This window comes from Nonomuraea sp. NPDC049750, from assembly GCF_040659625.1.
Lineage (GTDB): Bacteria > Actinomycetota > Actinomycetes > Streptosporangiales > Streptosporangiaceae > Nonomuraea.
On the sequence record NZ_JBFANB010000009.1, the window covers coordinates 149,388 to 207,058 of the forward strand.

The following is a 57,671-nucleotide window of genomic DNA, read 5'->3' on the forward strand; positions in this document are numbered from 1 at the left end:
ACCACCGTCCTGGCCGCACGGCCGGTGCCTTCCTGGCAGGAGCACCCACGAGTAACCCGATCAGCCTGTGAACTCCAGTTCGGCCCGGTCGCGGCTGCTGTACAGGTCCCAGTAGACCGAGGCGATGTCGCCCGCCTCCGCCGTGGGGAAGCCCGCCGGCGCGTTCGAGCCGATCCAGACGCTGATCGCCACGTGCGCGGCGTAGACGCCCCGCTCGGCCAGGACGCCGTTGAGGTTGAGCACCCAGTTGCGCAGGGCGGCGGCGGCCGCGTTGATGTTGCCCATCATCGGGTTCGGCGTGATGGAGCCGCCTCCCGTGGTGAACAGGAGGGTGCCGGCGCCGGCTTCGAGCATCGCGGGCAGCACCTGGTTGGCGGCGGTGACCGCGCCGTACAGGTAGTAGTCGATCTGTGGCTGGAGGTTGTCCACGGTCACCTCCAGCGGGCCGGCCATGGTGATGCCGGGGACCGGGGTGTGCGGGGCGGGGGAGTACTCCAGTACGTCGATGCCGCCGAAGTGGGCCGCCGCTTGGTCCAGAGCGGCGGCCAGGGCGGCGCGGTCCATGATGTCGGCGGGGAAGGCCGCCGCGGTGACGCCCGAGCCGGTGAGCTCGGCGACAAGCCCATCCAGTTTGTCCTTGCTCCGGGCGATCAGGGCGACGTCGAAGCCGTGTCCGCCGAAGAGCTTGGCGATGGACAGGCCCATACCGGGGCCGGCACCGACGATGGCGAGGGTAGGCATGATCAACTCCTTTGGGATAGAGGGAAGCGGACTCAGGCGATGGAGACCGCGAGCTTGCCCCGCGCGCCGGTGCCGAAGTCGGCGAACGCCTGGGCGACCTGGTCCAGCGGGTAGGTGGCGGTGATGGGCACCCGCAGGGCGCCCGTGGCGGCATCGGCGGCCAGCTTGTCCAAGGTGAGCTGGTTCGGGTCGGCCATCACCGAGGTGACGCTGACCTCATGACCGTTGACCTCCTGACCCTGGACCGCGTCGGGGCCGAAGCCGAGAGTGGAGGCGAGCCGGCCGCCCGGCCTCAGCAGAGCCGCCAGCTGAGCGCCGTCGCCGGCCAGGTGCAGCACCGCGTCCACCCCGTTCGGGGCCAGGGCGCGCACCTGCGCCTCCACTTCCCCGGTGAAGTCCACCAGGTGGATCTCGGCGTCGGTCAGCTCTCGTACGAAATCGCTCTCCGCACCCGGTCGCGCGGTGGCGAGCACCCGGGCGCCGCGAGCCACCGCGACCTGCACGGCGAGTGCGCCCACGCCGCCGGTGGCGCCGGAGATCAGGACGGTCTCGCCCTTCTGCGGGTCCACGGCGTCGACGCTGTCCAGAGCGGCCGTTCCGGCCAGTCCCAGCGCTCCGGCCGTAGCGGTCGAGAGCCCCTGGGGAATGTGCGCCACACCGTAGGCGGCGGACACGACAACGTACTCGGCAAGCGAGCCGGTGCCCAGGAACGGCTTCATCGCCACGCCGAAGACGTGGTCCCCGACGGCGAACCCCTCGGCGCTTTCGCCCACGGCCTCGACCGTGCCCGCGAAGTCCTTGCCCGGGATCAGCGGGTAGCGGTGCTCCATCATCTGCTGCAGGTAGCCGGCCGCGGTCGCCGCGTCGAAGCCGTTGATCGACGAAGCGGCGACCTTCACCAGCAGTTCACCGGCCTCTGGCCGGGGCGCGGCCACCTCGGTGACGGCGGGGCTCGCGGGGACGGAACTCAGGGCGACTGCGCGCATGGGTGACTCTCCTCAACTAATCGGAATGGCTTATCCGTTTGTTCTGTGCAGCGTAACAGCAGAATCGGATAGGCCATTCCGATTCTGTATGATGGCTTCATGAGCCCTGCCGCCCGCCGCGTCCCCGCTTCCCCAGACCCGTCGGCAGACCCTTCGACCCAGGGCCTGCGCATCGATGCCCGGCACAACCGCGATCGCATCCTGGCCGCGGCCCGGCGGGTCTACGCGCGCGACGGCATCGAGGCCTCGATGGCCTCCGTGGCGCGCGAGGCGGGCGTCGGAATCGCGACGCTCTTCCGGCATTTCTCCGCCCGCGAGGACCTCGTCGCGGCCGTCTTCGCCGACACCATGCAGACGTACGCCGATGCCGCCGCCACCGCGCTGGCCGACCCCGATCCCTGGCATGGATTCACCTGGTACATCGAGACCGTCTGCGGCATGCAGGCCGCGGATCGCGGTTTCTCCGAGGTGCTGACCATGACCTTTCCCAGCGCCAGGGCCATGGAGGCCAAACGGGACGAGGCCTACCGCGGCTTCAGCGAGCTGGTCGTCCGGGCCAAGGAAGCCGGTCGGCTGCGCCCCGACTTCACCACCGAGGACCTGGTCATCCTCCTGATGGCCAACGCCGGTGTCATCGCGGCCACGGCCGGCGCGGCCCCTGAGGCGTGGCGCCGGCTCGTCGGCTGCATGATCCAGTCCTACGCCGTCCCGGACCCCGCGAATCCCGAGCCCCTGCCGCCCGCGCCCACCCCGACGGCCCTGTACCGGGCGATGATCCGCTTGAGCCGCGCCCCCGCGGAACGCCGATGACCTCTTAGGCGCAGCCTTCGAACTGCGGCACTGAGGTGGATATCGAAAGACCCGTCGCGCCGAAGTGTTCGCGGAGAAGCTTGGGCGCCGTTCCGGACTGGTACATCGCGGTGATGGCCCGGTTGACCGCCTCGCATCCGGCTACGTCGCCATGGCGTAGGGCGACGCCGTACCGCTCCTCCGTGAAGGGGGCGTGGACGATGGTGTACGCGCCCTTGTCCCGGGCGGCGAACCCGGCCAGGATCAGGTCGCCGGTGGAGACCGCGTCCACCGCGCCGGATCTGAGGAGGTCCACACACTCGCTGTAGGTGCGGGCCGGGACCAGAACGGCGGCCACACCGCGGCCTTCAATGATCCGCGACGTGGAGATGGAGCCCTGGGCCTCGCACAGTTTGCGCCCCGCGAGATCTCGTACGTCGCCGATGTTCGTCGTTCCGTTGCGGACCAGGATGTCCTGCTGCGAGACGTAGTACGGCCCCGCGAACGTCACCTGCGTCTTGCGCGGTGGGCTGATGGAGTAGGTGGCCACCACCATGTCCGCCTCGCCGGAGTTCAGCTTGGCCTCCCGGCCTTCCGACGTCGTGGCGACGAAGGAGACCTTCTTCCCCAGGTGACCGGCCACATAGGTGGCCACGTCCACGTCGAAGCCCTCGAAGGTGCCCTGCTTGGTCCGCAGGCCCAGGCCGGGCTGGTCCGGCTTCACCGCGACGATCAGCTCGTCCTTGTCCAGGATGGACGGGGTATGGCGGAGGGCGCTCATCCCGCACCCGGCCGATGTCAGGGTGATGGCCGCTGCCACGGCGACTCGCGTGAGGCCGCCGAGTAACTCGCTCATCGCTCCTCCGGGGTGCGGGCCTGCCGACGCGAGCCCCACGGTAGGGAAGGACGATGAAGCAAGAGTGAACCAGCGGTGGCGGCACCCGGTCGAGATGATGACGGTGGACGTGGTTTCTAGGGCTTGAGGTCCCCGAGCTCTCTCACTCGGCCGAGCCAGGTCTCGGTGCCGCGCGGACGTGCGTGCGTTCGCCCTGTCTCCCGATGAGACTCAGGAACTCGACGGGACCGGCACTGGTGGCCCCGAACCAGTGCGGGGTGCGTGTGTCGAACTCCGCCGCCTCCCCGGGCTTGAGGATGAGGTCGTGTTCGCCGAGTACGAGGCGGAGCGTTCCGTTGAGGACATAGGCCCAGTCATAGCCCTCGTGGCTGCGCAGGTCGGGTTCGGCCTCGTCGCTTCCGGCCGGGAGGACGAACTTGTAGGCCTGGATCCCGCCGGGCCTCCGGGTCAGCGGCAGGATGACGGCGCCGTCGCCACGGGAGATGGGCCGCAGGTTGACGCGGGGGTCGCCGGTCGGCGGCGCGTCGACGAGCTCGTCGAGGGTGACCCCGTAGGCGCGAGCCAGCGGTAGCAGCTGCTCGAGCGTGGGACGTCGCAGGCCCGCCTCGAGCCGGGACAAGGTGCTGATGGAGATCCCGGTCTCCGCCGCGAGGTCGGCGAGTGTGACGTCCCGATGCAGCCGAAGGCGTTTCAACCTCGGTCCGACGGCGTCGAGAGTGCGGTCAATGGCTTCATCCATCCTGCCATTTTGCCATTTGGCAACAGCGTTTGCACAACCGCCTTGACGCTCAGCACCATGAGGAACGCACCCGCAGAGAGGGACGACCCATGGCCGGTAACTACACCATCCGACCGCGCCGGAGCCCACCGCTCCGGCGCCGATTCCCCCTGCCCTCACGAAAGGAATCCCGTGAGTACGAGCCCGTCCTCAGGCGCGAAAGCCCCCGGCCCGACCATCCAAGACCCACGGCAACGACGCACGATCTTGGCCGGCGTCTGCGTCGCGCTCATGGCCGTCATCGCTTCGGTGTCCGGGTTGAACGTCGCCCAGCCGGAGCTCAGCGTCGCCTTCGACACCTCGCAATCCCAGGTCCTGTGGTTCATCAACATCTACACCCTCACTCTGGCCGCGTTGCTCCTGCCGCTCGGCGCGCTGGGCGACCGGTGGGGCCGCCGGCCGGTGCTGCTCGCCGGCCTGCTCGTCTTCGGCGTGGCGAGCGCGGCGGCCGGCCTTGCCACATCGTCGGAGCTCATGCTCGCCGCGCGTTTCCTGAGCGGCGTAGGCGCGGCGATGATCATGCCGGCCACCCTCGCGGTCATCACCTCGACCTTCCCGGACGAGGAACGCGCCAAGGCGATCGGCGTGTGGACCGGCGTCGCCGGCGGCGGCGGCATCTTGGGGATGTACCTGTCGGCCATCCTGGTCGACCTGGCGAGCTGGCGGTGGCTCTTCGTCCTGCCGGTCGTGCTCGTCGTCGTCGCCATCGCCATGACGCTGCGATCCGTCCCGAACTCGCGTGAGGCGTCCGGGCACGGGTTCGACGCCGTCGGTTCGCTGTCGTCCGTGGTCGCGGTGGTCGGGCTCGTCTTCTTCCTCCAGGAGGGTCCCGAACGAGGCTGGACCGCGCCCGCGACACTACTGAGCCTCCTCGTCGGCGTCATCGCCGCCGCCGGATTCGTGGCATGGGAGCTACGCCGCCCGGCGCCACTCCTCGACGTCCGCCTGTTCCGCGAGCGAGGTCTCGCGAGCGGTTCCGTGTCGCTCCTGGCCGTCTTCGGCGTGCAGGCAGGGATCTTCGTGGTCCTCTTCCCGTACTTCCAAGCGGTGCTCGGCTGGTCCGGCCTGCGCTCCACCCTGGCCCTCATGCCGATGGCGCTGCTGATGATGTTCGCCTCCGGCCTCGCCCCGAGGGTGGCCGCGCGCGTCGGCGGCCGCTCGACGATGGCCTCGGGGATCTTCCTGGGTGGCGCGGGGCTGGTCCTCATGGCCACCTTCGTCTCCGTCGACGGCGGCTACCTGTCGATCCTCCCCGGCATGCTCGCCATGGGACTCGGCATGGGTTTGACGATGACGCCCGCCACCGAGGCCATCACCACCGCCCTGCCGCGTGCGCGTCAAGGCGCCGCGTCCGCGCTCAACGACGTCACCCGGGAATTCGGCACCGCGCTCGGTGTCGCGCTGCTCGGAGCGGTCCTGACCGCCGGATACCGCGGCGCCATCGACGCCCGCCTCGACGGAGTGCCGGGCGCCGACACCGCCCGCGAGGGCGTCGTCAACGCCATCACGGCCGCCGACGGGGCCGGCCCCCAGGCGCGGGCGCTGATCCGAGCCGCCCAGGAGTCCTTCGTCGACGGCTGGCAGCAGGCCATGTGGGCGGGCGCGGCGGTCATGGCGGTCCTGTTCGTCTACGTTCTCGCGCGAGGTCCGCGGCAACGTACCCAGGGCTCCAGTAACGACAGCCGGGAATCCATTCCTGTCCGGGGGAGTGCTCAAAAGGCAAGTCGAATCGATTCGACTTGACCATAGGCGTCTCTTGGCGCGGTGGTCAAGAGCCAGGAAACGGTCGCGACATGCCGCCGTCTCGCGGACCGGGCCGGATCGGACCCAGAGTGAGTCTCAGGCGGTGTCGTCAGGCGCGGGGCCGGGCGGGCCCGGTCGTGGCGCGCAGCGAGATCGGCGGGGCGATCAGCAGGTGGCGGTGCGGGGTGGCCGGGTCGGCGATGCGCTGGATGAGCAGCTCGACGGCGCGGGCGCCCATCTCGTCGGCGGGGACGTCGGCGGCGGTGAGCGGCGGGTGCAGGTTCTCGGCCCAGTGCTGGGCGGCGACACCGGCGATGGAGAAGTCTCCGGGCACGGTCAAGCCCGTCTCGGCCAGCGCGCGGTACATGCCGGACACCGCCGCCTCGTTGATGGTGGCGATGGCGGTCAGCTCCGGATGGTCGGCGAGCAGCTGCCGCAGGCAGCTCTGTCCGGCCTGGGCGTCGTCGGCGCAGCAGACCCGCACGCCGTGCAGGCCGCGTTCGGCGATGGCGCGATCGAAGCCGGCCTGCGCGCGGTGGCCCGGCCCGTAGCCGGCGGCGACCAGCTCGGCGTTGCGGTTGACCAGCGCCAGGTGCCGGTGGCCGAGGTCGGCCAGGTGGTGGACGCACTTGGCGATGAGCGTCTCGTAGTCGATGTCCACCCAGGACATGTCCTCCGGGCGGCGGGTACGGCCGATGCCGACGAACGGCGGGCCGCTCTCCAGCAGCCGGGTCACCCGGTCGTCCTCCAGCCGGATCTCCATCAGGATGACGCCGTCCACGCGCCGCCCGGTGACGACGCGCTCGAAGGAGCGGTCGTGCTCGCCGCCCGAGGGTGACAGCAGGACGTCGAGGTCGGCGCGGGCGGCGGCGTCGACCACACTGGCCACGAAGCCGAGCTGCATATCGGTCAGGCGCTGGCTGGCCGGCGGGATGACCAGGCCGATGGTGCGGGTGCGGCCCTCCTTGAGCGCCCTGGCGGCGGCGTTGGGCCGGTAGCCCAGCTCGTCGATGACGGCCTGGATGCGGCGCTTGGTCTCCTCCGACACCGGGCGCTTGCCGGTGAGCGCGTACGAGACGGTGCTGCGCGACACGCCCGCCCGCTTGGCGATCTCTCCGATGTTCACCCGTGCTCCTCGTCCGATCCGCCGCCCGGCGACCATGGTAGGTCGAACCGGTTCACGAGATGGTACGTCCTCGGAGTCCGTGACGAGGATATGCCGCCTGCCGCGCATCCCCCACGACATCCCGGTGATCCAGTCGCACCTCCCATTGACTCTCGCGGGAAGCGGGCCTATCTTCAGCGAATCGGTTCGGCGAATCGATTCGACCCGGCCGGGAGACGGCCGCGTAACGCCTGTCAGCGGAGGTCAGCCCAATGAGAGCAGCGGCAAGGAGCCGGCGTGTGGCCGGCGCGAGTCTGGCGGCCCTGGCCGCCGTGGGCGGGCTGGTCGCCTGCTCGTCATCGCCCGAAAACGGCAACGGTGCTTCGGCGAGCGCGAGCCCGGCCGCCGGAGGCGGGACCTACACGGTCTGGGACCCCTATCCGCAGTACGACAAGAGCTCGGATTGGGTGAAGCTGCTGGAGAAGTGCGGCACCGATGCCGGCGTCAAGGTCGAGCGCACCGGTTACGACACCAGCGACCTGACCAACAAGGCGCTGCTGGCCGCTCAGCAGGGCAACTCGCCGGACGTGCTCATCGTCGACAATCCCGTCGTTTCCACGCTGGCCGAGGCAGGCGTTCTCACCACCACCGAGGAGAACAAGCTCGACGTCACGGCGATCGCGCCGAACCTGCTGGCCGCCGGTCAGAGCGGCGGCAAGACCTACGGCGTCCCGATCGGCGCCAACACCCTCGCCCTGTACTACAACAAGGACGTCCTGAAGAAGGCCGGGGTGGACATCGCCTCGGTGAAGGACTGGGCGTCGCTGACCGGGGCGCTGGAGAAGGTGAAGGCGTCCGGCAAGAAGGGCATCACGTTCTCGGCGATCGGCACCGAGGAGGGCAGCTTCCAGTTCCTGCCCTGGTTCTGGGGCTCCGGCGCGAACCTCACCAAGCTCGACTCGCCCGAGGGCGTGTCGGCGGTGGCGCTGTGGAGCGACTGGCTGAAGAAGGGGTACGCCCCCAACTCGGTCATCAACAACACCCAGACGACGAGCTGGCAGGAGTTCGCGAGCGGCGACTTCGCCTTCGCCGAGAACGGCACCTGGCAGCTGGCCAACGCCAAGAAGGCCGGTTTCGCGTACGGCATCATCCCGGTCCCCGCCAAGGGCGGCGGCACCGCGCCCGCGCCCACCGGCGGCGAGTTCGTCAGCATCCCCGTACAGTCCGACACCGCCCGCTACGCCACCTCGCAGAAGCTGGTGACCTGCCTGACCAGCGCCGACAACTCGCTCACCACGACCACCACGCTGTCCTACATCGCGCCCACGGAGGCGGTGCAGGCCAAGCAGGTGGCTGCCACACCCGACCTGCGGGTGTGGGTGGAGGCGGTCAAGGCGGCCAAGGGCCGCACCAGCGACGACCTGGGCACCAAGTACCCGAAGATCTCCGAGCCCATGTGGGGCGCGGTGCAGGCGGCGCTGAGCGGGTCGAAGTCTCCCCAGGAGGCGATGGCGGCGGCGCAGTCGTCGGCGGCGAGCGCGATCCAGTAGCAGCATGAGCCGAGCCATCCAGAAACCTGTGCGTACCGCCCGGACGACGGCACGAAATCGCCGGGCGGCACGGATTCATCAGGCGGCACGGAGCCGCCGGGCGGCACGCGCGCGGTCCGGCCAGTGGGCCGCCTGGGCCTTCCTCGCCCCGGTCGTGCTGTACCTGCTGGTCTTCTACGCCTATCCGCTCTACCGCAATATCGAGCTGAGCCTGCGTAACTACACCGTGCGCTCCTTCGTGCGGGGCGATGCCCCGTTCGCCGGGTTCGCCAACTACGCGAGAGTGTTCGCCGACGCGACCTTCGGGCCCGCGCTGTGGCACACGGTGGTGTTCACGCTGGTCTCACTGGCCTTCCAGTTCGCCATCGGGCTCGCGCTGGCGTTGTTCTTCCTGAAGAACTTCCGGCTTTCGGCCACGCTGCGCGGGTTGTTCCTGGTGCCGTGGCTGCTGCCGCTGATCGTGTCCGCCTCGACCTGGTCGTGGATGCTCAACAGCGACTCCGGCGTGGTCAACGCGGCGCTGTCGTGGCTCGGCATCGGCCCGGTGAACTGGCTGACCTCGCCGGACTGGTCGCTGTGGTCGGTCATCATCGCCAACATCTGGATCGGCATCCCGTTCAACCTGGTGGTGCTGTACTCGGGGCTGCAGGCGATCTCGCCGGCCATCTACGAGGCCGCCGCGCTGGACGGCGCCAACGGCTGGCAGCGCTTCTGGCGGGTCACGTTCCCGCTGCTGCGGCCGGTGTCGGCGATCACGCTGCTGCTCGGGCTGGTCTACACGCTGAAGGTGTTCGACATCATCTGGATCATGACCAAGGGCGGGCCGAGCGGGGCCTCGACCACGTTCGCCACCTGGTCCTATCGGCTCGGGTTCGGCAACCTGGTGCCCTCCTTCGGTCCCGGCGCCGCCGTCGGGAACCTGCTCATCGTCATGGCGCTGGTCTTCGGCCTGGTCTACATACGCGCACAGCGAAGGCAGGCGCCGGCATGAGGCATTTCAAGACCGTGATCGGGCTGGTGCTGACCGGCGTGATGCTGTTCCCGGTCTACTGGATGATCAACGTGTCGTTCACCCGCGACCAGGACATGCGCAGGACCAACTGGTTCCCCGTCAACGGCACCCTGGACGGTTACCGGGCGGTGCTGGACCAGCAGCTGCCCTACCTGGGGGTGAGCCTGGTCGTCGGGCTCGGCACGGTGGCGCTGACCCTGGTGCTCGCGGCGCCGGCCGCGTACTCGCTGGCCAAGCTGCGCCCGCGCGGCGGCGGGGCGCTGAGCTTCGTGCTGCTCATCGCGCAGATGATCCCCGGGATCATCATGGCGATGGGCTTCTACGCCATCTTCCTGTCCAGCGGCGTGCTCAACACCGTTCCCGGACTGATCGTGGCCGACTCCACCCTCGCCGTGCCGTTCGCGGTGCTGATCCTGACCACGTTCATGTCCGGCATTCCGGAGGAGTTGCTGCAGGCCGCCCGTACCGACGGCGCCGGGGTGGTGCGTACGTTCGTCTCGATCGTGCTGCCCGTCAGCCGCAACTCGCTCATCACCGTGTCGCTGTTCGCGTTCCTGTGGGCGTGGTCGGACTTCATCTTCGCCTCCACCCTGGACCAGGGCGGCGACCACCAGCCGATCACCCTCGGCATCTACCACTACATCGGCAACAACAACCAGGAATGGAACGCCATCATGGCGACCGCCGTGATCGCCTCCGTCCCCGCCACCATCCTGCTCGTCGTCGCCCAGCGCTATGTCGCCGCCGGCGTCACCGCGGGCGCCGTCAAAGACTGAGAAGGGACCTTTCACTCCATGACCGTCGCCGCTTCAGGCCCGGTGTTCTCCCTGCGGGACATCCCGTTCAGCTTCCACGGCTCCTGGTTCGGCTTCTCGCCCGTGGTGGCGGAGCAGACCTACGCCGAGGACGTGCACCTGGTCTCGCACCAGACCGGCATGCACGCGATCCTGCGGCTGATCCCCAGCGCCGAGAGCGTCGTCACGGCCACCCCGCATCAGCTCACCTGGCGCCGTGACGACGGCCGGATCGACCTCGCCTACGACGGCCCCGACACGGTACGGGTCAGAGGCCGCGGCCTAGGGCTCCGCCTGCTGGCCGCCGATCCCGTCCTGACGCCGTTCAGCGGCCCGTACTTCTACCAGGACCCCGTCGACGGCTCGTACGTCTTCACCGTCTACCAGACCGGCCGCCGCTACCGGATCACGCTCCTCGGCGGGCAGGTCGAACACCGCGGCACGCAGGCGCTGGGCACCGCCGAACGTGGTCTCCTCCTCAGCGGCGAGTGGGAGATCGCCATCGAGGAGTACGAGACCGCCCGCGCCCCCTACACCAGCGGCGACGCCTTCGAGCAGGTCGCCAAGGCGGCGCGGGCGGAGTTCGACGCGTTCGCCACGGCGGTCGCGCCCTGGCGTAGCGACCGCACGCCCGCCGCCGAGCTGGCCGCCTACGTGCTGTGGTCGGCCACCGTCCGCCCCGCCGGGTTCGTCACCCGGCCCGCCGTGCTCATGTCCAAGCACTGGATGGACAAGGTGTGGAGCTGGGACCATTGCTTCAACGCCCTCGCCCTCGCCGGTGGCCTGCCGGAGCTGGCCTGGCACCAGTACCGGCTGCCCTTCGACCACCAGGACGCCGCCGGCGCGCTGCCCGACTCCGTCACCCACTCCGAGATTCTGTACAACTTCGTCAAGCCGCCCATCCACGGCTGGACCCTGCGTCACCTCCCTGCCGCGCCCGACCCGGCCGAGGTCTATCGGCTGCTGGAACGCTGGACCGTCTTCTGGCTCGACGCCCGCCGTGCCCGTGGCCGTGAGCTGCCGCACTATCAGCACGGCAACGACAGCGGCTGGGACAACGCCACCACCTTCGACCCCGAGCGGGTCGTCGAGACCGCTGACCTGGCCGCCTTCCTCATCCTGCAGATGCGCGAGCTGGCCCGCCTGGCACCCGACCCCGGCGCGTCCGCCAAGTGGACCGAACAGGCCGACCGGATGCGTGACGCGCTCCTGGCCGAACTGTGGGACGGCGAGCGATTCGTCGCCCGCGGCGCGCACTCACGACGTACCTGGTCCAGCTCCAGCCTGCTCGACCTCATGCCGATCGTGCTGGGGGAGGAGCTGCCGCGACCCGTCCGGGCGGCGCTGGCCGCCCGGATCGAGCGGCACCTGACCGCGTTCGGGCCCGCCACCGAGCTGCCCGCCTCGGAGCACTACCAGGATGACGGTTACTGGCGCGGCCCTATCTGGGCGCCCTCGACCGTGCTGATCGAGGACGGTCTGCGCCGCGCCGGATTCCCGGATCTGGCGGACGAGATCAGCACCCGATTCCGCGCGTTGTGCGAGAAATCGGGATTCGCGGAGAACTTCGACGCCCGTACCGGCGCCGGCCTGCGCGACCGCGCCTACACCTGGACGGCCAGCGCGTACCTCATTCTCGCCGCGGCCCACGAGCGGCGGGGTGCCAAGCCCGCACCCGTCACCGGCCCCAGAGCCGCCAGGTCTGGTTGAGCGGGCTGGCCTGGCCGACCGGGTTGCAGGTCCACTGGTGAATGGGCGCTCTGGGGGCGGTCGAGATGGTGCTGACGTCGACGCACTTGCCGCTGTGGCGGGCGACGAGCTGATAGTCCCGGGGATCATTGCCCCCGTAGGTCACCTTGCGCAGGGCGAACTGCTGGTTCTGCGCCCCATCGGCACAGGTCCGCTGGCTCACCGGCGCGCCGTCGGTGGTGGCCGCCGCGTTCACCTCAAGGCACTTCCCGCTCTGCTGGTTGACCAGTGTGTACGTGCCGCTCACGCCGGTCACCGGCCGGAAGTTCCACAGCTGCTGGTCGCCGCCCTCGCAGGGGAACTGCTGCTGCACGTTGCCGTCGGCCGTGCTCAGGTCGGTGTTGTCCAGGCATTGCTGGGAGTGCTGCGCGACCGCCACGGACTGGAAGCCGCCGTCCGACGGCGGCAGCAGGGTGACGGTGAACGTGTCGTCGGCGTTGGTGTGCGGCAGGTTCAGTGTGATCGCGTTCCCCGACAGCGTCAGGACCGTGTTCTGCACGGTGATCGGCCCCTGGACCGCGCCGCCGCCATTGTACGGGACGCGCTGCACGAGCGCGCGGACCTGGTTGTTCTGCACGATGCCGCTGGTGGTGTCGAGACGGCGCAGACCGACGGCGATGTTGCCGGTCGTCCCGCCCCCGCCCACCAGGATCTTGGCCACGCCGGCCGTCTTGGTGGCGAAGGCGTCGTAGGCGGCGCTCGGGGTCGTCGAGACGATCTGGCCGCTCTGGGAGGCGTAGAAGCGGTAGACCCACCATTCGCCCTTGGGCAGGTGCCGGCCGGCGCTGTCGCGGACGAGCAGGTTGCCCAGATCGTTGTGCAGGTTGCCGGCGCTCGCCCAGTTCGCGCGCAACCCGTCGGCGCCCGCGCGCTCCAGCCGGGCGATGTACCACGACCCGTCTCCCGGGTTCTGCTCGTTGGACGCGCCGTACTCGTTGATCTGGTACGGGCGCGGGTGCGGGATGCCGCGCGGGTCGAGGGTGGCGTTGGCGGCCGCCACGTTGGCCACCGGGTCGCCGGGCAGGGAGTGCCAGCTGACGATGTCGGGGATGACGTTGTTGGCGCGGACGAAGTCGAGGTAGCCGTTCCACCAGGCGTTCGTCGTGGAGGGCACGCAGGCGCAGCTCGGTCCGACGATCAGCTGGTTCGGGAAGGCGGCCCGGATGCGCTGGTAACTGCGCCGCCACAGCTCGAAGTACTGGGCTTGCGGGCGGTTCCAGAACAGGGAGATGTTCGGCTCGTTCCAGATGTCCCACTGAACGGTGATTCCGGCGGTTCGTACGTCGTTGATCAGGCGGGTGAGGAAGGCGTCGTAGTCGGACCAGTTGCCGTTGTCGCCCGGAAAGCGGGAGATCGGGTACCCGTCCGCGCCCCATAAATCATGCGGAAGGATGATGAACTGGCCGCCCAGCGAGATCGTCCGCCGGGCCTGGGCCAGCGTCGCGTTCCACCTGCGGTCGTAGGCGCCCGACACCCAGCCGCCGGGGGAGCCGAGCTGCGCGCCACCGGCGCGCATGTACCGGAACTTGACGTCACGGTAGAAGTGATCCGCCGGTCCGGACGCGTTCTCCGTCATGCCGTAGATCCACCCGGACGCGCGGTAGGTAGGGGCGCCGCCGGCCGTGGCGAAGTCGATGCTGATGGATTCGTCCGCGGCGTGGGCCGGCGCCGGGACGGTGAAGGCGATGAGCATCCCGGCCAGGAGTCCGGAGACGCGAGCGAGCCGTCTACCGGGCGGTCGTGGGGTTGCCGTGAACATGTGCGGCTCCTTCGGAATCAATTCGACAGCTGGGCCCGTGCGTATAGCCGGGCTTTCGCCCATCGCAAGGACGCTTTTGGAGGGCTATAACGAATCGATTCGACCGGAGCGTAGATCCGGCATCGAAGGTGTGTCAATGGTCTTCATGTCCCGCGTTCTTCACGCGGGCCACGGCGGTCAGGATCGCTGACCGCCGTGGAGACACGGTCTTCGGGCCACCCGATCACGGTGTGGACGCCATCCGGGAGTCGCCCGCGACGGAGCCCTGGACGCGCGTGGGCGCAGGGGTCATTCCTCGACGGTGATGGCCAGGGCGGGGCAGACCATGGCGGCCTGCTGGACGTCCGTCATCTGTTTAAATCAAGCGATTGATTTAAAGTTTAGCGAGGGATGGGTGGCTGTCAAACGGCGGGTAGGGCCGTTGATCGGCCTATTGCATAAGCTGTCCTTCCATCACGCCTCGCCGTGCACGGCCGAGGACCTGCGACGACCTGAGGGACTCGGCCGTCGCGGGCTGCGCGAAGTCCCGGTGCGGTAGAAGACGACGATCATGAAGATGACACGAGACGAGCAGGTCAGCGCGACGCGGGAAGCCCTGCTCGCCGCGGCCGAGCGGCTGTACGCCGAACGCGGGGTGCACGCCGTCGGCAACCGCCAGATCAGCGAGGCCGCCGGGCAGGGCAACAACGCCGCGGTCAGCTACCACTTCGGCACCAAGGCCGACCTGATCCGCGCGATCGCCCGCAAGCACGCCGGGCATATCGAGCGCATCCGCGAACGCATGATGACCGGCATCGGCGACTCCGCCGACCCGCGGGACTGGGCGTCGTGCCTGGTCCGCCCCTTCGCCGAACACCTGGAGACCCTGGGCAGCCCCACCTGGTACGCCCGGTTCACCGCGCAGGTCATGGCCGACCCCGCGCTCAACGCGGTCATGGTCGACGAAGCCCTGACGGCCGCCCCGATCTTGCGGTTGTTCCGGGACGGCCTGGCCCGGTCCCTGCCCGCCCTGCCCGACGAGATCCGCCGCGAACGCGTCACCATGGCCCGCCACCTCATCGTGCAGATGTGCGTCGAGCGGGAACGCGCCCTCGTCGACGACGCGCCCACCCTCCATCCGACCTGGGACGACTTGGCCACCAGCCTGATCGACGCGATCGTCGGCCTGTGGCAGGCCCCGGTGACACCCCGCTCGTAACCGGCCCGCCGTCTGCCCAGCCCGCCGACCAGGCGATACGGCAGGCTGCGCCGGATGGTGACCGCGACCCCGAGGCGTTCACCGACCCGGACCGGTTGGACATCCAGCGCGATGCCCGCCGCCACGTGGCCTTCGGGTTCGGCGTGCACCAGTGCCTGGGTCAGCCACTGGCACCAGGGCTTGCGCCGGTCATTGCCCGGACTTGTCACCTGGCGGATGGGGAGGAGCACCGCCGACGGGTGCCGCGGGTCGTGGAAGACCTGCTGGTCGGCGGTACGGAGGGTGGTGGCGGTGGCGCGGGGTTCGCCGGTGCCGGGGTTGCGGTTGTAGCGGGGGAAGGCGCCGCTGGAGATCTGGACGCGGATGCGGTGCCCGCGCTTGAAGCGGTACGCGGTCGGCCACATCCGCACCTGCGCCGCGCGGGTGTCGTCGGCGCCGGTGAGGCTGAGCAGGCCGTCGCAGACGTTGGTCGAGCGGCCGTCGGCGTCGACATCGCACAGCCGGACGAAGACATCGGCGAAGGGGAGGCTGGAACGGAAGAAGATCTCGGCGCTGACGTCGCCGATGATCTCGACGTCGCCGTCCAGCGCGGCAGTGGTGTAGGTGAGGACGTCGGGGCGGGCCTCGAGGGCGGTGTTGTCGACGCGCCCGGCTTTCTCGCCGAAGGCCATGCGGACGCCGCCGACGGCGGGGGTGGGGTCGGCCGGGTCGTAGCGGTAGCCGTCAGGGGAGGAATCGGCGGGTGCCTCGGTGCCGAGGGCGCCGTCCGGCTGAAGATGGAAGCGCTGGGGCTCGTACCCCGGCGGCGGCCAGGACGGGAAGTCGCGCCACTTGTCCTCGCCCATGACGAACAGGCGTACCGGGGCGCGCTCGGCCGGCTGCTCGCCTCTGGCCAGGGCCAGGCCGAAGTCGAGGGCCTCGGCAGTGTAGGTGTGGCCCACGCCCATGGAGATATGGGCCCAGGGGCCGACGGTGAGACGAGCGTTCCGCAGAGCGCGGTAGTCGCGGAGCTGGCCGGGCAGGAAGATGTCATACCAGCCGCCGACCGTACTCACCGGCACGGTGATGTCCGCGACCCGGTGGCGGTGGTCGAGGTCCCGCCAGAACGGCCCATCGGCGTCGTGGACGAGGATGTTCTGGATGTAGTCGTAGTGGCGCCCGATCGCGGCGGTGTCGGCCTGGTTCAAGGGGAGCGTGCGCAGGGCGCGCTGGACCTTCTTCCTCTCACCACCTAGCTTCCCGCCCAGCATCTGGCGCAGCATGCCGAACCTGCGCTCCTGGCCGGCCACCTGTACGCCCCAGACGAACGGGGTCTCCAGGGAGAAGGCGTCCCCGTGCAGGAAGTCCAGGGTGAGGGCCGATTCGGAGACCCCCGGGATCATGGCCTTGACCTGGGGCGGCGCGGCGTCGGCGACCGCCCACTGGGTGAAGCCGCTGTAACTGGCACCGACAAGGATCATCGACTCGCCGAACCAAGGCTGCTCGATCACCCAGTCCAGAGTGTCGAGGCCGTCTTCGCGCTCGCGGCGCAGCGGGTCGAACGGGCCGTCGGAGCCGAAGGTGCCACGGGTGCTCTGGATGAGGACCTGGAAGCCGCGCTCGGCCAGCGGCCGGACCATCGGCGCCGCGGTCATACCGGATCTGCCGTAGGGGACGCGGATGAGCGCGGTCGGCAGGCCGTCGCCGCCGGTCGCCGGGGTCCAGCGGTCGGCCAGCAGGACCGCGCCGTCGCGCATCGGGACACGCAGGTCGCGCTCGACGGTCAGATCCCTGGTGAGTGGCGGGGGCAGACGCAGCATGCGCTGGACGAGGTGGCTGTTCAGGTTCATCGGGGGTGCCTTCCGGTGGAAGGGGCGAGGGCGGGGAGGCCGCGGGCATACGCCGTCGCGAGGCGTAGCAGGCGGTCGGTGAGTTCTTCGGGGTCGAGGGGGTCGTCGGCGTCGACCACCCAGTCGTTGACGATCGCGCCGGTGCCGCCGGTGATCATCGTCGCCAGGTCCCGTGCCGTGTCGTCGTCGAGATCGCCGAACACCTCCCGCAGGCCTGTCGAGGTGATGAGCGAGCCGAACAGCCTGTTCAGGGCCCTGGTCATGGGGAAGGCGCAGGATCCGGTGAGCATCGCGCGGTAGAAGGGCCGGTGCCGGGCGAAGTGCTGGGCCATCGCCAGCACGCGCGCGCGACGTGGCGCGCTGTCGTCGCCCGCCTCCGGAATGAGCTCCCGCTCGACCAGGTCGGCCGCGGCCGCCACGAGGAGCGCGTCACGGTCGCCGAACTGCAGATAGACCAGTTGCCGGCTGACGTTCGCGGCATCGGAGAGATCCCCGACGGGAAGGGCCGTGGTGCCGCGCTCGGACACCAGGCGTACCGCGGCGGCCATCAGCGCGGCGCGAGAGCGGAGCACCCGGCGGTCTTGTCTGACTTGCACGGCGCCAACCCTAGACATGTGTTAGAAAATAGACAACTGTTAAATCAGTCGTTTTAAGGAGCCCAGCGATGTCCGTAGTCGAACCCGAGGTCCGCACCACCGCCGGCGTCGTGCGCGGCCGTACCGAGGACGGCCTGGCCGTCTTCCGCGGCATTCCGTACGCCGAACCCCCGCTCGGCGCGGCCCGCTTCCAGGCGCCGCGACCGGCGCGCCGCTGGGACGGCGTACGAGAGGCGTACGAGTTCGGCCCGCCGGTCCCGCAGGACACGGACATGGGTGGTCGCGGCGGCGGGGACTTCTTCACGTTCAAGGGCCCGGGTGACGACTGGCTGACGGTCAACGTCTGGACGCCCGCCCCAGACCCGGCCGCCCGCCGCCCGGTGATGGTGTGGATCCACGGTGGCGCCTACAAGCTCGGCTTCTCCGGCAGCCCCGGCTACGACGCCCGGCACATCGTCCGCGACGGCGACGTGGTGTTCGTGTCGCTGAACTATCGCCTGGGCATCGAAGGCTTCGCCGGCATCGAGGGCGCGCCCGCCAACCGGGGTCTGCTCGACCAGGTCGCCGCCCTGGAATGGGTGCGGGACAACATCACGGCCTTCGGGGGAGACCCCGGCCAGGTGACCATCCTCGGCGACTCGGCCGGCGCCGGGTCCATCGCCTCGCTGATGGTCATGCCGAGCGCGGCGGGCCTGTTCCAGCGGGCCGTCGGGCAGAGCCTGCCGGGCACGTTCCTGTCCGGCGCCCTGGCCCGGGACGTCGGGGCGGCCATCGCCGCCGAGGCCGGCCTGCGTCCGACGGCCGAGGAGCTGTCCGGTGTGGATCCGCGGGAACTCCCGGCGGTCGGCCAGGCGCTGTCGGCCAAGATGCGGCAGAACGAGGATCGCTGGGGCTCCTTCGCGCACACCCTGTCCCTGTACTCTCCCGTCGTCGACGGCGAGGTGCTGCCGACCACGCCCTGGGAGGGACTGGCCCGCGGCGCGGGACGGGACGTGGAGCTGATCATCGGCCACAACCGCGACGAGTGGCGGACCTTCCTGCTCCTCGGCGACCTGTTCGGCAAGGTCACCGAGGAGCAGGCGGCGCGGACGCTGCGGCGCTACGGTCCGGGCGAGGACGGCGAACGCGCCTACCGCGCGGCGTTCCCGGACGCGTCCGCCGAGGACCTGTTCGAGCTCGTGCAGAGCGACTGGCTGTTCCGCATGCCGACGCTGCACCTGGCCGAGGCCCAGGTCGCCGGGGGCGGGCAGGCGTACCTGTACGACCTGACCTGGCAGTCCCCGGGCACGGGCGGACTGCTGCGGGCCTGCCATGGCCTGGACGGCCCGCTGCTGTTCGGCACCTACGACGCCCACCTCGGCCCGGTGGCCATCGGTCCGGAGCACACCACCGAGGCCCGCGCACTGACGGCCCAGATCCGTACGGCCTGGACGACCTTCGCCGCGACGGGCGACCCGGGCTGGCCCGCGTACGACCCCCGGCAGCGCCTGACCCAGGTCTTCGACACCACATCGTCCGTCACCGCCTACCCCGAGGAGACCTCGCGCCGCCTGTGGCAGGACCACACCTTCGAGCCGCTACCCCTGCTGACCGCCTGAGGGCCCGTGTCATGAGCTGACAGAGAGCGGCGGCCCAAGCCCTGCCCGGCCACCTCAACCTTTTGACAAAGCATCGCCGTCGGCGGATTGGAGCTGTCACCGCAGTGGAATGATGCCGAACGCGGTGGAGATCCCCGTACTGCCGCTGTCGCGAGGCGCGGGCCACCCTCCCCTTCACCGCTACCGATGCGCATGGGAGGACGTTGTGAGCACGAAATACGGAGTCCACTCCGAGGTGGGCACGCTGCGGCAGGTGATCGTGCACCGGCCCGATCTCAGCCTCAAACGGCTCACCCCGGCCAACAAGGACGACCTGCTCTACGACGACGTGCTCTGGGTCAGCCGCGCCCAGGTCGAGCACGACATGTTCGTCGAGATGATGCGCGGCCGCGGCATCGAGGTCTTCCACCACCAGCAGTTGCTCGCCGAGGCGCTGGAGGCCACACCCGAGGCCAAGCGGCACGCGGTGGAGCGCACGGTCACCCACCTGACGGTGGGACCCTCACTCGTCGACGAGATCCGCGCCGAGCTGGCCTCCTGGAGCGGGGACAAGCTGGCCGAGCACCTGATCGGCGGGCTCACCAAGGAGGAGTTCGTCACCGCGGCCCAGGCCAGCCGCGAAGGCTTCGACGCCTGCTCCCTGGTCACCGCGATGGCCAAGACCGGCTCGTTCATCCTGCCGCCGCTGCCGAACTCGCTCTACCAGCGCGACCCTTCGGCCTGGCTGTACGGCGGGGTCTCGCTGAACCCGCTCTATTACCACGCCCGCCGCCTGGAGACGATCAACCAGAGCATCATCTACCACTTCCACCCGATGTTCGCCGACGACGGATTCGCCTACTGGTACCCGCCGATGGGCGACGACGGCAACTTCGACGAGGAGGACTTCGGCCGCGCCTCGCTGGAGGGCGGCGACATGATGCCGATCGGCAAGGGCACCGTCGCCATCGGCGTCAGCGAGCGCACCAGCCCGATCATGATCGAGCACCTGGCCATGGAGTTGTTCGCCGCCGAGGCCGCCACCAGGGTGCTCGCGGTCAACATCCCGCCACACCGCTCGTACATGCACCTCGACACCGTGTTCACACTGCTGGACGTCGACAAGGCCACCGGCTACCCGCCGGTCGTGGAGAACGCGGCGGTCTACTCGCTCCGGCCCGGCGACAAGGCGGGCACTCTCGACGTGCACCGCGAACCGAACCTGGCCGCCGCCTTCGAGGACGCGCTCGGCATCGGCAAGCTCGACATCATCTCCACCGGCGGGGACGACCACCAGCGGGCCAGGGAGCAGTGGGACAGCGGCAGCAACTTCGTCGCCCTGGAGCCCGGCGTCGTGGTCGGCTACCACAAGAACGAGTTCACCAACAGGAAGCTGCGCGAGCACGGCGTGGACGTCATCGAGATAGAGGGCTTCGAGTTGGGCAAGGGCCGGGGCGGCGGGCACTGCATGACCTGCCCGATCCTGCGCGACCCCATCTAGCAGCCGAAGCGAAAGGCGCGGGCCACCGTCCCCGCGCCATCCCCCCGCCACCGGCCGCGACCGTTCCCGCCCATGGGGTCGGTCGCCGGCATCGCCGCAGCGGGGAGGACCGCGATGACCCATCCAGCAATCATTCTCTTCCTGGCCCTGTTCGGGCTCTACAGCCCCGTCGCCGCGCTCGCCTCCTATCTGCCGATCGTCCGGCCCTATGACCACAAACAGGTCAACCGGCTGGCGCTCGGACTCGCCGTCAACGTCGCGGTCTTCGTCCTGGCGGCGCTGTGGATCGGCGAGCCGCTCCTCAAGCTGCTCGGCATCAGCACCGCCGCGCTGACCGCCACCGGAGGCATCGCCCTGGCCTATGCCTCCATCCCGCTGATGCGCGGCAAAGCCGGGGCCGTCGAAGAGCTGGAGAAACTCCAGGAAGAGGAGAAGCTGGGCAGCACACTGCCACCCGAGCCGGCGCCGCACCCCAAGACCATCCTGTACACCCCGCTCACCTTCCCGTTGACCATCGGCGGCACCACCTTCGCCTTCGGTGTCGCCGCCTCGGCGGCGGCGACCAACATGACCGACAAGATCGCCCTGTCAGTCGCCGCCCTGTGCTTCGCCGTGGTCACCGGGCTGACGCTTTACCTGTCCGGCCACGTCCAACGGCGTATCTCGCTCAAGGGAGCCATGCTCCTGGACCGGATCGCGGGCATCCTGCTCACCGCCATCGCCGTCATCCTGCTCGCCAACGGCTTCACCGACCTGGTCACCGCACGCCTCAACCAGTGAACGAAGCGGCGTGCCCGATGATCTCGCGCGCGATCTTCGCGGGCACGGCGGCCGTCGCCATGTGCGCGACGTCGTCGAGGATCAGCAGGCGCGCCCCCGGTATGCCGGCCACGTAGAGCTCTTGGCTGGCGGGAGGGGTGGCGACGTCGGCCGAGCCGCCGATGACCAGGGTCGGCGCGGTCACGTCGGTGAGGTCGTCACGTACGTCGGCTGCCGCGAGCATCTCGCACGCGCGCGCGTACTGTTCGGCGTCGTTGGCCAGGAGCATGGCGCCGTAGCGCCGGACGATGTCCGGGTTCTCGGACGCGAACTCCGGGGTGAACCAGCGTTTGACGACGGTGTCGCGGATCACGGCGAGCCCGGCGCCGCGTACGGCCGCCGCGCGTTCGATCCAGGAGCTTCGCGGGAGCACCGGCGCGGAGCAGATGATCGTCAAGCTGCGTACGCGGCCGGGCTGCCGTGCGGCCGCCCGCGCGGCGACCATCCCGCCGAGGGAGACGCCGGCCAGGTGCGCCTGGTCGAGCCCGAGCCCGTCGAGCACGTGAACGAGATCATCGACGAGGTCGTCCAGCCGGAAGGGCCCGTCGGCGGCGTCCCCGGCGCCGTAGCCGCGCTGTTCGTAGCGGACGACGTCGAGGCGTACGCCGCGCGTGGTCGCGTCAGTCAACGCGGATCACCTCGACGGCGCCCACCTCGATGTCGATCACGATCGCGTCCGTCTCGGTGCCGACCTCGTACGGAGATCCGGACAGCGACGTGACCACGGGCCGATCGCCGGCCACCCGATGGGGGATGCGCAGGCGGCCGCGGATCGGCACAGGGTCGATGAGCCGTTCCGGCCGGCCGCCCGAATGGTTGATGAGATGGATGACGAGGGCGTCGCCGGACCGCCCGACCACGATCTCGACGCTGGTCGCGAACTCGGCGGACAAGATCCGCGCATCGCCGATCCGGTCGGCCACGGTGTCGGCGATGAAATCCGCGACGCTGCTCAGCCCGCTGACTCGCTGGGTGGTGCCGGCGGTCCACGGCAGCAGGGTGACGCGACCGCGACCTCGGGGCAGGCTCACCCGGAGCGGGTAGGGCGTGAAGTTCTCGTTGCCGTACGTCAGCTCGGGCGGACCGAAGGGGGCCTGCTCGGAAAGCAGCCATCCGTCGTGTTCGCCGCCTTCGACGCCCCAGAAGGTGCCGAGGAGCGGCAGCCGGTCCCCGAAGTGTCCGTCCGGACGGGCGCCGAAACGCCCGCCGAGCTGACGGGTGCCGTCGAGCACAAGCGTCACGGCGGGTTCGTCGAGCAGCGCGGAAGGGTCACCCGTGAGGATGAGCTCGCCGCCGGCGTCGGCGAACTCCAGGAGTGCCGCCGCCAGCTCGGGCGTGGTGATCGCGTCGGCGGGCACCGCGATCACCGCGTACTGGGCGAGCGCCTGCCGTTCGACGAGTTCGCGCGCGTACTCCGCGCCGAGGACGTCGAACGGGATGTGCCGCTGCTGGAGGGACTCGAACAGCCCCCGGTACTCGGTGAAGTCCGAGCGGTACTGCATGGCCGCCATCGCGGTGCCGCCCGGCGGGCGCACGATGGCGACCGGGGCGCACGGCCGCAGGTCCGCGTACAGATCGTGGTTGTCACGATAGATCTCGAGCACGGCCGTCGATCGGGCGAACGCGGAGAAATGCTCGGTCGTCGGCTTGCCGATCACCACGGCCGAGGGGCGGGCGCCTCGGGCGAGCGCCTGCGCGAAGTAACGCGCGTACTGTGCGGGCTGCTCACCGACCAGGCGGTAGGGCAGGCCGACGTTCTGGGAGGAGTGGACGAGCGCCGGGGTGTGCGGGTGGGCCGTCTTGTGCGCGCTCGCGAGCTCGCCGGGCGTGTGCTCCCACCAGCTCTGGCCGGTCGAGATCGGGCTGTTGGTCTCCAGGAACACCATGTCGGCGCGGGCGTCGGCGAGAAAGAGCGCGATTCCGGGCGGGCGGGTCTTGACGAGCCGGGCGTACCGATCGGCCAGCGCCTGAAGATGCCGTCCGTTCAGCACGGTGAGGGTGGCGTGATTGTCGTGCTCGAAGCCCGTGGGGTATTCGAGATCGGGGTACGCCTCGCGGAAGGCGGTCAGGCAACGGCCGCAGTGGCACGTGCCGTAGAAATCCATGGTGTACGACGCGACGGGGAACTGCATCCAGTTGAAGAACACGCCGTCCACGTCATATCTGTCGACGAAGTCGGCGAGGATCTCGGGCACCCGCTTCTCGTAATAGTCGCTGCGCGGGCAGATGTTGGTCAGTCCGTCCGCCTCGCACATCCCGCCGCCGGCGGTGAGGTACGCCCACTCGGGGCGCTCCTGTACGAACCGGCTCGGCAGCCGGGAGAAATCGAAGCGGGTCACGAGCCGCATTCCGCGCCGGCGGCAGTCGGCGAGGGCGTCCGCGATCAGGTCGCCCGAGGCACGCCGCTCCAGCGCGGGGCTCATCTCTTGAGCGTCACCGGTGACCGGATAGAAATAGCAGATGCCGCCCGCGTTGAGCAGCCATACATCGAAGCCGAGCCGCTGGATGAGCCGGGTCGCGGCGTCGGTGTCCACGTCGCCGTCGGGGATACGGATGTTCGACTGGAACAGTTGGAACGGTTCCCGCCACCACTCGGTCATTTGATTCCCGTCGTTGCGATGCCTGTGATGAAATATCGCTGAAGGAACAGAAAGACCAGCACGATCGGCGCGATGGTCAGCACGGACCCGGCGAACATCACCCCGTAGTTGATCGTGCCGTCGCCCTGGGAGAGGAACGCCAGCGCGACCGGGAGCGTGTAGAGCTCCTTGGACTGTGCGACGACGAGTGGCCAGAGCAGGTTGTTCCAGATGGACATGAAGGTCAGGAGCCCGATCGTGGCCAGGGCCGGACCGCAGAGCGGCAGCACGACGCGGAAGAAGATCCGGAACTCCCCGGCGCCGTCGATGCGCGCGGCTTCCAGCAGCTCATCGGGGATGTCGAGGAGAAACTGCCGGAACAGGAAGACACCGCCCGCCCCGACCAGGAACGGCACGATCATTCCGCCGTAACTGTTGGAGAGCCCGAGACCGTTGACGGTGATGAACAACGGCACGAACATCACCACGCCCGGCACCATGATCGTGATGAGCACCGCCCCCAGCACGAGACGCTTGCCGGGAAAGGACAGTTTGGCCAGCGCATAGCCGACCATCGAGCAGAGCAGCACATTACCCGCGACGCTGAAAACGGCGATGGCGACGCTGTTGACGAAGTACCGGTAGAAATCCTCCCCGCCGAGCAGGCTCGCGTAATTGCTCAGCGTCGGGTTTCTCGGGAAGAGCGTCGGCAGCAGCACCTCGACGCCCGGTTTGAACGAGCCGAGGGCGGTCCAGATCAGCGGGAAGAGCGTGACCAGCGCCGCCAGGGTGAGAAGAGCACGGCTACGCCGGCTCGATCGGCTGCGAGTACGTGCCGGGCGGACCCACCGTCGACACGCTCGGCTGGGCCGACCAGCTACGGTGACCCGCCCGGCTCGCCACCCGCGCCATCCCAGCGCCGCCGTGAAGACGGATTAGCCAGCCGTTGCCGCTACGAAGGTGAAGGACCCAGACGGGACGTCATACAGCGCGTATTGACCCTCCATCGCTTGACCCTCCATCGCTTGACCCTCCATCGCTTGACGCTCCAACCGCAGGAATGTGGCCCGAGGTGGGCTGACGACGGAACGCGCGTTCTTGGTCGGCACCCAGACCTCGGCGGTGGTGTTCGCCGGGACGTCGGCCGTCAGCTTGAACCATCGCTCGCCCCGGGTCCACGCGGAACGGGCGACGCCCTGCGGCGTTTCGTAGCTGCCCTTGACCGAGGTGAGGTCGCCGACCGGCTTGGGCTGGATGACCAGGCGCCGGTAGGCGGTGGAGCCGCCGGCCTCGCGGATGCCCGCCAGGCCGGTGTGGAACCACTCCTCGATCTGCGCGAGGATCATGTGATTCTTCGAGGCCCCGCGATTCCAGTTCTCGCCGATCGTCGTCATGCCGCCCGGGTTGGCGCTGGTGGGCTGCATGAAGAAGCCGTAGCTGGGCTGGTCGTCGCCCTGCAACAGCTGCCACAGGACGTCGTCGCGGCCGCCGGCGGCCAGCGCGCGGACAGTAGGGGCCATGCCGATGGTGCCGCCGCTGAAGTGCGGGCCGTCGCCGTTGGGGTGGAAGGCGCGTACGAGCTCGACCAGCGCGTCGAGGACCGCCGGGCGTTCACCCTCGGGGACGAGCCCGGTGTCGAGGGCGAGCGCCTGCGCCGTCTGGGTGGCGCCGGTGGCCCCGGCGTCGCCCGCGCTGGTGTAGCGGCGTAGCTGCTGGTTGTAGAAGTGGGCGTTGAAGGCGTTCTTGATGTCACCGGCGAGTGTCTGGTAGCGGGCGGCGTCGTCGGTGTGACCCGTCAGCCCGGCCATCGTGGCCAGTTTCGTGATCATGACGTAGTAGCCCCAGGTGCCGGTGATCCGGCCCGAGGTCTGGTCGGCCGCGACCCAGTCGGCGAGGGCGGCGTCGACGATGTGCGCGTCCTCGCCCGTTCCCGCCTTCTCACGCTGGATGTAGTCGGCGAAGGCCACCATCTGGTCGTAGTAGCGGGCCATCGTCGAGGTGTCGCCGTACAGCTCGTACAGCAGCGCCGGGACCAGGATGATGGCGTCGCCCCAGTTGATCTCGTCGCCGAAACGTCCGCTGTAGCCCCAGTCGTAGACCGGGGTCTTCAACGCCACGTTGCCGCGCATCGGGGTGTCGGCGATCGACTGTCCCTCGACGAGGTGCCGGATCGTGGTCCGCAGGTAGGCGGCGAGCTGGTAATCGCGATGGATGGCGCCCATCGGCATCGTGTAGTCGGCCGGGTAGGACAGCTTCTCCCGTCCGGGACAGTCGGTGAACACCGACATCATGTTGGACGCGAAGGAGTATCGGGCCATCCGGTGAATGCGGTTGACGCGCGCGCTGGAGGTGGTGACCTCACCCGCCACCGGGGTGGCGGCCTGCAAACGGATGCCCTTGACCAGGTCCTTGGCCGGGGTGTAGCCCTCCGGCAGGCCGGTGACCTGGATCCATTGCATGCCGAAGTAGTTGAAGTCGGGGTGCCAGGTCTCCCCGCCACGAAGTCCGGCCGTGGTGTAGGTGTTGAACAGGTCGCGGCCCCGCGAGCCGCCTCCGCCCATGATCGAGGCCTGGTCGACGGTTCCGTCGGGGGCGAGCGACTCGGCGGGGGACATCCGGATGGTGACTCCGCCGGGCCCCGTGCTCTTGAGGTTCAGCTGCGGCCAGCCGGTGATGTTCTGGCCGAGGTCGAACACCCAGGTGCCTGGGACCGGGTTCGTCATCGAGACCGGCGTGAACGTCTCGACCGCCTTGACCGGCTCCGCCGCGCGGGCGACGAGCCGGGTGGCGAGGTTCGGGGGCGGCGCGATCCCCGCGTTCACCCACGAGGTGGCCGAGCCGTCGCGGCGCTTGGCGGTGGCCGACAGGTCCGAGCCCGGCAGGTCCCAGCCGACCTGCTCGCGCCGTGCGTCATAGTCCGAACCGGAGTACCAGGCGTCGGTGACGAGGGCGCCGAGCGCGGTGCGCCAGCCGCGGTCGGAGACGATGACGTCCGTGGACCCGTCGCGGTAGACGATGTCCAGCCGCGCGATCATGCGCGGGGTGACGGCGGCGCCGGCGCTCGCGTCGCTGGCGGCGATGTTGTTGCCCGAGCCGGTCACCGTCGCACCGGAGGCGTGCGCCTTGGCCAGCCCTGGCGTGAAGGTGATTCCCGTCCCGTCGGCGCCGGCGGAACCGATCGCGGTGATCGTACGGGATTCGAGGTCGTCGCCGCCGTCGCCGGTGTCGATGTTGATGGTGGCGCCGACGTGGTAGTTGGCGACGTCGGTCAGTTTCACCGTCGTGGCACCGGCCCCGGCGTCGGCGGCCAGAGCGCCGGCGCCTTTCAGCTGGCTCTGCCACCACGAGTACGGGGCCGTGCGGCCGACGGCCGCGTTGGTGACGCCGCGCCGCACATAGGCGGGGCCGTTGCCGAGCCGGACGCCGAGGGTGTTGGCTCCGGCGCGCAGGTGATCGGTGATGTCATAGGCGCGGTACTCACTGGAGAGCTGGTAGTTCGCGTATCCAGGGGCGAGCACCTCGTCGCTGAGCCGGTGACCGTTCAGGGTCGGCAGCTGCAGGCCCACGCCGGACAGGTAAAGACGGGCACCGGCCACCTGCTTCCCGCGGTCGACGCCGAACTGGCGGGCGAAGATCGGCATGGGCTGGGTTTCCGTCCGGCCTGGGTACTCGATCCAGCGCGCCGCCCCCCAGTCGCTCTGCCGCAGCAGGCCCATCTCCCAGGAGGCGGGCTTGCTCCAGTCCGACGGCTTCTTGTCGGCGTCCCACACGCGGACGCGCCAGACCACCCGCTGCCGCGAACCCAGCGGCCGACCGGCGTAGCGGACGCCGGTCTGGACCGCGGAGTTCACCTTGCCGGAGTCCCAGATCAGCCCGCCCTGCTGGAGGTTCGCGTCGCTGGTCGCGGCCTGGACCTGATAGGCGGTCTGCGCGTCACCCGGACACGCGGCTCGTGCGGGCGGCCGATAGCAGGGGTGCGTGGTGGCTTGCCGAGTCTCCTTCATCCGCCACCCCACCGAAGGGGTGGGGTCGTCGAGGCCGAGAGGCTGGTCGTATCTGCCGTCCACATTCAGGTCGACCACCTGGACCAGAGGTGCTGCGCTCGCCGGAGTTCCTAGAGGCGGCGAGAGCGCGAGGGCGAATCCCAGGCTCGCGAGCGTACGTATCCGGCGACGTAATCGGGACACAGGTCACTCCCTTCATCTTGGTCATCCCTTGATGGCGCCGGCGGTCATCCCAGCGACGATCTTGCGGTTGAAGAAGACGAACAGCAGCAGCGGCGGGATCGTGATCAGGACGATGTCCATGAACAGCAGGTTCCACTGGGTGCTGTACTGGCTCTGGAAGTTGTAGAGGGTGACCTGCACGGTGGCGTTGTCGTCGCCGGGCAGGAAGTACAGCGGGTTGACGAAGTCGTTGAAGATGGCCACCGAGCTGGTGAGGATCACGGTGATGGTGACCGGCCGCAGCAGCGGGAAGATCACGCGGAAGAACAGCGCGGGCCCGGTGCAGCCGTCGATCATGGCGGCCTCGTCCAGCTCGCGCGGGATGGCCGCGATGAACGCGCGAAACAGCAGCACCGCGTACGACAGCCCGAACGCCACCTCGACGAGGATCAGCCCCGGCATGGTCTTGAACAGGCCGAACGCCTGCAGCAGCCAGATCGTCGGCACGATCGCGGGCGGGATGATCAGCCCGGACAGCACCAGGAAGTTGGCCAGCGAGCCGACCTTCCCGGGCCGCCGTTGCAGCACGAAGGCGGCCATGGCGGCGAAGACCACGATCAGCGCGACCGACACCACGGTCAGGACCGTGCTGTTGACGTAGGCGCGCAGCAGCACGTAGTCGCGGGCTTCGATCACTTCGGTGAAGTTCTCCACCAGCCGCCAGTTGGCCGGCCAGGCGAAGTCCAGGTCGAGCGCCTGCGTGGGGTCTTTGACCGCGGTCAGCAGCATGAGGGCGAACGGGACGAGGAAGAACACGGTCGCCAGGACCAGCGCGATAGCCTCGGCGCCGAACCTTCTCAGCGCCCTCATACGGCGACCTGCCTTTTGCCCAGGAACCAGGTGAGCGGGACGATGATGGCGGAGACGACCAGGAACAGCAGCACGTTGCCGGCCGTGGACAGGCCGAAGAAGCCGGCCTGATACTGCTTGTAGATGATCGAGGCGATGGTGTCGCTGGTGAAGCCGGGGCCGCCGCGGGTCATCGTCCAGATCAGGTCGAACGAGCGCAGGCCGCCGATGAACGACAGGATGATCACGGAGTAGGTGGCGGGCCAGCTCAGCGGCAGGGTGACGTGGCGGAAGCGGTGCCAGGCGTTGCCGCCGTCCACGGCCACTGCCTGGTAGTAGTCGCGCGGAATGGACAGGATGCCGGCGATGTAGATCACGGTGGCCAGGCCCACGCCCTTCCACACGTCGACCAGGGCCACCGACAGCAGCGCGGTGGTGGCGTCGCCGAGCCAGTCGCCGCCGTCGATCCCGGCCAGGGCCAGGACCCGGTTGACCAGGCCGGTGTCGGGCTTGAGCAGGACGCTGAAGGTGATGCCGACCGCGACCGTGGAGACCAGGACGGGGAAGAACACCACCGAGCGCAGGAAGCCGCGCAGCCGCAGCTTCGAGGTCAGCAGCACGCTCAGCAGCAGCCCGAGCACGACCTTCAGGCCGCTGGTCACGACGGCGTAGAAGATCGTGTTCTGGAAGCCGATGCGCAGGTTCTGCTCGGCCAGGAAGTCGCGGAAGTTCTGCAGGCCGACGAAGGTGCTGTCGAACAGCGTCCAGCGGGTCAGCGCGAAGTAGAAGGCCATCACCGTCGGCACAGCGAAGATCACCAGGTAGACGACGGTGGCCGGCAGGTACAGCGCGTACGGGTAGGCCGCGTGCCGCCTGCGGCGGTCGGCCCGGGCGGGCCGGCCCTCGAGGGCAGGGCCGGGCCCCGAGCGGGGCCCGGCCTGCTGCTTGGTCACCACCCTTGGAGGCCCAACTGTTTGGCCTGCTTCTCCACGTCCTTGTCGTACTGGGCGGCGCCCTCGGCCGGAGCCGTCAGACCGGAACCGACCGCGACGGTGATCTGCTCCAGGGACGGGCCCTTGATCGGCGAGACGAACTCCAGCGCGGTCGAGGTGGCGCCCTTGTCGATGTAGGCCTGCACGTCCTTGGCCGCCTGGATGGCGTTGTCGGGCAGCTTGGCGCCCTTCACCCGGTACGGCCCCGTCGGTTGCACGGCCTGGGTGACCGCGTCCGCGCCGGCGGGCGAGGCGACGAAGGCGAGGAACTTCTTGGCCGCCTCCAGCTTCTTGGTGGTCTTGGGGATGTAGAGGGCGGGCGGCTCCCAGACGGTGGCGCCGTTCTTGGCCGCGTCCGTGCCCGGAATGCCGAAGAAGCCGACGTCGGTGGCGGCCTGCGGGCTGGTCTTCAGCACCGGAGGCAGGATCGCGGTGAGCATCGGATAGTGCGCGCCCTTGCCGTCGGCCAGCAGCTTCAGCCCCTGGTCCAAGGTGGCCGAGCCGAAGCCCTTGTTCTGGTAGCCCTTGGCGTGCACGTCGGCCAGGTGCTGGAAGCTCGCGAGCGCCGCCGGGGTGGTCGCGAACTTGACCTTGCCCGCGGTGTAGCCGGGGGCGAAGCTCGGCATCGCGGCCTGGACGTTGTAGAAGTCGCCCAGCACGAACAGCTGCGAGGTCCACGAGTCCTTGAAGGTGGAGATCACCGGCGTGATCCCGGCCGCCTGGATCTTGTCGTTGTTGGCCATGAACTCGGCCCAGGTCTTCGGCACCTGGAGGCCGAGCTTTTCGTAGACCTTGCGGTTGTAGAGGATGCCGCCGCCGGAGGCCGCGCTGGCCGGCACGCCGTACGCGTGGCCGCCCTGGGTCACCACCGGCAGGTAGTCGGGCTGGACGTTGGCCAGCACCGGGTCGCCGGTGAGGTCGACCAGCGTCTGGGCCGGGTTGAGCGCCTGGAGCAGCGACCCGGAGTTGTACCAGAACACGTCCGTCATCTCGCCGGTCGAGAGCCGGGTCTTGACGATGTTGTCGCCCTCGCTGCCTCCGGGCTGCGTCTCGATCTCGATTTTGATCTTGGGGTTGGCCTGCATGAAGGCGTTGGCGAGTGCCTTGGTCGTGTCCACGGTCGACTGGTCGCTACCCGTCATGAACGACAGCGTGACCGTGCCGTCGGCGGCCTGCTCGGAGCCCGACCCGCATGAGGTCAGGGCCGCCATCGCGAGAACGGCCATCGCCGCTCCCAGGTGAGAGGTCTTCACAACGCCCCTCCGGGTTGGTTGAAACGTTTTAACAGCCCCCCGATGCGAGTTAACGTAGGCGTTGCCTGAGACAGCGTCAAGAGCGTATTTGAGTAACGCTTCCCACTTGTTACCACCTGACTTGCTGTGTTTCGCTTGATCAAATGGGTAACGTTACCCGTGCGGATCGAGCTCGTAGAATGGGATCTCGCTCGTGAAGGGAGTCCCATTGGCCGCGCACAATCGACGGCGACGGGTGACGATCGCCGATGTGGCCGGCCACGCCCAGGTCTCCGTCACAGCGGTGTCCAAGGTGATCCGCAACGCCTATGGCGTCAGCCCGGCCATGAAGGACCGGGTCAAGGCGTCCATCGAGGAACTGGGCTACCGGCCGCAGGCGGCCGCCCGGGGGATGCGCGGGCGCACCTTCACCGTCGGCCTGATGCTGCCGCACATCAGGAACCCGTTCTTCGCCGACATCCTCGACGGCCTCATGGAGCAGCTCGCCGACACCGGTTACCAGGCGATCATGATCCAGGGCGGCGTCACCCGTAAGGTCGAGAAGCACGCGGTCGACGCCCTGGTGGACCGGCAGGTGGACGGCATCATCATGGTCGCCCCGCTCGCCGGCCGGGCCCGGCTGGAGGAGGTGGCGCAGGAGGTGCCCACCGTGGTGCTGGCCCGCCACGAGCGGTCGGCGCTCTACGACTCGGTGTTCGACGAGGACGACGTCGGCGCGGAGCTCGTCGTACGCCACCTGATCGAACTCGGGCACCGCCGCATCGCGCACATCACCCACCAGGACAACAGCAACGCGCGGCCCTCTGACCTGCTGCACGTCATCCGGGCCGAAGCCTACGAACGCGTCATGCGCGAGCACGGGCTCGACGACGAGATCGCCATAGCGAAGACCTACTACCACGAGCAGGGCGGCTACGACGGCGCCCGCCAGCTGCTGAGCCGCTCCCCGCGCCCGACGGCGATCTTCGCGGGCGCCGACCAGGCGGCGTTCGGCGCGCTCGCCGCGGTCCACGAGGCCGGACTGTCCGTCCCGCGGGACCTCTCGGTCGCCGGCTACGACAACACCCAGCCGGCCGCGCTGCCCAACATCGCGCTGACCAGCGTCAATCAGGACGGAGCCGTCATGGGTAGCACCGCCGGCCGGCTCCTGCTCGAACGCATCCAGGGCCGCACCTCGGCGGTCCGCTTCTCCGTCACCCCCAGCCTGGTCATCCGCGGCTCGACCGCCGCACCTGGTGGCTGAGACGTTCCGTGTCGCCTGTGCGAGGGGATGGTCCTCCGGGCGCCGTCAGGCGCCGCCTGGTTCGACGGCCTGCTCCCACATGGACTTCATCTCGGCGAACCCTTGCTCCATGATCCCCACCATGGCCTCCCGGGCCCGCTCTCCGTCGCGCCGCTGGATCGCCTGGGCCACGTCAGTGTGCAGCTGCAACGCCTTCTCGTCCGGGTTGTGCGGCATCAGGTGGTAGTGATGCCGGCCGGCCAGCACCTCGGCGACGATCAGCTGCAGTTTCGCGAACATCTCGTTGCCGGAGCCGGCCAGCACCCGCCGGTGGAATTCGATGTCCAGGTTGAGGAAGCGCGGCTCATCGCCGGCTTTCCCCGCGGCCCACATCTTGCCCGCGAGGCCGACCAGCTCGCTCGCCTCGTCGTCGTCGATCCGCTCGGCGGCCAACCAGGCGGCGTGCGGCTCGATCGCGGTCCGTAGCTCGGTGATCGAGCGCATCTGCGCCATCCGCCCGGCCGAGGCCAGCCGCCAGCGGATCACCTGCGGATCGAAGACGCTCCACCCCACGGCGGGCTGGATCATGATCCCGACCCGGCGCCGGGTCTCGATGAGCCCCATGGATGCGAGCACCCGCAGCACCTCGCGGATCACCGAGCGGGAGACCTGGTAGCGGTCGACCAGGTCGTCGATGTTCAGGACGGAACCGGCGGCCACATCGCCGCTGCAGATGGCGGTGCCGAGGTGGTCGAGAACGCGTGCGTGTAGCCCAGTCTCGGGAGGGGAGGGCTGGGGTGGGGCACCCTCTGGGGAGGACTGATTCACGGCATAAAGCATATCAGTTGACGGCCAGCTCTTGAATAAATCCGCTTTTTTGTCCTAGCATCCCGGAATTAAGCCGATGTTACGAGAGTGTGGCGCTCTTCCGGGCGGCGGCCATGACAGAAAGGCGAGATGACGTGCAACGTCGATCGATATTCAGTACTTCTCTGGCCGTGGTTGTCGCCATGAGCCTGTCCGCCTGTGGCGGCGGCGGTGACGACAGCGGTGCGTCCAAGACGGTCCGGGTCACCCTGGCCAACCACGTGTGGACGGAGAACATCAAGAAGAGCCTGCCCGAGTTCGAGAAGCAGACCGGGCTCAAGGTCGAGGTCACTCAACTCGGCGAGGACCAGCTCTCCGATCAGTACAACGTCAAGCTGAACGCCGGCTCAGCCGACATCGACGTGATGATGTACCGCCCCCTGCAGGAGGGGAAGCTCTTCGCCAAGAACAAGTACCTGACCGACCTGTCGGAGCAGGTGAAGGCCAACAAGGACTGGGACTTCAGCGACTTCCAGGCCGGCCCGGTGGAGGCCACCACCTACGAGGGCAAGCCGGTCGGTGTCCCGATCATCACCGAGCAGGAGGTCCTCTACTACCGTAAGGACCTGCTCGCCAAGGCCGGCCTGAGCGCCCCGCCGAAGACCCTCGACGAGCTGAAGGCCGCCGCCGCCAAGGTCAAGGCGGCCCAGCCGGACGTCGCGGGCTTCGTCGCGCGTACCGGCAAGTCGCCGGCGGTCACCCAGTTCTCCAGTTTCCTCTACAGCTTCGGCGGCGACTTCGTGGACGGCAGCGGCAAGGCCGCGGTCAACAGCGACGCGGCCAAGCAGGCGTACGCCTTCTACGGCGGGCTGATCAAAGACTCCGGCCCGGCGAACGTCAGCACCGACATGGGCTGGCCCGAGGCGATGGCCATCTTCACCCAGGGCAAGGCCGCCTTCTACACCGAGGCCAACTCGCTCTACAAGAACGCCACCGACCCGGCCAAGTCCAAGGTCTCGGACAAGGTCGGCTTCGCGCCGTTCCCGGCCGGCCCGGCCGGTTCGAAGCCGTACAACATCCCGTCGTGGGCACTGGGCGTCAACTCCAGCTCGGAGAACCAGGGCAACGCCTGGAAGTTCATCGAGTGGGCCACCGGCAAGGCCCAGACGCTCAGCCAGCAGACCTCCGGCGTGCCGGGCGCCCGTAGCTCCGTCTGGGCCAACCCGCAGGGCACCTCGACCTTCCCGAAGGACCTGGTGGAGGCCATCAAGGCCAGCACCAAGGCCGGGGTGGGCCATGACCGGCCGCTGGTCGTGAAGGTTGCCGAGGCCCGCGAGATCGTCGGCCAGCCGATCGTCGACGCGATCACCGGCAAGGACGCCGCGGCGGCCGCCGACACGGCCAACGCCGCGTTCCAGAAGTTCCTGGACGACGAGGCCAAGTAAGCATGGCAACGATCACCACCACCAAGGCGCCGCGCGGCGCCCCGACCGCCTCCCATACGCCCGGCTGGGTGCGCTGGGTCAATGACCACCGCAAGTGGCTCTTCGCCGCGCCCGCGATGACCTTCGTCACCGCGCTGATCGTGTTCCCCCTGGCCTGGACCGGCTATCTCAGCCTGACCGACGCCGAGGGATCCGTCCGGGCGGAGAGCGCGTTCGTGGGCTTCCGGAACTACCTCGACGTCTTCACGGACACCGCCCGGTTCTGGCCCGCCGTAGGACGGACCGCCACGTTCACGGTGGTCGCGCTGCTGTTCGAGGTGGTCCTCGGGATGGCGATCGCCCTGCTGCTCTGGCGGCCGTTCAAAGGGCAGAGATGGGTCCGGGTCGCCATCCTGATGCCGCTCGTCGCCACCCCGGTCGCGGTCGGCATGATGTGGCGGCTCATCTTCGACCCGAACATCGGCATGGCCAACCAGATCCTCGGCTGGGTCGGCATCGGGCCGCAGCCGTGGCTCGCCGGCCAGCACACGGCCCTGCCCACCACGATCTTCATCGACGTGTGGCAGTGGACACCGATGGTGACGCTGATCCTGCTCGCCGGGCTCACCTCGCTGTCGGACGAGCCGCAGGAGGCGGCGCGCATCGACGGCGCCAGCACCTGGCAGCGTTTCCGGCACGTGACCCTGCCGCTGCTGGGGCCCACGCTGACCGTGGCGATCCTGCTGCGCGGTATCGACGCGCTGAAGACCTTCGACATCCTCTACGCCACGAAGGGCCGCGGCGGCGGTTCGTTCCACGAGGTAGAGACGCTGAACGTGTACGCCTACGGCCTCAGCTTCGACTACAACGAGTACGGCGTCTCCTCCACCGTCCTCATCCTCTTCTTCCTGATCATCATCGGGGCGATGTGGGCCCTGACCGCCCGGCGCAAGGAGGCCAAGCGATGAAGCCCCGTCCCGCGTACCGGGTGTTCCGGGTGGTGGCACTCACCTTCGTGGTGCTCTCGCTGCTCGCACCGCTGCTGTGGATGATCGCCGCGTCGTTCAAGACCAACGTCGACATCTACGACCCGGGCAAGGCGCTGGCCTTCTCGCCCACCATGGACAACTACGCCAAGGTGCTCAAGCAGGCCAACTACGTCGAGTTCATCGTCAACAGCCTCTGGGTGGCGTTCGCCGCCACCGTGGCGTCGCTGATCCTCGGCCTGCCGGCCGCGTACTCGATGAGCCGGTTCAACATGCGGAAGTCCGCGCTGGTGGTGCTGATGGCCCGGGTCATCCCCGGTGTCTCGCTGCTGGTGCCCTGGTACTACGTCTTCTCCAACCTGAAGATGGTCGGCGGCTTCGGGGTGCTGATCCTCAGCCACATGTTCGTCGCGCTACCGCTGGTGGTCTACATCATGATGGGCTACTTCGACAGCCTGCCCGAGGAGCTGGAGGAGGCGGGGCTGGTCGACGGGCTGACCCACATCGGCGCGTTCCGCCGCATCCTGCTGCCGCTGTCCGTACCGGGTATCGCCACCGCTGGGATCTTGTCCTTCATTTTCTCCTGGAACAACTTCATGTTCGCGCTCGTGCTCTCCGACGCGGACACCAAGACCCTGCCCGTGGCGATCTTCGACTTCGTCGGCTACGCCAGCATCGACTGGGGCGGTCTGATGGCCGCGGCCACCGTGGTCACCGTACCGATCATGCTGATCGCCTTGTTCGTGCAGAAGTACGTGGTCTCCGGCCTCACCGCCGGCGCGACAAAGGGCTGACCGGCATGACGACCATCGCCCGCATAGAGACCTTTCTCGTCGCCCCCCGCTGGCTCTTCGTCCGGGTGGAGACCGCCTCCGGGATCGTCGGCTGGGGTGAGGCCACCTGCGAAGGGCGTTCCGAGACCGTCCGCGCCGCCATCGACCAGCTCGCGGAGCTGCTGATCGGCCGGGACGCGCTGCGCATCGAGGACCACTGGCAGGTGCTGACCAAGGGCTCGTTCTACCGGGGCGGTCCGATCCTGGCGAGCGCCGTGGCGGGCCTCGACCAGGCCCTCTGGGACATCGCCGGCAAGCACTTCGGCGCCCCGGTGCACCAGCTGCTCGGCGGTCCGGTACGAGACCGGATCCGGATGTACGGCTGGGTCGGCGGCGACGAGCCCAGCGAGGTCCGCGACCACATCGCCGCCCAGGTCGAGGCCGGGCTCACCGCGGTGAAGATGAACGCCTCCGGCAAGATGAGCCCGCTCGCCTCGGTCGCCGAGCTGAACGGCGTGGTCGCCCGGGTGGCCGCCGCCCGCGAGGTGCTCGGCGAGGACCGCGACGTCGCCGTCGACTTCCACGGGCGGTTCACCCTGGCCAACGCCCGTCGTGTGGCGCCGCTGCTGGAGCCGTATCGGCCGCTGTTCCTGGAGGAGCCGGTCGTCCCGGAGAACTCGCACCTCATCGGCGAGTTCGTCCGCTCGACCACCATCCCGGTGTCGACGGGGGAACGGCTCTACAGCCGGCAGGAGTTCCTGCCCGTCCTTCAAGCCGGCATCGCGGTCGCCCAGCCGGACCTCTCGCACGCCGGCGGTATCACCGAGGTACGCAAGATCGCCACCCTCGCCGAGGTGTACGACGTGCAGCTCGCCCCGCACTGCCCGCTCGGCCCGATCGCCCTCGCGGCCTGCCTGCAGATCGGCTTCGCCACCCCGAATTACCTCATCCAAGAACAAAGCATCGGCATCCACTACAACCGCGGCGCCGAGGTGCTCGACTACTGCCTCGACAAGACCCCGTTGGCTTTCGTGGACGGGTACGTCGAGCGGCTCACCGCGCCCGGCCTGGGGATCGAGGTCGACGATCAGGCGGTCCGCTCCGCCGGCAAAACAGGACACTCCTGGCGCGGCCCCATCTGGCGGCACCGGGACGGTTCCTACGCGGAATGGTGAGCGTGATCCCTCGACTTCGCCGCCACCACCTTTGAGAAAGGCATCTGCGTGAAGATCATCGCAGCGGACGTCGTCGTCACCAGTCCCGACCGCAACTTCGTCACCCTCAAGATCACGACGGATGAGGGGATCAGCGGGCTGGGAGACGGCACACTCAACGGGCGGGAGCTGGCGGTCGCGTCGTACCTGGCCGACCACGTCGTCCCCCTCCTGCTCGGGCGAGACCCGCATCGCATCGAGGACACCTGGCAGTTCCTCTACCGCTCGGCGTACTGGCGGCGCGGGCCTGTCACCATGGCCGCCATCGCGGCCGTGGACGTGGCGCTGTGGGACATCAAGGCCAAGGCCGCCGGGATGCCGCTCTACCAGCTACTCGGCGGAGCCTCCCGGAACGGGATCATGGCGTACGGGCACGCCTCGGGCCGGGACCTGCCAGAGCTGTTCGACTCGATCCGCCGGCACCTGGAGATGGGTTACCGGTCGATCCGGGTGCAGACCTCCGTACCTGGCATCAACGCCGTGTACGGAGTAGCCGCCCAGCCCAGTGTCGACGGCAAGCGGTACGACTACGAGCCGGCCCAGCGCACGGCGCTGCCCGCCGAAGAGGACTGGGACACCCGCGCCTACCTGCGCCACCTGCCCGGCGTCTTCGAGGCGGTGCGCAACGAGTTCGGGCCCGAGCTGCCGCTGCTGCACGACGGCCACCATCGGATGACCCCGATCCAGGCCGCCAAGCTCGGCAAGGCCCTTGAGCCGTACGACCTGTTCTGGCTGGAGGACTGCACGCCGGCCGAGAATCAGGAGGCGCTGCGCCTGGTACGCCGGCACACCACCACCCCGCTGGCCATCGGCGAGGTCTTCAACACCGTGTGGGACTACCAGACCCTGATCCGCGAACAGCTCATCGACTACGTCCGCTCCGCCGTCACCCACACCGGGGGGATCACGGCCATGCGGAAGCTGCTCGACTACGCCGCCCAGTACCAGATCAAGTCCGGCATCCACGGCCCGACCGACATCTCGCCGGTCGGCATGGCCGCCGCCCTGCACCTGGACCTGGCGATCCACAACTTCGGCATCCAGGAGTACATGCAGCACGGCCAGGCGACCAACGAGGTGTTCCAGCAGTCGTTCAGCTTCACCGACGGCTACCTGCACCCCGGCGGGCTGCCGGGACTCGGCGTGGAGCTCGATGAGAAGGCCGCGGCGCGATTCCCGTACCAACCGGCGTACCTGCCGTTCAACCGGCTCACGGACGGCACCGTCCATGACTGGTGAGCACGGCGGATCCGGGCTATGGGCGAGTCGACATATGATCCTTTGAGCTGATGTTCGCCCGTTGTCGGAAGGCCGCCATGACCCACCCCCTCAGCCGGCGGTCCGCCCTGCTGGGCACCTCGGCCGTGGCCGGCCTCGCTCTTTGGGACAGACCAGCCGAAGCGGCCGGCACCGCGACGGTCAGCACGGCCATGTTCGACGCCGCGCGTGAGCGGTGGGTGAGCCTGCTGGCCGGCGGGTCGTACGACTCCGTCTACACCGACAAGGCGCAGGCGGTCGACGGCTCGGCCAACGCGGTGCTGCGCAAGCTGAAGCCCGACCCCGGCCGCCCGAGCCTGTGGCCCGACCTGCCGCTCGACGACCCCCGTACGGGCAACTTCAACCGCGCCTACAACCGCATGCGCACGCTGGCGCTGGGCTGGGCCACGCCGGGCACCACCATGCACCGCGACGGGCACGTCGCCGACACCGCGATCATGGCGCTGGACTTCCTGTACAAGCACGCCTACCACGAGGGACTCGACCGGCGGGGCAGCAACTGGTACTGGTGGGAGATCGGCGTCCCCCGCGCGCTGACCGACACCTGCGCCCTGCTGTACGACGGCCTGCCCAAGGACCGCCTCGAGCGCTGGCTGCGCCCCCTGCGCCGCTGGTGTCCCAACCCGGAGCGCCGCGTCAGCCACCCCGGCGTCGTCGAGACCGGCGCCAACCGGGCGGGCAAGGCCACGGCGGTGGCGATGCGCGGATTGCTCACCCACGACGCCCGCCTCGTCAAGCGGGCCAGGAACGCGGTCTCCGACCTGCTGCGACCGACCAAGGGCCCAGGCGACGGCTTCTACCGTGACGGGTCGTTCATCCAGCACGACGTGTTTCCCTACAACGGCAGCTACGGCGTGGACTATCTGGAGAGCGTGGCCAAGCTGATCGCCATGCTCGCGAGGTCACCGTGGGAGATCACCGGAATCGGCCACGTCTACGACCTCGTGGATCGCTCGTTCGCGCCGTTCATCTTCGACGGGCTGATGATGGACTGCGTACGCGGCCGGCAGATCTCGGTGCAGGGCCACCGCGACCACCACTCCGGGGAGAAGGCGGTCGAGTCCATCCTCACCCTGCTGGAGGCGGCGCCCGAGCGCTACGCCCAGCGCTGGCGACCGCTGGTGAAGGGCTGGATCACCCGCAACCAGGCCGCCCCCGCGCTCGCGTCGCTGGCGAGCATCGCCGGGGCCAAGGCCCTGCTGGAGGACCTGTCGGTGCCGGTCGGCCCGCGCATGACGGGCACGTACGTCTTCGCCGACATGGACCGGGTCGTGCACCGCCGCCCCACCTGGGCCTACGCGATCGCGATGAGCTCGGAGCGCATCGGCGCGGCGGAGTCCATGAACCAGGAGAACCTGCACGGCTGGTACACCGGCGACGGCATGACCTACCTCTACACCGCCGACCTCACCCACTGGAACGACGACCTGTGGCCGACGATCGACCCGCACCGGCTGCCGGGCACGACGGTCGACACGCGCGGGCGCGCCGACCTCTCGCACAGCAAGCGCCGCCTGCCACCCACCCCGTGGGCGGGCGGCGTGGCACTGGACGGCGAGTACGGCGTGGCGGCCATGAAGCTGATCGCCGACGGCTCCTCGCTGCGGGCCAAGAAGGCGTGGTTCCTGCTCGATGACGCGGTGATCGCCCTCGGCACCGGCATCGCCGCCTCCGACGGCCGCCGCATCGAGACCATCGTGGAGAACCGCAACACCCACGACTGGCATCCGCCGCTGACCCGGGGCGACGGCTGGGTCCACCTGACCGGCGTGGCCGGCTACGCGCTGCTCGACGGCGCCGACGCGAAGGTGATCCGCGAGCAGCGCACCGGCCGCTGGCGCGATATCGACAAGGGCGCCACCACCGGCGGCGACAACACCCCCGTCACCAGGCACTACACGACGATCCTGCTCGACCATGGCGTCGATCCGGGCAAGGCCCGCTACGCCTATGCCGTGCTGCCCGACGCCTCCATCGCGCAGACCGCGGCTTACGGGCAGCGGATCAAGATCCTCGCCAACTCCCGAACGGTGCAGGCCATCGCCCGCGACAACGTGCTCGCCGCCGTCTTCTGGCGCGCGGGGACCGTCGAGACCGCGGACGGACCGCTCCACGCCGACGGCCCCTGCACGCTGCTGATCCGCCGCGACCACGGGCGGGTACGGCTCGCGGTCTCCGACCCGTCCAGGACCGCCGACGAGGTGAAGATCACGCTGCCCTGGCGGGTGAAATCGGTCAAGAAGCGCGACCGCGGCGTGCGCAAGGCCAAGCGCTCGGTCAAGGTGGAGGTCGGTCGCAGCCGCGGGCACGCCCACACCGCGGTGGTGCACGTCTGAGGCGCACCGGCAAGTCCGGGCCGAGGAACGGTGAACAGCGTCGGCGTTCGCGAACTTTTCCTCATGCCGGAGCGACCAACTACGAAGTCGACCCTTTACGGAGGTCCTGGATGACTTCGCCCTTGACCGTGGAACCGCCGTTGACCCGCCCGTACCGGTTCCGGCGGCTGAAGGGACTCGGGCTGGTCGTTCTCGGCATCGCGCTGGGTGTGGCGCTGTCCGTCGCGGTGCGGTGGCCGCGGTCCGAGGTGGTCTATCGCAGCGACCAGCCGGCCACGGTGGCCTACAACGACGGTTCGAAGCATCTGCTGGCCTTGATTCACCGCAGCGCCCTTGTCGGGGAGTCGCACCAGATCTTCGTCGGCCGGGATCCCAGCCTTTCCTACGGCCATTGGGTGGACATCGAAACGTCGGCCGACTCCGTCAAGGCGACCGAGTGGACGACCGCCGGGGTGCGGGTGCTTTTCAACACCGGGCACGAGCTCTTCATCCCCGCCAGGTCCTTCGTCGGCGGCAGGTGACCCCGGCCGGGCGAACGCTCAGCGCCCCCGAGCCTGGGCTGTTCAGGGGCGGGTGTGGAAGGTCTGGTACGGCGACCAGGGTCCGCGGTTACGCGCACTCGGCCCGCGAGGCAGGCCCGCCCGGACCGCAGGGCAGGCCTGCCCGGCCCGCCGGTTACGGGCGGGCGAGCTCGGTCACCGTGCGGGCGCGCAGCAGGCGCGGGTGCAGGAGTTCGGCTCGCTGCCTGGGTACGCCGGCGGCGAGCGCGGCGTCGGTGAGCGCGGCCCCGATCCATTCGAGGTCGACGCTCCGGCCGTCGTCCCGCCTGATCAGCGGCTCTCCGGGGGGACGGCTGGCGCACAGCGCGCGCAACAGGTGGCGGACCTCCGGCGACACCGGGAACGCGACGACGCCATCACGGCCGTCGCGCAAGGTGATCAGGGTCAGCTGGTCGGCGGGGGCGGAAGGGCGGACATCGTGGGCGGTCAAAGCGGCCAGCGCCTCCACGCAGGCGCCTGTCGCCTCCAGCAGCGCGACGGCGAGAGCCTCGGCCCATCGGCCGTCGTCGGCCAGCCGCCTGGCACCTGTTCGCAGCAGGCGCCGCTCGGCCGGGGTGAGGGGAGGCGTGCCGGTCACGCCACGGTGAGACCGATCCGCGCCGGTTCGCCGGGCGAAGGCGTAGAAGGAGGCCAGCGTGGCGCGTCTCCGGATCACCGTCGCCCTGGTCAAGGGCTTGCCGGACGCGCGTACGCCGGTGGTGAGGGCGGTGTAGCAGTAGGCGTCCAGTTGAGCCTCGGTGGCGGTGAGCAGGTCGAGGGCCGGCTCGGCGGTGTGCAGCCAGCGCAGGAACGAGGCCAGGATCCGCAGCCGTGTCTGTCGCAGGGGCGCGGAGGGCTTCTCACTGAGCCAGGCCGTCACCGTTCGCCGGGTCCGCGGATCCAGTGCGTCCACAAGGTCGACGTCGGCCGCAGGGACCTCGCCCCCATCACCAGCGCGCAGGCGCGGTCGTAATCCCGGGATCTGCGCGACGCCGGCCGGCTCTGGATGGCTCGCGGGTCTCATGGGGTCGCCGCCGGGGAAGGGAGACGCGAGGCCGTCCCCGAACGTGTGCGGGACTCGCGGGGTGGTCTCCGCCTCGACCATGCTCAGCACGCGGCCGACGCCGTGACCAGATCGGCGGTGAACATCGCGGCAGCCTCGCCGGCCGGCCCGGAGGGGTGAACGACTGAACGGCCCGTGCCTGACAAACCCATCATGATCTCGATCATCTCATGGAGCGTCGCCAACAATCCTCGCCTGACCCGGTGGACAGCGGCTGTCAGCTTTGAGCGCTCTCGTACGCGATCCCACCTCGCCACGGCGGCGCAGCAGGCCGACGTCGAACTGGAACTGGCCGACTGGGCCCACGCCACCCGCTGACGGGCCTGTCGATGGGGTATCCGGGCGGCATCGCCGCTGCCGTGAGTTAACCGCTGTGTGACGGCGTTCGGAAGAGGCGCTCGATGATGGTCTGCCAGCTGTCGGCCAACGGGATGGAGGCCGGGGTGGGGTCGGCCGGGAAGGGCCGCGACATGCCCAGGTAGAGCAGGATCGGGCCTTCGAGCGCGGCGGTGAGCTGGACGGCCAGGCTGTCGAGGTCGGCGATGTCCAGGAGTTCGTCTTGGTGCGCCTGTCCCAGGAGCATCCGGATGTGCAGCCGGGAGAGGTTGTGCTCGCCGACGGGGACGGGCTGGTTGCGGTCCAGGGCCGCGCGGACGATCGCGTGGTGGTCGAGCAGAAAGGCGATGCGGGCCCGGCCGTAGGCGATCAGCCGTTGCACCGGGTCGGCTCCGGGGCCGAGCGGCGGTGGCCCGCCCATGACGGCCTGCTGGAAGGCACGGTCGTCCTCGTCCACCAGGGCCTGGAAGATTCCCGCGCGGGTGCCGAACCGGCGAAAGACAGTCCCTTTGCCCAGGCCGGCCCGTTCGGCCAGGCCGTCCATGGTCACCCTCTCCACCCCGTGCTCGGCGATCATCTCGCGGGCCACCTGGAGCAGTTGCAGCCGGTTGCGCGCCGCGTCCACCCGTTCCGCACGGGGACGACCGAAGGGCACCACAGGGAGATCCACAAGTTCTCACCCTACCTCTGGAATATAAAGCGGGGTAAAGTCCGCTTATGCTGAAGCGGGTCGCGGCGCCGGCACCCAGGCCGGCTCGCCGCCGACATCGCTGAGCCGCATGACGCGGCACCTTAAAGGAGACGATCATGAGTCTGTTCCGGCTGGACGCCAGCATTCTTCCCGGCACCTCTTCCAGCGCCGAGCTCGCCGACCTCGTCGAAGCCGAGTGGACGGCGACCCGGCCCGGCGAGCCGGTAGTGCGTCGTCACCTGGCCACCGACCCGCTGCCCGCCGAGGCCTGGGCGCTCGCGGCGACCGCGGCGTTCACCTCCGAACCCGACCGCACCCAGGCGCAGCGTGACGCGCTCGCGCTGGCCGTGCGGCTCGCTGCCGAACTGGAGGCGGCCGACGCGGTTCTGCTGGCCGTGCCGCTGTACAACTACGGGGTCTCCCAGCACTTCAAGACCTGGGCCGACCTGGTCATCGCCGCGGCGGGCGCCGGCACTCCGGTGCTGAAGGGCAAGCCGACCGTGCTGGCCACCGTGCGTGGCGGCGGCTATGGACCCGGGACCCCGCGTGAGGGCTGGGACCACTCCACCCCGTACCTGACGCGGGTTCTGAGTGACATGTGGGAGGCCGACCTCACCGTCGTCGAACGTGAGCTCACCCTCGCCGCCACCAACCCGGCCATGGAATCGCTGCGCCCGCTGGCCGCGCAGCTTCACGGCGACGCCCTCGCCGCCGCCCGCGACGCCGGCCGAGAGCTGGCCGCCAAGTAGCCGCGCCGCCGGCTCGCACTGGCCAAGCGCTCCGCAGCCGCAGCCGTACTGGCCAAGCGCCGGCCGCCGCCAGGGTCGCCCCGTGATGATCGGGGCGGCCCTCACCCTTACTCGAACTTACTCAAACAGGGACGGGTCTCCCGTGCCGCGACGAAGAATCTCGGGTTCACCCTGCGAGAGGTCGACGACGGTGGTCGGGGTGGCGCCGCACTCGCCCGAGTCGATGACGGCGTCGACCACGTGATCGAGCCGCTCCTTGATCTCCCAGCCCTGTGTCGCGGGCTCGGTCTCGTCGGGCAACAGCAGGGTGCTCGACAGCAGCGGTTCGCCGAGCTCGGCCAGCAGCGCCTGGGTGACGACGTGATCAGGGATCCGCACACCGACCGTCTTCTTCCGGGGATGCATCAACCGCCGCGGCACCTCCTTGGTCGCGGGCAGGATGAACGTGTATCCGCCCGGAGTCGCCGCCTTGACCAACCGGAACACCGCATTGCTCACGTGAACGAACTGGCCGAACTGCGCGAAGTCCCTGCAGATCAGCGTGAAGTGATGATCACTGCCGAGGCTGCGGATCTCCCTGATCCGATCGATGCCTTCCCGGTTGCCCAGCCGGCACCCCAGCGCGTAGCACGAGTCCGTCGGGTACGCGATCAGCCCGTCGGCGTTTAACGAATCGACGACCTGGCTGATCAGGCGAGGCTGGGGGTTGTCCGGGTGCAGAGCGAAATACTTGGCCACACCTCGGATCTTAGAAGCGAACACCCCATCGCATGACACGCCCCCCGGCGCAGTGACGCGACGTCGCTGGGAATGGGCACTGGTCGAGCAGGATCACAGTACCCACCGGCTTCGCGATCCGCTTCACTGTCCGAGCCCAGGCGATCCGATGACATTCCAAGGTGGTACACGCGTGGCTGTGGCAATCCTTCCCATCGACGGCGATGGCGAGGACGGACGGGCTTCCGGCGGCCCCCTGCTCTTCCAGATTCTCGGTCCTTTACGGCTCTGGCGGGGTCACGTCGAGTTGAGCGCCGGCCCGCGGCAGCAGGCCTTCCTGCTGGCCCTTCTCCTGGCCAGGGAAGGACGGCCGATCAGCACCGATGAGCTGATCGATCTCATCTGGCAGGACGATCCGCCGGCGAGTGCCCTCAACGTCATCCACAAGTACGTCGGGTCGCTGCGCCGGCTGCTGGAGCCTGAGCTTTCGGCGCGAAGTTCCGGCTCCTACCTGGAGCGGCGTGGCAACAGCTACCTGTTCGCGGCGGCAGCCGGGACGCTGGACCTTGTCGTGTTCCAGAACCTTGTCGAGGCCGCCCTGGTGAAGGAGCGCCCTGAGGCGGCTCTCGACTGTTACGTGGAAGCGCTGGGACTCTGGCACGGCTCCGCGGGCGATGGGCTGGGCCAGGGACCGGCCGCGACGTCGATATTCGCGAGGCTGGACGGCCAGTTCTTCGACGCGTGCACGGCGGCGGCCGAGCTCGCGGTGTCGCTGGGCCGGCCGGAGCGGCTGCTGCCTTCCCTGCACCTGGCTGCCAGGATGGCGCCCCTGCACGAGCCGGTGCAGGCGAGCCTCATCTCCACGCTGGGCGCCGCCGGGCAGCAGGCGGAGGCGTTGTCGGTGTTCCGCGCGGTCCGTGCCCGGCTCGCCGAGGATCTCGGCATCGACCCTGGCCAAGCCGTGGCCGCCGCGCACCGGCTGGTGCTGGACCAGAACCCGACGGCGACCGAGGCAGTGACCGTACGGCGCTCGGCCGGACACTCGCCCGCACCGGTACAGGCCGCCGCGAGATCCGCGACATCGTCCGGAGACGTCCTGGTCGGCCGAGCGGAGGAACTGACGGTGCTGCGGCAGGCGATCGAGCCCGCCTTCACCGCAGGCAGGGGGCTCATCGTCCTGGAGGGCGAGCCGGGGATAGGCAAAACGCGGCTGCTGGAGGAGCTCACCGCCGAGGCGGAGAAGCGTAAGGCCGCCGCCGTCTGGGCCCGCTGCCTGGAAGGCGAAGGAACGCCGTCGATGTGGCCGTGGATTCAGGCAGTCGGCGCTGTGCTGGACGAGCTGCCCGGCGCGGCGCGGGAGAAATGGCTCGCCGGCGAACTCGGCGACCTCCTGGAGCCGGACGGTGACGGCCTCGGCGAAACGGTGGCACGCGACGCGGGCGCCCAGTTCCGCTTGTTCGAGGCGGCCGTCGCCGCCATTGGCCAGGTCGCGGCGCGGCGACCACTGGTGCTCATGATCGACGACCTCCAGTGGGCGGACGTCGCGTCGCTGCGCTTGTTCAGCCACCTGGCGGCCCGGCTGCCGGCCGGCACCGCGGTCATCGGAGGGCTCCGCGACCGCGCGCCCGTACCCGGATCGGCGCTGACGCGGACGCTCGCCGCGGCGAGCCGGGTGCCCGGCCACTTCCGTACCCGGCTCGGTCCTCTCGGCCTGGCCGAGGTGGCCGAGCTCGTCCGCCGCGAGACCGGCCAGGTTCCAGGCCCGGAGGCGGTACGCGGCATCTATGCGCGTACGGCCGGCAATCCGTTCTTCGTCCGGGAGCTGGCCCGGCTGCTCGCTGACAGCGGCGCGCTCGTCGAGGGCGCCGGGGCGCGAGTGGGAGTGCCCGCCACCGTGCGAGACGTCGTCCGCGACCGGATGGCCGGACTCGACGACCGCGCCAGGAACCTGCTCCAGATCGCCGCGCTGATCGGCCGGGAGGTGGACCTCGGTCTGCTCGCCGGGGTCGCCGACCTTGACGTACAGACCTGCCTCGATCGTCTGGAGCCCGTGGAAGCGCTCGGCCTGCTCGAACCCACACCAGGGAACCCGTTCTCGTTCCGCTTCTCGCACGATCTGGTCCGCGAGTCCGTCTCCGAGAGCACGCCCGCCGGGCGGGCGAACCCGCTTCACCTGCGCGTCGCCGACACGCTCGAACGTACCGACTCCTCCGGCGACTACGTGGCCGAGCGCGTCGCCCACCACCTGTGGGCGGCCGGTCCGCTCGCCGATCCGCGCCGGACCACGGCGGCGCTGGTGCGCGCGGGCCGTCACGCGGCGGCCAAGTCCGCGCTCGAGGCCGCCGAGCGACAACTGCGGCTGGCCGTCCGGGTGGCGCGGACGGCCGGCCTCGCCGACGCGGAGTTGCCCGCCCTGTCTCAGCTGATCGCGGTCGTCGGGATGCGTGAGATGTACGGCACCTCGTCGGTGGATCTGCTGGAACGCGCGGAGCACCTGGCCCGGATCCTCGGCCGGGAACTCGACGCCATCGTCCTGCTCTACTCCCGCTGGGCGGCCCACGCCCAAGCCCTCGAGAGCGACCGCAGCAGGCTGCTGGCGCGCCGGTTGCTGAAAGAGGGTGAAGCATCCGACAAGCCGCTCGTACGCGCGTATGGGCTGCAGGCATGGGGGCTGCAGCAGTTCAGTGACGGGAACATGGGCGAAGCGTTCCGTCGCCTGACCGAGGCGAGCCGGATCCTGCTGACCCGCGTCGTCCGGCGCGAGGACGATCCCGTCTGGTACGACCTGCAGCTGCTGATGATCGGGATGCTCGCGGAGGCGACCGCGATGCACGATGACATCGACGGCGCGCGATCGCTGCTCGACCGGCTGGCGGCCCCCGGCGACGCCCCGTTCACGATCACGGTCTGGGCCGCCCACGCGGCAAGGATGGAAGCACTGATCGGCGACCCGGAACGGGCCTTGCGCGCGGCGGAACGCGGGATCGCCGCGGACCCCGATTTCTCCTTCGTCTTCCTTGGCACCTACCAGCGGCTGGTCCGGTGCTGGGCGCTGGCCATGACCGGCAGGGATCCGGCGGGCGCCGCGGCGCAGGCCGAGCGGATCATCGCCACCAACCTCCTCGACCCACCTCGGGCCAGCGTCTCGACCTGCTTCGGGCATCTGTGTGAGATGTGGCTGGCCGCCGGCGCGCTGGACAAGGCCGCCGCGGCCCTCGACAAGGCCGACTCCTGCCTCGATCTCTACGGTCAGCGCTACGCGGAGGGCCTGCTCCTCCTGCTGCGGGCGCGACTGCTGCTGGCGGAAGGGGAATCCGTCGCCGAGGTGAGGGCCGTCGCGGAGAGATGCCGCACACTGTCCACCGAACGCGGGACCCACCTGTTCGCCCGGCGCGCCGAAGAGTTCCTGGCCACGCTGGACGGTGGCCATCTTGAAAATGGTTGAGCGGCGAATTCAGTAAATATTCACTCGTTATCAAGACGCTTATTGAGAGCTCCGGTCGGCGAGTGCGAATTCCACTTTCTGTTCAGTATTCGTCAAGAACGCATCTGCCCTTGTAGTAGCCCTGTGGCATTGCTCACATGCCGAATGTGTATTTTTACGCAGAACGACCACTATTGTCTTTCATATGGTCTGCAGCGATCAAAGAGTCACAACTGCGAGTCAAAAAGGAAAGGCAATGATGAGCACGTTAAATCAGGCGGGCAACGGACGGATCTCGTGGCGCCGGGTAATTGGCGGCGCGGCGGCGGCAGGAGCGGTCGCGGTGGTGGCCGCCACCGCGGTGACCGCCACTCCCGCGGCCGCCGCACCGGAATGGCGGTTGCCCCACTCCGCCGAGGCGAGTACGGTCACACGGGCTCCCATGGCCAGCACGTCCAGGAAGTACTACTTCGCCGCCGGGCTCCTCGGCAGGAACGAGGTGCGCGAAGCGGGCAAGAAGGTCGATGACCCGGACGGCGTGGCCGTTGCCAAGTTCCGCATCAACGGCAACCGCTTCTACTACTTCGTCCAGTGGCGGAAGACCGGCAAGCCCACCGCCTTCCACATCCACCGCGGCAAGGCGGGCGTGAACGGCCCGGTCGTGATCGACCTGCTGTCCAGCGGCACCATTCGCGGCAACACCAGCTTCGGCTCCGTCCGTGTCAAGAGCAGCCTGCTCAGGGACATCAAGAAGAACCCGAAGAACTGGTACGCCAACATGCACACGGCCCAGTTCCCCGACGGTGCGGTCCGTGGCCAGCTCCACAACGGCGGCCACTGGTAAATCGCCCTCTTCGGCGGGGCATTCCACTGGCAGTGGAATGCCCCGCCTGGAGGCCGACTCCACGACAGGACAAGTGACGGCTGTTACGTGAATCCCGACTTCTTCGACCTGCTGGCGGGCTGCCACCAGCGGCTCGTCGGTACCCCGCTGGCCGGTCCTGAGGCCACGGCGCGCTGGTTGTACGAGGACGCGCCCTTCGGCGTGCTGGCGCACGACGCGGCGCGCGACCCCCGCTTCACCTACGCGAACCGCACCGCCCAGCGCTGCTTCGAGTACGACTGGGCGGAGTTCGTCGGCCTGCCCTCCCGGCTCTCGGCGGAGCCGGACCGGCGGGAGGACCGTCAGCGCCTGCTGGACGCCGTGCACCGGAGCGGCTTCGCGACCGGCTACCGGGGACAGCGCATCGCCAAGTCCGGGCGCCGGTTCTGGATCGAGGACGTGACGATGTGGAACCTCACGGACGGCGACGGCGTACTCGTGGGCCAGGCGGCCACTTTCCAACGCTGGGAGGCTGTGCTGTGAGAGGTACTGGCAGGGACCCCCACCTGTGGCGGAGTCTGCTTACCCTGGCGGTATGGACAACCGGGACGAAATCAGCGCATTCCTCCGCTCCCGGCGAGACAAGATCACGCCTGAGCAGGCGGGGCTGCCGGTGTACGGCCAGCGGCGGGTGCCCGGCCTGCGCCGGGGCGAGGTCGCGATGCTCGCCGGAGTGAGCGTGGAGTACTACACGCGTCTGGAGCGCGGCAACCTCCGGGGCGCGTCCGACAGTGTGCTGGGCGCCCTTGCCCAGGCTCTGCGCCTGGACGACACCGAGCGCATGCACCTGTACGACCTCGCCCGAGCCGCCGGGCCCGCGCCCCAAGGACGGGCCAGGCAGCGGGAGACCCGGCCGGTGGTGCGTCCGGGCGTGGCGCGGATCATCGAGGGCATGCCGCAGCTGCCGGCGTTCGTGAAGAACGACCGTCTGGACACGCTGGCCGCCAACCCGCTGGGTCGTGCGCTCTTCTCGCCGATGTACGCCGATCCGACGTCCGGGGCGAACAGCGCTCGGTTCGCCTTCCTCAGTCCCGCCGCCCGGCAGTTCTACATCGACTGGGAGCGCGTCACCCACGAGGCCGTCGGCGTGCTGCGCATCGCGGCGGGAAAGAATCCCTACGACCGGGAGCTGTCGAATCTGATCGGTGAGCTGTGCACCCGCAGCGACGCCTTCCGCGTGATGTGGGGCTCCCACGACGTGCACGTCTTTCGCGAGGGCACCAAGCGGCTGCGCCATCCGGTCGTCGGCGATCTGGAACTCGATCACGAGTCTCTGGCCCTGCCGGACGAGAACGGGCTGAGCGTGGTCGTCTACAGCGCGCCGCCCGGAAGCGCCACGGAGGACGGCCTGAAGCTGCTCGCCAGCTGGTCCGCCACCGCGGGTCAGGAACAGGAGGCCGACACCCCGTCCACGAGCTGACCAGGAAACAGGTGGCAAGGCATGGTGCTGTGGTGACGGGTGTGACGCACTAGCATGCGCAAGGACAAAACCTGACTGACTGCTTTGCGAGGAGTGGCGGGATGTTCGAGAAGTTCACCGACCGAGCGCGGCGCATCATCGTCCTGTCCCAGGACGAAGCCAGAACGCTCAACCACGACTCCATCGGCACCGAGCACGTTCTGCTTGGTTTGATCCGTGAAGATGAGGGTGTGGGGGCCCAGGTTCTCAAGAACCTGGGCCTCACCCTTGAGGATGTGCGCCGGCAGGTTGAGGAGAGCCGGAGCCGAGGCCAGTCCGCTCCGTCGGGCTACCTTCCGTTCACGCCGGCGGCCAACGAAGTGCTCCAGGCGGCGAACCAGGAGTCCCTGCGACGCGTCCTCGATTACATCGGCACCGAACACCTCCTGCTCGCACTCACCCGCGACCGTGCGAGCGTGGCCGCCCAGGTGCTGGTCAAGCTCGGCGTCGACCTCGACCAGGTCGGGCCGACCACGGACAAACTCCTCCAGCAGTACGTCAACTAGGGCCGATCAGCGGCTCGATGCTCTCCCACGCGGGCGGCTCCGGCCACCCGGCCGCCGCGTCCGGGCCCGTGGGCCCCAGGCCGAGCACCGCGCAGGCCAGCAGGTGCTCGCCGGGCGGCAGGTCACCCCTCAGCGTGGGGATCGTGGTGCGCGGCGTGAGCACGTTCGTGCCGGGCAGGGCCGTGACCAGGTCGCCCTCCCGCTCGCCGGTCAGGTCCTCGATCACGCACAGGCCGTGGGGCGCGTCGAGCCGGGCCCGGCCGGAACCGATGTCGACCCGGATGGGCGGCCGGTCGCGGTCGAGCGCGAAGGCGCCCTCGGCCGTGCGCAGCGCCCGCCCGGTCGTGATCCGGTGCACCCGTACGTGCCACGGGGGCAACGCCACCAGCCAGGTCTCGATCTCCACGTCCTCCCACGGCGTCCAGCGGGAGTGCAGCACACCGTCGGCGGCGGAGACCTGGTCCGGCAGCTCGCACGGCCGCCAGTGCTCGCCGTCCTCGCTGAGCGCCAGCGTGCTGTCGAAGGCGCCCTGCTCCAGCTTCAGCGTCCCGGCCGGCACGCTGAAGCCGAACCGCGTGGAGTAGGCGAACTTGGCGTACTTGGCCGCGCCGTGCCGCGCCCACGGGTTGCGCTGCCCCGCGCTGAGCAGCACCACGTGCCGCCCCTCCTCGCAGCGCATCAGCGCCACGCCCGCCTCCGGCTGGGTGCTGACCTCGGGCAGCGGGGGAGCGTCGGCCTCCTTGGCGGTCCAGAACGGATGCTCCGCGGGCAGGGCGAGCGGTAGGAACGCCTTCATGGCCCAGTACGGCGAGCCGGGCGCGTTGTACTGCTCGGCCATGTGCGGCTGGGGGTAGCCGTAGCCGATGGTGAGCACTCCCGCGTTGTCGCGGATCGGCCGGCGGTCCCACCAGCGCAGGTTCCGCAGCAGGTGCCCCTTGGTCACCTCCCACGGCAGCGCCTCGACGTCGGCGAAGGCCAGCGCCCCCCAGAACGCCGACTGCGCGAACCGGTAGGTCAGGCTCCTGCCGAACGGGACGGCCACCCCCTCGCTGCTGAACCAGTGCTGGAAGTCCTGGGCGAACGCCGCAGCCCGCTCACGGAAGCGCCCGGCCCGGTCCTGGTCGCGACCGAGCGCGGCGTAGATGAGGCCGTAGTAGTGCATGGCGAACGGGATGTAGTAGTCGCGCTGCCACGTCGGCCCGTCGGAGTACCAGCCGCGCCCGAGGTCGAACTCCTCCAGCCGGTCGAGCCTGGCCGTGTTGGCGTCGTGGTCGTGGGAGATGCCGACGCGGTCGAGCCCGAGCCCCACCATGACCGGGAAGAACAGCCAGTTGTTGTCGTTCGGCTCCACGGTGACGGAATGCCGTAGCCAGGCGGCCACCGTGTCGCGCTGCGGGCCGGTCAGCGGGTCCCAGATCCGCTCGGGGGCCAGGGCGAGCGCCAGGCCGAGGGCGGCGGTCTCGACCAGTCGCTGGTTCTTGTCGAAGGCCGCGCCCCAGTAGTCGGGGTGCTCGGGATCGGTCCCGGCGGCGAGCCCGGCGCTCCAGAGGTCCCAGTGGTCGAACGCCCCGCCGCCGGCCGCCAGGGGCGCCAGCCCCCACAGCGGGCGTGCAAACGCTTCCAGCTCGGCGGACGCCAGGTCGTAGTGCGCCGTGTGGAACCCCAGCCGCAGCCGTCCCCGCCCCGGACTGAACCGCGAAATCAGGGGCGTGACCAGGTCCAATACCTGACGCGCCAACTCTTCTCGATCGCCGCCGGGCCGGTCGTCGGTGTGCACGGGGTCTCTCTTTCGCTGGGAAAGCGCTATCCCGAGCTAGGTTTCCCGCCGTCGCCCGCACTTGTCAACACCCCGGCGCCCTCGCCCGTCAACACCGCGGGAACCCCGGGCGGGGCGGTGCTGTCGCGGACCTGCAGCTCCATCGGCAGCGTCACCGGCGCTCCGTCGTGCCCCTCGGTCATGAGGGCCACCAGCATCTCGGCCGCCTGCCTGCCGAGCTGCCCCTGGGGCACCGACACCGTGGTCAGACCCGTGTGCGCCACGTGGTCCAGCGCGATGTCGTCGAACCCCACCACCGACAACTCCTCGGGAACCCGCACCCCGAGCTCGCGCATCCGGGTCACCGCCCCCAGGGCCACCAGGTCGTTGTAGGTGGTGAGCGCGGTGGCGCCGGTGCCGGCCACCGCGGCGGCCGCTTCGTACCCGCACTGGCTGGTGGACCCGCACGGCAGGATCGTGACGGACAGGCCGAACGCCTTGGCGGCCTCCAGCGCCCTGATCCGCTCGGAGTTGGCCCAGGACACCTCGGGCCCGCTCAGGTAAGCGACCCGGCGGTGGCCCAGCTGCGCCAGGTGGCCGCAGATCAGCATCATCCCGCCGAAGAAGTCGGCGGAGACGGCGGGCGCGGCCAGGCCGGGGACGATCCGGTTGAGCAGGACGAGCGGGTGGCCCCGGCCGGTCAGGGCGGCCAGGTCGGCGCGCTCCAGGCGGGAGGAGGCGAGCAGCACGCCGTCGCAGCTGCGCATGAGGTCCTCGACCAGGTCGTGCTCGATCGAGGGGTCGTCGTCCGACTCCATGACCATGACGCGGCGCCCGTGGGAGCGGGCGACGGCCGAGACCGCCTTGAGCACGCCGGGAAAGTAGGGATTGGCCAGGTCGGGGACCAGCACGCCGATGGTGCCCCACTCCCCGCGCGCCAGCCCCTGCGCCGCCGCGTTGGGCCGGTAGCCCAGCTGCGTGACCGCGTCGTGGACCCGCGCCGCCAGAGCGGGATCGACCTTCGTCGTGCCGTTGAGCACGCGGGAGACGGTCGAGGCCGACACCCCCGCGGCCGCCCCGACGTCGCTGATCGTCACCCGGCTCCCGCGGCCCTGCCGCAGATTACGCACCCGCTCCTCCTGCCTGCCGTGCGCCCGTCAGCCGAGCAGCCCGCGCAGATGATCCAGATCTCTCCGTACGGCCGCCACCGGGTCGGCCGCCGGGTAGTGGACGTGCAGCGACAGCACCCCGGCGTAGCCGCGTTCGCGCAGCCCGGGGATGATCTCCGCCCAGCGGACCACGCCCCCGTCCGCGAACGGCTGCCAGTCGCACGTCCAGCCGTCCGGGCCCGATCGCCAGGCGGCGTTCTTCACTCCCATGCAGGCCATCCGATCGCCCAGCAGCTCGACGTTGAGCGCCCATGCCTCGCTGCCCTCCTTGGCCTGGTTGCCGGGGTCGGCGTAGAAGCGCACGTCATTCAGGTCGCCCGCCAGCGCGAGGGCGAGCGCGGCGGATGGATGGATCGTACCGTGATGCAGCTGGATCGCCACCCGCACGCCGTGCCGGGCGGCGAGAGCGGACAGGCGGGTCAGCGCGGCTCTGGCCTCCTTCAGCTGATGGTGGTAGCCGATGGCGGGGTCGTAGCGGTAGAAGCCCGTCCGTACGAGGGGGACGCCGGCCTCGCCGCAGGCCGCGATGAGGCGTTCGGCGTCGGCGTCGGCGTCGAGGAAGTCGGTGGTGACGACGTCGAGGGTGAGCCCGCGACGCCCGAGTTCCGCGGCGACGACGGCGATGCCGTCCGGGTCTGTGGGGCTGACCGTCTGGCCCTCGCGTACGAGGAGGTCCGCCCCCTCGGCGCCCACCGAGGCGACGGCCTCGGCCAGCTCGGGGGCGTCGATGGAGCCGAAGGGCTTGGTGAAGGCGAGCAGGCGCACACGTACTCCTGAAGTTGAGAAAGCGCTTGTACATCTTGGGCCAGACAGACTTCACGGCTGAGCATCCATCTGAAACCGCTTTCTCACAAGCCTTGAATCGGGGAATGAGGCGGGCTACTCTCGACCCACCCTCGGGTAAGCGCTTACCAGCTACCCGACCCCCCTCTGACCTCCGCCTCTTTAGGAGGGTCCATGATCCCTCGTCCGCGTTTGACCGCCGTGATGGCCACCGCAGCCATGGCGTCTCTGCTCGTGTCGGCGTGCGGCACCTCGAGCAACCCGAGCGGAGGTGGCTCGCAGACCACATTGCGGATCTGGGACTTCTCCGCCGAACAGGTGAACTTTCACAAGGACATCGGCGCCCAGTTCACCAAGGAGCATCCCGACATCAAGATCGAGTGGCGCTCGATCACCCAGTCCGAGTACATGAAGACCCTGCCTCTGGCCTTCCAGAGCAACCAGGCGCCGGACATGTTCTACTGGAACGCTCTCGGGCTGTCCCAGCTGACGGACCAGAAGTGGATCCGCCCGCTCAGCCCGAGCGGGACCGTCCCCGCCGACTTCACCAAGCGCTGGCCGGACGGGTCCTTCCTGGAAGGCATCAACATGCAGGACGGGAAGACCTATGGCTTCCCGTTCTCGGAGAACCTGTACTGGGGCTCCGGCTACATGTTCCTCAACAAGAAGGTCTTCCAGGATGCCGGGCTGGACGTCAACAGCCCGCCCAAGACCTGGACCGACCTCAAGAACGCCTGCGCGCAGATCAAGGCCAAGACCAAGGCGCAGTGCATCGCCGCCCCCACCAAGGGCGTGGACATGCAGCGCATCTGGTACGGGCTGATCGGCAGCGTCTCGACGGACGAGTTCTTCGACTACAAGACCGGCAAGTTCGATGTGACCCAGCCCGCGCAGACGAAGACCTTCGCCTTCATCCAGGAGCTCAACAAGGCCGGCTACCTGGCGCCCGGCACCAACGACAAGAACTTCTCCCGCCAGCAGTTCGCCGCCGATCAGGCCGGCATCATGTTCGACGGCACCTGGCTGCCGAGCGTGTGGGCCAGCCAGGGCTTCAGCAGCGACAAGTACGTGGTGGCGCCACGCGTCAACCCCGACAGCGGGCAGACCGGCGCGGCCGGCCGCAAGTACGACAACAACAAGTACTGGGTCAGCTCGCAGACCAAGCATCCCGACGCCATGTGGACCTTCATCCAGTGGATGACCGACCCCAACGGCTACTTCGTCAAGCAGTACTACAAGAGCGCCTTCGGCACGCTCGCCTACGTCGACAACCAGAAGATGGTCACCGACCCGGCGCTCAGGCAGATCATGGAGATCGGCGGAAAGCCGGGCTACCGGGTCCAGCTTCCCGTGCCGCTGCTCAAGTGCCCCGACATCGCCAAGTCCAAGGCGTACGTCAACGCGGTGGCGAAGACCCCCGACGGGGAGTGGGAGGCCATGGGTGAAGCGCTGACCAGCGGCAAGCCTCTGGAGACCACGGGCGCCGCCATCGCCCAACAGCGGCAGACCGCTCTGGAGGAAGGGCTCAAGCAGGAGGCGGCCGGCGGCCTGAAGGTGTCGATGGACTGCTACACCTTCTCCGACTGGGAGTACACGAAGGACTACACCTCGGACATGTACCGCAACTGACCGGACTCCTCGTGAGGACATCCATGACAACCACCGCTCCCGCCCCCAGGCGGGAAAGGGTGCCGGACAGGGACCGGTCGCCCGCCAAGCGGGTGCCAGAGCGCCCCGATCACTCCCGCGAGCGCGTCCGCGGCATCGAGAGGGTCTGGCTGCTCGTCTTCCTGGCCCCTTTCCTCCTGCTCTACCTCGGCTTCACCATCTGGCCGCTGATCGCGACGATCTACTACTCCTTCTTCGACTGGTCGGGCGTCGGCCCCATCAATGACTTCGTCGGGGGCGGCAACTACGGCACGATCCTGGCCGACCCGCTGTTCTGGCTCTCCGTGGTCAACACGCTGGTGTTCGCCCTGCTGACGACCGTCATCAAGCTGCCGATCTCGCTGCTGGCGGCGATCCTGCTGACCCGCAAGTGGCTGCGCGGCAAGCGGTTCTTCCGGACCATGTTCTTCGCGCCGCTCATCATCCCCGTCGCCATGGCGGGGCTGGTGTTCACCTACCTGCTCAACCCGTCCAACGGCGCGCTGAACGCGATTCTGCGCGACCTCGGCCTGGTCGACCAGGGGTTCGACGTGTTCGCCAACCGGTGGAGCGCGCTGGTCGTGCTCGTGCTCGTCTCCATCTGGCAGATCTTCGGCCAGTACATGATCTACTGGATCGCGGCGCTGCAGAACGTGCCCGAGGAGGTCTATGAGGCGGCCGCCATCGA

48 protein-coding genes and 3 pseudogenes (1 of these 51 only partly in view) are annotated in these 57,671 nt (G+C 69.3%); 28 read left to right on the forward strand and 23 right to left on the reverse strand.

The window, feature by feature from the left end; translation table 11 throughout:
- Window positions 1-60 precede the first annotated feature (60 nt).
- Window positions 61-741: an SDR family NAD(P)-dependent oxidoreductase gene (locus tag AB0J16_RS24545; RefSeq protein WP_358543413.1), complete on the reverse strand. Its 681-nt coding sequence runs from the start codon at window positions 739-741 to the stop codon at window positions 61-63.
- Window positions 742-773: 32 nt separating this feature from the next.
- Complete coding sequence (locus tag AB0J16_RS24550; protein ID WP_358543415.1) at window positions 774-1,727, reverse strand: NADP-dependent oxidoreductase; 954 nt, start codon at window positions 1,725-1,727, stop codon at window positions 774-776.
- 99 nt (window positions 1,728-1,826) lie between these two features.
- On the opposite strand from AB0J16_RS24550, the gene AB0J16_RS24555 reads away from it, so the two are divergent.
- Window positions 1,827-2,537: a helix-turn-helix domain-containing protein gene (locus AB0J16_RS24555; protein WP_357960600.1), complete on the forward strand. Its 711-nt coding sequence runs from the start codon at window positions 1,827-1,829 to the stop codon at window positions 2,535-2,537.
- Between the two features lie 4 nt (window positions 2,538-2,541).
- Here AB0J16_RS24555 and AB0J16_RS24560 read toward each other — a convergent pair whose 3' ends face one another.
- Both AB0J16_RS24560 and AB0J16_RS24565 read right to left on the reverse strand, forming a co-directional pair.
- Window positions 2,542-3,372: a glutamate ABC transporter substrate-binding protein gene (locus AB0J16_RS24560; protein ID WP_358543417.1), complete on the reverse strand. Its 831-nt coding sequence runs from the start codon at window positions 3,370-3,372 to the stop codon at window positions 2,542-2,544.
- A 142-nt stretch (window positions 3,373-3,514) separates the two neighbouring features.
- A complete protein-coding gene (locus AB0J16_RS24565) occupies window positions 3,515-4,111 on the reverse strand; it encodes an XRE family transcriptional regulator (protein ID WP_358543419.1) in 597 nt (198 codons plus the stop codon).
- Window positions 4,112-4,168: 57 nt separating this feature from the next.
- On the opposite strand from AB0J16_RS24565, the gene AB0J16_RS24570 reads away from it, so the two are divergent.
- Complete coding sequence (locus AB0J16_RS24570) at window positions 4,169-5,893, forward strand: MFS transporter (protein WP_358543421.1); 1,725 nt, start codon at window positions 4,169-4,171, stop codon at window positions 5,891-5,893.
- Window positions 5,894-6,002: 109 nt separating this feature from the next.
- Here AB0J16_RS24570 and AB0J16_RS24575 read toward each other — a convergent pair whose 3' ends face one another.
- Window positions 6,003-7,019, reverse strand: coding sequence for a LacI family DNA-binding transcriptional regulator (locus AB0J16_RS24575; protein ID WP_358543423.1), 1,017 nt, complete (start codon window positions 7,017-7,019; stop codon window positions 6,003-6,005).
- Between the two features lie 278 nt (window positions 7,020-7,297).
- Between AB0J16_RS24575 and AB0J16_RS24580 the strand changes: the two genes are divergently transcribed.
- From AB0J16_RS24580 to AB0J16_RS24595, 4 genes are read left to right on the forward strand one after another with little or no spacing between them, the layout of a single operon-like run.
- Window positions 7,298-8,548 carry a sugar ABC transporter substrate-binding protein gene (locus AB0J16_RS24580; RefSeq protein WP_358543425.1) on the forward strand — a complete coding sequence of 417 codons (1,251 nt, stop codon included), beginning with the start codon at window positions 7,298-7,300 and terminating at the stop codon, window positions 8,546-8,548.
- Between the two features lie 4 nt (window positions 8,549-8,552).
- A complete protein-coding gene (locus AB0J16_RS24585; protein ID WP_358543428.1) occupies window positions 8,553-9,539 on the forward strand; it encodes a sugar ABC transporter permease in 987 nt (328 codons plus the stop codon).
- A complete protein-coding gene (locus AB0J16_RS24590; protein ID WP_358543430.1) occupies window positions 9,536-10,336 on the forward strand; it encodes a carbohydrate ABC transporter permease in 801 nt (266 codons plus the stop codon). The genes AB0J16_RS24585 and AB0J16_RS24590 overlap by 4 nt, the downstream gene beginning before the upstream one ends.
- An 18-nt stretch (window positions 10,337-10,354) precedes the next feature.
- Window positions 10,355-12,064, forward strand: a complete 1,710-nt coding sequence (locus AB0J16_RS24595; protein ID WP_358543432.1) for a hypothetical protein — start codon at window positions 10,355-10,357, stop codon at window positions 12,062-12,064.
- Here the strand turns inward: AB0J16_RS24595 and AB0J16_RS24600 are convergent.
- Complete coding sequence (locus AB0J16_RS24600; protein ID WP_358543434.1) at window positions 12,033-13,862, reverse strand: RICIN domain-containing protein; 1,830 nt, start codon at window positions 13,860-13,862, stop codon at window positions 12,033-12,035. The genes AB0J16_RS24595 and AB0J16_RS24600 overlap by 32 nt on opposite strands.
- A 556-nt stretch (window positions 13,863-14,418) precedes the next feature.
- Between AB0J16_RS24600 and AB0J16_RS24605 the strand changes: the two genes are divergently transcribed.
- Together AB0J16_RS24605 and AB0J16_RS24610 are read left to right on the forward strand one after the other, a co-directional pair.
- Complete coding sequence (locus tag AB0J16_RS24605; RefSeq protein ID WP_358543933.1) at window positions 14,419-15,060, forward strand: TetR family transcriptional regulator; 642 nt, start codon at window positions 14,419-14,421, stop codon at window positions 15,058-15,060.
- Between the two features lie 59 nt (window positions 15,061-15,119).
- A pseudogene (locus tag AB0J16_RS24610) lies at window positions 15,120-15,233 on the forward strand (cytochrome P450); the annotation flags it as partial.
- A gap of 54 nt (window positions 15,234-15,287) precedes the next feature.
- Here the strand turns inward: AB0J16_RS24610 and AB0J16_RS24615 are convergent.
- Window positions 15,288-16,889 (reverse strand): annotated as a pseudogene (locus AB0J16_RS24615) (CocE/NonD family hydrolase); the annotation flags it as partial.
- Entirely contained in the window at window positions 16,886-17,485 is a 600-nt protein-coding gene (locus AB0J16_RS24620) for a helix-turn-helix domain-containing protein (RefSeq protein WP_358543437.1), read from the reverse strand. The gene AB0J16_RS24620 and the pseudogene AB0J16_RS24615, both read right to left, overlap by 4 nt.
- Window positions 17,486-17,553: 68 nt before the next feature.
- Between AB0J16_RS24620 and AB0J16_RS24625 the strand changes: the two genes are divergently transcribed.
- From AB0J16_RS24625 to AB0J16_RS24635, 3 genes are all read left to right on the forward strand, one after another.
- Window positions 17,554-19,083: a carboxylesterase family protein gene (locus AB0J16_RS24625; protein ID WP_358543440.1), complete on the forward strand. Its 1,530-nt coding sequence runs from the start codon at window positions 17,554-17,556 to the stop codon at window positions 19,081-19,083.
- Between the two features lie 205 nt (window positions 19,084-19,288).
- The gene (locus tag AB0J16_RS24630) at window positions 19,289-20,563 is read left to right on the forward strand and encodes an arginine deiminase (RefSeq protein ID WP_358543443.1); all 1,275 of its coding nucleotides are present in this window, start codon (window positions 19,289-19,291) and stop codon (window positions 20,561-20,563) included.
- 114 nt (window positions 20,564-20,677) lie between these two features.
- Window positions 20,678-21,343 (forward strand): MarC family protein, encoded by a 666-nt coding sequence (locus tag AB0J16_RS24635; protein WP_358543446.1) that lies wholly within the window; start codon window positions 20,678-20,680, stop codon window positions 21,341-21,343.
- On the opposite strand, the gene AB0J16_RS24640 is transcribed toward AB0J16_RS24635, so the two are convergent.
- The 7 genes from AB0J16_RS24640 to AB0J16_RS24670 all read right to left on the reverse strand — a co-directional run bounded on the left by AB0J16_RS24640 (window position 21,333) and on the right by AB0J16_RS24670 (window position 31,194).
- Window positions 21,333-22,010 (reverse strand): alpha/beta fold hydrolase, encoded by a 678-nt coding sequence (locus AB0J16_RS24640; protein WP_358543448.1) that lies wholly within the window; start codon window positions 22,008-22,010, stop codon window positions 21,333-21,335. The genes AB0J16_RS24635 and AB0J16_RS24640 overlap by 11 nt on opposite strands.
- Entirely contained in the window at window positions 22,003-23,982 is a 1,980-nt protein-coding gene (locus AB0J16_RS24645; protein WP_358543451.1) for an alpha-amylase family protein, read from the reverse strand. Before AB0J16_RS24645 ends, AB0J16_RS24640 begins: the two co-directional genes overlap by 8 nt.
- Window positions 23,979-24,680, reverse strand: a complete 702-nt coding sequence (locus AB0J16_RS24650) for a carbohydrate ABC transporter permease (RefSeq protein ID WP_358543454.1) — start codon at window positions 24,678-24,680, stop codon at window positions 23,979-23,981. The genes AB0J16_RS24645 and AB0J16_RS24650 overlap by 4 nt, the downstream gene beginning before the upstream one ends.
- 216 nt (window positions 24,681-24,896) lie before the next feature.
- Entirely contained in the window at window positions 24,897-28,148 is a 3,252-nt protein-coding gene (locus AB0J16_RS24655; RefSeq protein ID WP_358543457.1) for a family 78 glycoside hydrolase catalytic domain, read from the reverse strand.
- Window positions 28,149-28,169: 21 nt separating this feature from the next.
- Window positions 28,170-28,997, reverse strand: a complete 828-nt coding sequence (locus AB0J16_RS24660) for a carbohydrate ABC transporter permease (RefSeq protein WP_358543459.1) — start codon at window positions 28,995-28,997, stop codon at window positions 28,170-28,172.
- The gene (locus AB0J16_RS24665; RefSeq protein WP_358543462.1) at window positions 28,994-29,929 is read right to left on the reverse strand and encodes a sugar ABC transporter permease; all 936 of its coding nucleotides are present in this window, start codon (window positions 29,927-29,929) and stop codon (window positions 28,994-28,996) included. Before AB0J16_RS24665 ends, AB0J16_RS24660 begins: the two co-directional genes overlap by 4 nt.
- Window positions 29,926-31,194 (reverse strand): ABC transporter substrate-binding protein, encoded by a 1,269-nt coding sequence (locus AB0J16_RS24670; RefSeq protein ID WP_358543466.1) that lies wholly within the window; start codon window positions 31,192-31,194, stop codon window positions 29,926-29,928. The genes AB0J16_RS24665 and AB0J16_RS24670 overlap by 4 nt, the downstream gene beginning before the upstream one ends.
- Window positions 31,195-31,429: 235 nt before the next feature.
- Between AB0J16_RS24670 and AB0J16_RS24675 the strand changes: the two genes are divergently transcribed.
- Window positions 31,430-32,464: a LacI family DNA-binding transcriptional regulator gene (locus tag AB0J16_RS24675; RefSeq protein ID WP_358543468.1), complete on the forward strand. Its 1,035-nt coding sequence runs from the start codon at window positions 31,430-31,432 to the stop codon at window positions 32,462-32,464.
- A gap of 45 nt (window positions 32,465-32,509) precedes the next feature.
- Here the strand turns inward: AB0J16_RS24675 and AB0J16_RS24680 are convergent, their stop codons facing one another.
- On the reverse strand, window positions 32,510-33,271 hold the full coding sequence (locus tag AB0J16_RS24680; protein ID WP_358543471.1) for an FCD domain-containing protein: 762 nt from the start codon (window positions 33,269-33,271) through the stop codon (window positions 32,510-32,512).
- Between the two features lie 182 nt (window positions 33,272-33,453).
- Between AB0J16_RS24680 and AB0J16_RS24685 the strand changes: the two genes are divergently transcribed.
- From AB0J16_RS24685 to AB0J16_RS24715, 7 genes are all read left to right on the forward strand, one after another.
- Window positions 33,454-34,695 (forward strand): sugar ABC transporter substrate-binding protein, encoded by a 1,242-nt coding sequence (locus AB0J16_RS24685; protein WP_358543474.1) that lies wholly within the window; start codon window positions 33,454-33,456, stop codon window positions 34,693-34,695.
- Window positions 34,696-34,697: 2 nt separating this feature from the next.
- Entirely contained in the window at window positions 34,698-35,642 is a 945-nt protein-coding gene (locus AB0J16_RS24690; RefSeq protein ID WP_358543476.1) for a sugar ABC transporter permease, read from the forward strand.
- Window positions 35,639-36,454 carry a carbohydrate ABC transporter permease gene (locus tag AB0J16_RS24695; RefSeq protein ID WP_358543478.1) on the forward strand — a complete coding sequence of 272 codons (816 nt, stop codon included), beginning with the start codon at window positions 35,639-35,641 and terminating at the stop codon, window positions 36,452-36,454. The genes AB0J16_RS24690 and AB0J16_RS24695 overlap by 4 nt, the downstream gene beginning before the upstream one ends.
- A 5-nt stretch (window positions 36,455-36,459) precedes the next feature.
- Window positions 36,460-37,608 carry a galactonate dehydratase gene (gene dgoD / locus AB0J16_RS24700; RefSeq protein WP_358543480.1) on the forward strand — a complete coding sequence of 383 codons (1,149 nt, stop codon included), beginning with the start codon at window positions 36,460-36,462 and terminating at the stop codon, window positions 37,606-37,608.
- Between the two features lie 48 nt (window positions 37,609-37,656).
- Window positions 37,657-38,886, forward strand: a complete 1,230-nt coding sequence (manD, locus tag AB0J16_RS24705) for a D-mannonate dehydratase ManD (protein ID WP_358543482.1) — start codon at window positions 37,657-37,659, stop codon at window positions 38,884-38,886.
- A gap of 77 nt (window positions 38,887-38,963) precedes the next feature.
- Window positions 38,964-41,261 carry a polysaccharide lyase 8 family protein gene (locus AB0J16_RS24710; RefSeq protein WP_358543484.1) on the forward strand — a complete coding sequence of 766 codons (2,298 nt, stop codon included), beginning with the start codon at window positions 38,964-38,966 and terminating at the stop codon, window positions 41,259-41,261.
- Window positions 41,262-41,371: 110 nt separating this feature from the next.
- Window positions 41,372-41,782: a hypothetical protein gene (locus tag AB0J16_RS24715; RefSeq protein ID WP_358543487.1), complete on the forward strand. Its 411-nt coding sequence runs from the start codon at window positions 41,372-41,374 to the stop codon at window positions 41,780-41,782.
- A gap of 154 nt (window positions 41,783-41,936) precedes the next feature.
- On the opposite strand, the gene AB0J16_RS24720 is transcribed toward AB0J16_RS24715, so the two are convergent.
- Complete coding sequence (locus tag AB0J16_RS24720; protein WP_358543489.1) at window positions 41,937-42,914, reverse strand: hypothetical protein; 978 nt, start codon at window positions 42,912-42,914, stop codon at window positions 41,937-41,939.
- Complete coding sequence (locus AB0J16_RS24725) at window positions 42,908-43,030, reverse strand: hypothetical protein (protein WP_358543491.1); 123 nt, start codon at window positions 43,028-43,030, stop codon at window positions 42,908-42,910. Before AB0J16_RS24725 ends, AB0J16_RS24720 begins: the two co-directional genes overlap by 7 nt.
- Between AB0J16_RS24725 and AB0J16_RS24730 the strand changes: the two genes are divergently transcribed.
- Complete coding sequence (locus AB0J16_RS24730) at window positions 43,017-43,181, forward strand: hypothetical protein (RefSeq protein ID WP_358543494.1); 165 nt, start codon at window positions 43,017-43,019, stop codon at window positions 43,179-43,181. The two genes, AB0J16_RS24725 and AB0J16_RS24730, sit on opposite strands and share 14 nt — an antisense overlap.
- A 46-nt stretch (window positions 43,182-43,227) precedes the next feature.
- On the opposite strand, the gene AB0J16_RS24735 is transcribed toward AB0J16_RS24730, so the two are convergent.
- Window positions 43,228-43,869 carry a helix-turn-helix domain-containing protein gene (locus AB0J16_RS24735; RefSeq protein WP_358543496.1) on the reverse strand — a complete coding sequence of 214 codons (642 nt, stop codon included), beginning with the start codon at window positions 43,867-43,869 and terminating at the stop codon, window positions 43,228-43,230.
- 137 nt (window positions 43,870-44,006) lie between these two features.
- On the opposite strand from AB0J16_RS24735, the gene AB0J16_RS24740 reads away from it, so the two are divergent.
- Window positions 44,007-44,639, forward strand: coding sequence for an NAD(P)H-dependent oxidoreductase (locus AB0J16_RS24740; protein ID WP_358543499.1), 633 nt, complete (start codon window positions 44,007-44,009; stop codon window positions 44,637-44,639).
- 117 nt (window positions 44,640-44,756) lie between these two features.
- On the opposite strand, the gene AB0J16_RS24745 is transcribed toward AB0J16_RS24740, so the two are convergent.
- Window positions 44,757-45,377: an L-threonylcarbamoyladenylate synthase gene (locus tag AB0J16_RS24745; protein WP_358543502.1), complete on the reverse strand. Its 621-nt coding sequence runs from the start codon at window positions 45,375-45,377 to the stop codon at window positions 44,757-44,759.
- Between the two features lie 172 nt (window positions 45,378-45,549).
- Between AB0J16_RS24745 and AB0J16_RS24750 the strand changes: the two genes are divergently transcribed.
- The 5 genes and pseudogenes from AB0J16_RS24750 to AB0J16_RS24770 all read left to right on the forward strand — a co-directional run.
- Window positions 45,550-48,801: a BTAD domain-containing putative transcriptional regulator gene (locus tag AB0J16_RS24750; RefSeq protein ID WP_358543505.1), complete on the forward strand. Its 3,252-nt coding sequence runs from the start codon at window positions 45,550-45,552 to the stop codon at window positions 48,799-48,801.
- Window positions 48,802-49,036: 235 nt separating this feature from the next.
- Complete coding sequence (locus tag AB0J16_RS24755) at window positions 49,037-49,624, forward strand: CHRD domain-containing protein (RefSeq protein ID WP_358543507.1); 588 nt, start codon at window positions 49,037-49,039, stop codon at window positions 49,622-49,624.
- An 87-nt stretch (window positions 49,625-49,711) separates the two neighbouring features.
- Window positions 49,712-50,146 carry an MEKHLA domain-containing protein gene (locus tag AB0J16_RS24760; protein WP_358543510.1) on the forward strand — a complete coding sequence of 145 codons (435 nt, stop codon included), beginning with the start codon at window positions 49,712-49,714 and terminating at the stop codon, window positions 50,144-50,146.
- 52 nt (window positions 50,147-50,198) lie between these two features.
- Window positions 50,199-51,083: a helix-turn-helix transcriptional regulator gene (locus AB0J16_RS24765; RefSeq protein ID WP_358543513.1), complete on the forward strand. Its 885-nt coding sequence runs from the start codon at window positions 50,199-50,201 to the stop codon at window positions 51,081-51,083.
- Window positions 51,084-51,184: 101 nt separating this feature from the next.
- Window positions 51,185-51,586: pseudogene (locus tag AB0J16_RS24770) on the forward strand (Clp protease N-terminal domain-containing protein); the annotation flags it as partial.
- A 34-nt stretch (window positions 51,587-51,620) separates the two neighbouring features.
- Here the strand turns inward: AB0J16_RS24770 and AB0J16_RS24775 are convergent.
- The 3 genes from AB0J16_RS24775 to AB0J16_RS24785 are packed head-to-tail and all read right to left on the reverse strand — an operon-like array spanning window position 51,621 to window position 55,318.
- Window positions 51,621-53,405, reverse strand: coding sequence for a DUF2264 domain-containing protein (locus tag AB0J16_RS24775; RefSeq protein WP_358543516.1), 1,785 nt, complete (start codon window positions 53,403-53,405; stop codon window positions 51,621-51,623).
- A 26-nt stretch (window positions 53,406-53,431) separates the two neighbouring features.
- Entirely contained in the window at window positions 53,432-54,514 is a 1,083-nt protein-coding gene (locus AB0J16_RS24780; RefSeq protein WP_358543519.1) for a LacI family DNA-binding transcriptional regulator, read from the reverse strand.
- A 27-nt stretch (window positions 54,515-54,541) separates the two neighbouring features.
- Window positions 54,542-55,318, reverse strand: a complete 777-nt coding sequence (locus tag AB0J16_RS24785) for a sugar phosphate isomerase/epimerase (protein WP_358543522.1) — start codon at window positions 55,316-55,318, stop codon at window positions 54,542-54,544.
- 192 nt (window positions 55,319-55,510) lie between these two features.
- On the opposite strand from AB0J16_RS24785, the gene AB0J16_RS24790 reads away from it, so the two are divergent.
- The gene (locus tag AB0J16_RS24790) at window positions 55,511-56,965 is read left to right on the forward strand and encodes an extracellular solute-binding protein (protein WP_358543525.1); all 1,455 of its coding nucleotides are present in this window, start codon (window positions 55,511-55,513) and stop codon (window positions 56,963-56,965) included.
- 23 nt (window positions 56,966-56,988) lie between these two features.
- On the forward strand, window positions 56,989-57,671 hold the 5' portion of the coding sequence (locus AB0J16_RS24795; protein ID WP_358543528.1) for a sugar ABC transporter permease. The gene runs 322 nt beyond the window's last position; the window shows 683 of its 1,005 coding nt (coding positions 1-683); it begins with the start codon at window positions 56,989-56,991; the stop codon falls past the right edge of the window.

Bases quoted from the DNA above. Each gene is read 5' to 3' on its own strand.
- AB0J16_RS24585 (WP_358543428.1), top strand. From the start codon at position 8,553: ATGAGCCGAGCCATCCAGAAACCTGTGCGTACCGCCCGGACGACGGCA.
- AB0J16_RS24555 (WP_357960600.1), top strand. From the start codon at position 1,827: ATGAGCCCTGCCGCCCGCCGCGTCCCCGCTTCCCCAGACCCGTCGGCA.
- AB0J16_RS24670 (WP_358543466.1), bottom strand. From the start codon at position 31,194: ATGGCCGTTCTCGCGATGGCGGCCCTGACCTCATGCGGGTCGGGCTCC.
- AB0J16_RS24565 (WP_358543419.1), bottom strand. From the start codon at position 4,111: ATGGATGAAGCCATTGACCGCACTCTCGACGCCGTCGGACCGAGGTTG.
- AB0J16_RS24570 (WP_358543421.1), top strand. From the start codon at position 4,169: ATGAGGAACGCACCCGCAGAGAGGGACGACCCATGGCCGGTAACTACA.
- AB0J16_RS24660 (WP_358543459.1), bottom strand. From the start codon at position 28,997: ATGAGGGCGCTGAGAAGGTTCGGCGCCGAGGCTATCGCGCTGGTCCTG.
- AB0J16_RS24545 (WP_358543413.1), bottom strand. From the start codon at position 741: ATGCCTACCCTCGCCATCGTCGGTGCCGGCCCCGGTATGGGCCTGTCC.
- AB0J16_RS24790 (WP_358543525.1), top strand. From the start codon at position 55,511: ATGATCCCTCGTCCGCGTTTGACCGCCGTGATGGCCACCGCAGCCATG.
- AB0J16_RS24595 (WP_358543432.1), top strand. From the start codon at position 10,355: ATGACCGTCGCCGCTTCAGGCCCGGTGTTCTCCCTGCGGGACATCCCG.
- AB0J16_RS24740 (WP_358543499.1), top strand. From the start codon at position 44,007: ATGAGTCTGTTCCGGCTGGACGCCAGCATTCTTCCCGGCACCTCTTCC.
- dgoD (WP_358543480.1), top strand. From the start codon at position 36,460: ATGACGACCATCGCCCGCATAGAGACCTTTCTCGTCGCCCCCCGCTGG.
- AB0J16_RS24645 (WP_358543451.1), bottom strand. From the start codon at position 23,982: ATGACCGAGTGGTGGCGGGAACCGTTCCAACTGTTCCAGTCGAACATC.
- AB0J16_RS24560 (WP_358543417.1), bottom strand. From the start codon at position 3,372: ATGAGCGAGTTACTCGGCGGCCTCACGCGAGTCGCCGTGGCAGCGGCC.
- AB0J16_RS24710 (WP_358543484.1), top strand. From the start codon at position 38,964: ATGACCCACCCCCTCAGCCGGCGGTCCGCCCTGCTGGGCACCTCGGCC.
- AB0J16_RS24730 (WP_358543494.1), top strand. From the start codon at position 43,017: ATGATCTCGATCATCTCATGGAGCGTCGCCAACAATCCTCGCCTGACC.
- AB0J16_RS24635 (WP_358543446.1), top strand. From the start codon at position 20,678: ATGACCCATCCAGCAATCATTCTCTTCCTGGCCCTGTTCGGGCTCTAC.
- AB0J16_RS24715 (WP_358543487.1), top strand. From the start codon at position 41,372: ATGACTTCGCCCTTGACCGTGGAACCGCCGTTGACCCGCCCGTACCGG.
- AB0J16_RS24765 (WP_358543513.1), top strand. From the start codon at position 50,199: ATGGACAACCGGGACGAAATCAGCGCATTCCTCCGCTCCCGGCGAGAC.
- AB0J16_RS24605 (WP_358543933.1), top strand. From the start codon at position 14,419: ATGACACGAGACGAGCAGGTCAGCGCGACGCGGGAAGCCCTGCTCGCC.
- AB0J16_RS24725 (WP_358543491.1), bottom strand. From the start codon at position 43,030: ATGATCGAGATCATGATGGGTTTGTCAGGCACGGGCCGTTCAGTCGTT.
- AB0J16_RS24590 (WP_358543430.1), top strand. From the start codon at position 9,536: ATGAGGCATTTCAAGACCGTGATCGGGCTGGTGCTGACCGGCGTGATG.
- AB0J16_RS24685 (WP_358543474.1), top strand. From the start codon at position 33,454: ATGAGCCTGTCCGCCTGTGGCGGCGGCGGTGACGACAGCGGTGCGTCC.
- AB0J16_RS24625 (WP_358543440.1), top strand. From the start codon at position 17,554: ATGTCCGTAGTCGAACCCGAGGTCCGCACCACCGCCGGCGTCGTGCGC.
- AB0J16_RS24550 (WP_358543415.1), bottom strand. From the start codon at position 1,727: ATGCGCGCAGTCGCCCTGAGTTCCGTCCCCGCGAGCCCCGCCGTCACC.
- AB0J16_RS24690 (WP_358543476.1), top strand. From the start codon at position 34,698: ATGGCAACGATCACCACCACCAAGGCGCCGCGCGGCGCCCCGACCGCC.
- AB0J16_RS24600 (WP_358543434.1), bottom strand. From the start codon at position 13,862: ATGTTCACGGCAACCCCACGACCGCCCGGTAGACGGCTCGCTCGCGTC.
- AB0J16_RS24695 (WP_358543478.1), top strand. From the start codon at position 35,639: ATGAAGCCCCGTCCCGCGTACCGGGTGTTCCGGGTGGTGGCACTCACC.
- AB0J16_RS24755 (WP_358543507.1), top strand. From the start codon at position 49,037: ATGATGAGCACGTTAAATCAGGCGGGCAACGGACGGATCTCGTGGCGC.